Annotated in this window: 48 protein-coding genes and 1 pseudogene (2 of these 49 cut by a window edge); 35 read left to right on the plus strand and 14 right to left on the minus strand. The window is 70.8% G+C overall.

Features of this window, described 5'->3' with window-relative positions; translation table 11 throughout:
• Both ACFWVV_RS04115 and ACFWVV_RS04120 read left to right on the plus strand, forming a co-directional pair.
• Positions 1–1,423 carry the 3' portion of a TerD family protein gene (locus tag ACFWVV_RS04115; RefSeq protein ID WP_384349532.1) on the plus strand. Its footprint begins 680 nt before the window's first position, so 1,423 of the gene's 2,103 nt are visible here — the last part of the coding sequence; its start codon lies beyond the left edge, outside the window; it ends in the stop codon at positions 1,421–1,423.
• 282 nt (positions 1,424–1,705) lie between these two features.
• Positions 1,706–2,683 (plus strand): TerC family protein, encoded by a 978-nt coding sequence (locus ACFWVV_RS04120; protein WP_384349832.1) that lies wholly within the window; start codon positions 1,706–1,708, stop codon positions 2,681–2,683.
• 94 nt (positions 2,684–2,777) lie between these two features.
• On the opposite strand, the gene ACFWVV_RS04125 is transcribed toward ACFWVV_RS04120, so the two are convergent.
• Entirely contained in the window at positions 2,778–3,434 is a 657-nt protein-coding gene (locus ACFWVV_RS04125; RefSeq protein WP_384349535.1) for an MBL fold metallo-hydrolase, read from the minus strand.
• Positions 3,435–3,456: 22 nt separating this feature from the next.
• Positions 3,457–4,143 carry a maleylpyruvate isomerase family mycothiol-dependent enzyme gene (locus ACFWVV_RS04130; protein WP_384349538.1) on the minus strand — a complete coding sequence of 229 codons (687 nt, stop codon included), beginning with the start codon at positions 4,141–4,143 and terminating at the stop codon, positions 3,457–3,459.
• Positions 4,144–4,399: 256 nt separating this feature from the next.
• Between ACFWVV_RS04130 and uvrA the strand changes: the two genes are divergently transcribed.
• Both uvrA and ACFWVV_RS04140 read left to right on the plus strand, forming a co-directional pair.
• Entirely contained in the window at positions 4,400–7,435 is a 3,036-nt protein-coding gene (gene uvrA / locus ACFWVV_RS04135; RefSeq protein ID WP_384349541.1) for an excinuclease ABC subunit UvrA, read from the plus strand.
• Positions 7,436–8,008: 573 nt separating this feature from the next.
• Positions 8,009–8,437 carry a Rieske (2Fe-2S) protein gene (locus ACFWVV_RS04140; RefSeq protein WP_384349543.1) on the plus strand — a complete coding sequence of 143 codons (429 nt, stop codon included), beginning with the start codon at positions 8,009–8,011 and terminating at the stop codon, positions 8,435–8,437.
• A gap of 137 nt (positions 8,438–8,574) precedes the next feature.
• Here the strand turns inward: ACFWVV_RS04140 and ACFWVV_RS04145 are convergent, their stop codons facing one another.
• Positions 8,575–9,474 (minus strand): hypothetical protein, encoded by a 900-nt coding sequence (locus tag ACFWVV_RS04145; RefSeq protein ID WP_384349835.1) that lies wholly within the window; start codon positions 9,472–9,474, stop codon positions 8,575–8,577.
• A 652-nt stretch (positions 9,475–10,126) separates the two neighbouring features.
• On the opposite strand from ACFWVV_RS04145, the gene ACFWVV_RS04150 reads away from it, so the two are divergent.
• The 16 genes and pseudogenes from ACFWVV_RS04150 to ACFWVV_RS04225 all read left to right on the plus strand — a co-directional run.
• A complete protein-coding gene (locus ACFWVV_RS04150) occupies positions 10,127–10,789 on the plus strand; it encodes a papain-like cysteine protease family protein (RefSeq protein WP_384349546.1) in 663 nt (220 codons plus the stop codon).
• A gap of 5 nt (positions 10,790–10,794) precedes the next feature.
• Complete coding sequence (locus tag ACFWVV_RS04155) at positions 10,795–11,643, plus strand: hypothetical protein (RefSeq protein WP_384349837.1); 849 nt, start codon at positions 10,795–10,797, stop codon at positions 11,641–11,643.
• Between the two features lie 120 nt (positions 11,644–11,763).
• Positions 11,764–13,839, plus strand: a complete 2,076-nt coding sequence (gene uvrC / locus ACFWVV_RS04160) for an excinuclease ABC subunit UvrC (protein WP_384349549.1) — start codon at positions 11,764–11,766, stop codon at positions 13,837–13,839.
• Positions 13,814–14,791, plus strand: a complete 978-nt coding sequence (gene rapZ / locus ACFWVV_RS04165) for an RNase adapter RapZ (protein WP_384349552.1) — start codon at positions 13,814–13,816, stop codon at positions 14,789–14,791. The genes uvrC and rapZ overlap by 26 nt, the downstream gene beginning before the upstream one ends.
• Entirely contained in the window at positions 14,788–15,846 is a 1,059-nt protein-coding gene (yvcK, locus tag ACFWVV_RS04170; RefSeq protein WP_384349554.1) for a uridine diphosphate-N-acetylglucosamine-binding protein YvcK, read from the plus strand. The genes rapZ and yvcK overlap by 4 nt, the downstream gene beginning before the upstream one ends.
• A complete protein-coding gene (gene whiA, locus ACFWVV_RS04175; protein ID WP_384349556.1) occupies positions 15,837–16,904 on the plus strand; it encodes a DNA-binding protein WhiA in 1,068 nt (355 codons plus the stop codon). The genes yvcK and whiA overlap by 10 nt, the downstream gene beginning before the upstream one ends.
• A gap of 291 nt (positions 16,905–17,195) precedes the next feature.
• A complete protein-coding gene (locus tag ACFWVV_RS04180; protein ID WP_384349559.1) occupies positions 17,196–20,153 on the plus strand; it encodes a M14 family zinc carboxypeptidase in 2,958 nt (985 codons plus the stop codon).
• A gap of 257 nt (positions 20,154–20,410) precedes the next feature.
• Positions 20,411–21,421 carry a type I glyceraldehyde-3-phosphate dehydrogenase gene (gap, locus tag ACFWVV_RS04185; RefSeq protein ID WP_384349562.1) on the plus strand — a complete coding sequence of 337 codons (1,011 nt, stop codon included), beginning with the start codon at positions 20,411–20,413 and terminating at the stop codon, positions 21,419–21,421.
• A 104-nt stretch (positions 21,422–21,525) separates the two neighbouring features.
• Positions 21,526–22,737 carry a phosphoglycerate kinase gene (locus tag ACFWVV_RS04190; RefSeq protein ID WP_384349565.1) on the plus strand — a complete coding sequence of 404 codons (1,212 nt, stop codon included), beginning with the start codon at positions 21,526–21,528 and terminating at the stop codon, positions 22,735–22,737.
• A gap of 7 nt (positions 22,738–22,744) precedes the next feature.
• Positions 22,745–23,524 carry a triose-phosphate isomerase gene (tpiA, locus tag ACFWVV_RS04195; protein WP_384349568.1) on the plus strand — a complete coding sequence of 260 codons (780 nt, stop codon included), beginning with the start codon at positions 22,745–22,747 and terminating at the stop codon, positions 23,522–23,524.
• A 105-nt stretch (positions 23,525–23,629) separates the two neighbouring features.
• Positions 23,630–23,866, plus strand: a complete 237-nt coding sequence (gene secG / locus ACFWVV_RS04200; protein WP_384349571.1) for a preprotein translocase subunit SecG — start codon at positions 23,630–23,632, stop codon at positions 23,864–23,866.
• Between the two features lie 171 nt (positions 23,867–24,037).
• On the plus strand, positions 24,038–24,373 hold the full coding sequence (locus tag ACFWVV_RS04205) for an RNA polymerase-binding protein RbpA (protein ID WP_384349574.1): 336 nt from the start codon (positions 24,038–24,040) through the stop codon (positions 24,371–24,373).
• 128 nt (positions 24,374–24,501) lie between these two features.
• Positions 24,502–25,713, plus strand: coding sequence for an MFS transporter (locus ACFWVV_RS04210; protein ID WP_384349577.1), 1,212 nt, complete (start codon positions 24,502–24,504; stop codon positions 25,711–25,713).
• A 50-nt stretch (positions 25,714–25,763) separates the two neighbouring features.
• Positions 25,764–27,455, plus strand: coding sequence for a glucose-6-phosphate isomerase (gene pgi, locus ACFWVV_RS04215; RefSeq protein ID WP_384349579.1), 1,692 nt, complete (start codon positions 25,764–25,766; stop codon positions 27,453–27,455).
• 30 nt (positions 27,456–27,485) lie between these two features.
• Entirely contained in the window at positions 27,486–27,986 is a 501-nt protein-coding gene (locus ACFWVV_RS04220) for a PH domain-containing protein (protein ID WP_384349582.1), read from the plus strand.
• Positions 27,987–28,030: 44 nt separating this feature from the next.
• Positions 28,031–29,599: pseudogene (locus ACFWVV_RS04225) on the plus strand (PH domain-containing protein); the annotation flags it as partial.
• A 111-nt stretch (positions 29,600–29,710) separates the two neighbouring features.
• Here the strand turns inward: ACFWVV_RS04225 and pgl are convergent.
• From pgl to tkt, 5 genes are read right to left on the minus strand one after another with little or no spacing between them, the layout of a single operon-like run.
• Positions 29,711–30,493 (minus strand): 6-phosphogluconolactonase, encoded by a 783-nt coding sequence (gene pgl / locus ACFWVV_RS04230; RefSeq protein ID WP_384349588.1) that lies wholly within the window; start codon positions 30,491–30,493, stop codon positions 29,711–29,713.
• Positions 30,493–31,542 (minus strand): glucose-6-phosphate dehydrogenase assembly protein OpcA, encoded by a 1,050-nt coding sequence (gene opcA, locus ACFWVV_RS04235; RefSeq protein WP_384349590.1) that lies wholly within the window; start codon positions 31,540–31,542, stop codon positions 30,493–30,495. The genes pgl and opcA overlap by 1 nt, the downstream gene beginning before the upstream one ends.
• Positions 31,539–33,062, minus strand: a complete 1,524-nt coding sequence (zwf, locus tag ACFWVV_RS04240) for a glucose-6-phosphate dehydrogenase (RefSeq protein WP_384349593.1) — start codon at positions 33,060–33,062, stop codon at positions 31,539–31,541. Before zwf ends, opcA begins: the two co-directional genes overlap by 4 nt.
• A 4-nt stretch (positions 33,063–33,066) precedes the next feature.
• Positions 33,067–34,185: a transaldolase gene (gene tal, locus ACFWVV_RS04245; RefSeq protein ID WP_384349596.1), complete on the minus strand. Its 1,119-nt coding sequence runs from the start codon at positions 34,183–34,185 to the stop codon at positions 33,067–33,069.
• A 34-nt stretch (positions 34,186–34,219) separates the two neighbouring features.
• Complete coding sequence (gene tkt, locus ACFWVV_RS04250) at positions 34,220–36,307, minus strand: transketolase (RefSeq protein ID WP_384349599.1); 2,088 nt, start codon at positions 36,305–36,307, stop codon at positions 34,220–34,222.
• Between the two features lie 390 nt (positions 36,308–36,697).
• Between tkt and ACFWVV_RS04255 the strand changes: the two genes are divergently transcribed.
• The 3 genes from ACFWVV_RS04255 to ACFWVV_RS04265 all read left to right on the plus strand — a co-directional run bounded on the left by ACFWVV_RS04255 (position 36,698) and on the right by ACFWVV_RS04265 (position 39,447).
• Positions 36,698–37,654, plus strand: a complete 957-nt coding sequence (locus ACFWVV_RS04255; protein WP_384349602.1) for a heme o synthase — start codon at positions 36,698–36,700, stop codon at positions 37,652–37,654.
• Between the two features lie 115 nt (positions 37,655–37,769).
• Entirely contained in the window at positions 37,770–38,132 is a 363-nt protein-coding gene (locus tag ACFWVV_RS04260; protein WP_384349605.1) for a hypothetical protein, read from the plus strand.
• Between the two features lie 145 nt (positions 38,133–38,277).
• On the plus strand, positions 38,278–39,447 hold the full coding sequence (locus ACFWVV_RS04265) for an amidohydrolase (RefSeq protein ID WP_384349608.1): 1,170 nt from the start codon (positions 38,278–38,280) through the stop codon (positions 39,445–39,447).
• Between the two features lie 73 nt (positions 39,448–39,520).
• Here the strand turns inward: ACFWVV_RS04265 and ACFWVV_RS04270 are convergent, their stop codons facing one another.
• From ACFWVV_RS04270 to ACFWVV_RS04280, 3 genes are all read right to left on the minus strand, one after another.
• Positions 39,521–40,492 carry a heme A synthase gene (locus tag ACFWVV_RS04270; RefSeq protein ID WP_384349611.1) on the minus strand — a complete coding sequence of 324 codons (972 nt, stop codon included), beginning with the start codon at positions 40,490–40,492 and terminating at the stop codon, positions 39,521–39,523.
• A gap of 92 nt (positions 40,493–40,584) precedes the next feature.
• Positions 40,585–41,367 carry an ABC transporter permease gene (locus ACFWVV_RS04275; protein WP_384349613.1) on the minus strand — a complete coding sequence of 261 codons (783 nt, stop codon included), beginning with the start codon at positions 41,365–41,367 and terminating at the stop codon, positions 40,585–40,587.
• Between the two features lie 94 nt (positions 41,368–41,461).
• Positions 41,462–42,388 carry an ABC transporter ATP-binding protein gene (locus ACFWVV_RS04280; protein ID WP_384349616.1) on the minus strand — a complete coding sequence of 309 codons (927 nt, stop codon included), beginning with the start codon at positions 42,386–42,388 and terminating at the stop codon, positions 41,462–41,464.
• A gap of 183 nt (positions 42,389–42,571) precedes the next feature.
• Here ACFWVV_RS04280 and ACFWVV_RS04285 point away from each other — a divergent pair, with 183 nt between their 5' ends.
• From ACFWVV_RS04285 to ACFWVV_RS04320, 8 genes are all read left to right on the plus strand, one after another.
• Positions 42,572–43,297 (plus strand): helix-turn-helix transcriptional regulator, encoded by a 726-nt coding sequence (locus ACFWVV_RS04285; protein ID WP_384349618.1) that lies wholly within the window; start codon positions 42,572–42,574, stop codon positions 43,295–43,297.
• On the plus strand, positions 43,294–44,718 hold the full coding sequence (sufB, locus tag ACFWVV_RS04290; protein WP_384349621.1) for a Fe-S cluster assembly protein SufB: 1,425 nt from the start codon (positions 43,294–43,296) through the stop codon (positions 44,716–44,718). Before ACFWVV_RS04285 ends, sufB begins: the two co-directional genes overlap by 4 nt.
• Positions 44,719–44,781: 63 nt before the next feature.
• Positions 44,782–45,963: a Fe-S cluster assembly protein SufD gene (gene sufD, locus ACFWVV_RS04295; protein WP_384349624.1), complete on the plus strand. Its 1,182-nt coding sequence runs from the start codon at positions 44,782–44,784 to the stop codon at positions 45,961–45,963.
• Complete coding sequence (locus ACFWVV_RS04300; RefSeq protein WP_384349627.1) at positions 45,963–46,280, plus strand: non-heme iron oxygenase ferredoxin subunit; 318 nt, start codon at positions 45,963–45,965, stop codon at positions 46,278–46,280. The genes sufD and ACFWVV_RS04300 overlap by 1 nt, the downstream gene beginning before the upstream one ends.
• Before the next feature lie 7 nt (positions 46,281–46,287).
• Positions 46,288–47,052 carry a Fe-S cluster assembly ATPase SufC gene (gene sufC, locus ACFWVV_RS04305; RefSeq protein WP_384349630.1) on the plus strand — a complete coding sequence of 255 codons (765 nt, stop codon included), beginning with the start codon at positions 46,288–46,290 and terminating at the stop codon, positions 47,050–47,052.
• Entirely contained in the window at positions 47,049–48,305 is a 1,257-nt protein-coding gene (locus ACFWVV_RS04310) for a cysteine desulfurase (RefSeq protein WP_384349632.1), read from the plus strand. The genes sufC and ACFWVV_RS04310 overlap by 4 nt, the downstream gene beginning before the upstream one ends.
• Before the next feature lie 13 nt (positions 48,306–48,318).
• Entirely contained in the window at positions 48,319–48,783 is a 465-nt protein-coding gene (sufU, locus tag ACFWVV_RS04315; protein WP_384349634.1) for a Fe-S cluster assembly sulfur transfer protein SufU, read from the plus strand.
• A complete protein-coding gene (locus tag ACFWVV_RS04320; RefSeq protein WP_185025446.1) occupies positions 48,780–49,118 on the plus strand; it encodes a metal-sulfur cluster assembly factor in 339 nt (112 codons plus the stop codon). The genes sufU and ACFWVV_RS04320 overlap by 4 nt, the downstream gene beginning before the upstream one ends.
• Before the next feature lie 91 nt (positions 49,119–49,209).
• Here the strand turns inward: ACFWVV_RS04320 and ACFWVV_RS04325 are convergent, their stop codons facing one another.
• Positions 49,210–50,379 (minus strand): hypothetical protein, encoded by a 1,170-nt coding sequence (locus ACFWVV_RS04325; RefSeq protein WP_384349637.1) that lies wholly within the window; start codon positions 50,377–50,379, stop codon positions 49,210–49,212.
• 170 nt (positions 50,380–50,549) lie between these two features.
• Here ACFWVV_RS04325 and dapD point away from each other — a divergent pair, with 170 nt between their 5' ends.
• The gene (dapD, locus tag ACFWVV_RS04330) at positions 50,550–51,539 is read left to right on the plus strand and encodes a 2,3,4,5-tetrahydropyridine-2,6-dicarboxylate N-succinyltransferase (protein ID WP_384349640.1); all 990 of its coding nucleotides are present in this window, start codon (positions 50,550–50,552) and stop codon (positions 51,537–51,539) included.
• 71 nt (positions 51,540–51,610) lie between these two features.
• On the opposite strand, the gene dapA is transcribed toward dapD, so the two are convergent.
• Positions 51,611–52,609 (minus strand): 4-hydroxy-tetrahydrodipicolinate synthase, encoded by a 999-nt coding sequence (gene dapA, locus ACFWVV_RS04335; RefSeq protein WP_384349642.1) that lies wholly within the window; start codon positions 52,607–52,609, stop codon positions 51,611–51,613.
• A gap of 175 nt (positions 52,610–52,784) precedes the next feature.
• Here dapA and ACFWVV_RS04340 point away from each other — a divergent pair, with 175 nt between their 5' ends.
• Both ACFWVV_RS04340 and ACFWVV_RS04345 read left to right on the plus strand, forming a co-directional pair.
• Positions 52,785–53,477 (plus strand): DUF4232 domain-containing protein, encoded by a 693-nt coding sequence (locus tag ACFWVV_RS04340; RefSeq protein WP_384349645.1) that lies wholly within the window; start codon positions 52,785–52,787, stop codon positions 53,475–53,477.
• Between the two features lie 136 nt (positions 53,478–53,613).
• Positions 53,614–54,315 (plus strand): antibiotic biosynthesis monooxygenase, encoded by a 702-nt coding sequence (locus tag ACFWVV_RS04345; RefSeq protein ID WP_384349648.1) that lies wholly within the window; start codon positions 53,614–53,616, stop codon positions 54,313–54,315.
• Positions 54,316–54,374: 59 nt separating this feature from the next.
• Here the strand turns inward: ACFWVV_RS04345 and ACFWVV_RS04350 are convergent, their stop codons facing one another.
• Complete coding sequence (locus tag ACFWVV_RS04350) at positions 54,375–56,240, minus strand: endonuclease/exonuclease/phosphatase family protein (RefSeq protein ID WP_384349651.1); 1,866 nt, start codon at positions 56,238–56,240, stop codon at positions 54,375–54,377.
• A gap of 261 nt (positions 56,241–56,501) precedes the next feature.
• Here ACFWVV_RS04350 and ACFWVV_RS04355 point away from each other — a divergent pair, with 261 nt between their 5' ends.
• Positions 56,502–57,671, plus strand: the 5' portion of a protein-coding gene (locus ACFWVV_RS04355) for a hypothetical protein (protein WP_384349653.1). It continues 309 nt past the right edge of the window; the window shows 1,170 of its 1,479 coding nt (coding positions 1–1,170); its start codon is at positions 56,502–56,504; its stop codon lies beyond the right edge, outside the window.

The following is a 57,671-nucleotide window of genomic DNA, read 5'->3' on the forward strand; positions in this document are numbered from 1 at the left end:
CGTACCCGGCAACACCGGCGGCAGTGCCGGCAGTGCCGGCAGTGCCGGCAGTGCCCACGGTGGCCCTACAGGCGCCGCCAGCACCGTGAGCCGCACCGGCGACCACACCGGCAGCCCCGCCACCAGCCCCACCAGCAACGACACCACCGCCGCCTCCCCCCGCCCAAGCCAGGGCCCCGTCAACTACACCCACCCCCGACGCAAGGCGGCGCCCGCACCCGCGGCCCCTCCGGCCCCGCCCGCGCCGCCCACCCGCCCGGAGCCCGCCCCGCACGAGCCGGGGCAGCCGCCGCGCCCCGTCGCGGGCGACGCCTCCGGGTGGTCCCTGGAGGAGCGCCTCTACAACCAGGTCTGGGGCATGTTCGAGGACCTGGCCCGCACCGCCGCCGCCTACCGCAGCGCAGTCGACTTCGCCGAGTCCCGGCTGGAGCAGGAGCTCGACAAGGCCCTCTCCGACCCGCGCAGCCGCATCGGCGGCGCCGGCGACCTGGCCGGGGAGAACGCCCGTGCCAAGCGTGACCGGCTCGTCGAGCAGGCCCGTGCCGTCCTGGACCGGGACCTCGCCCAGCTGATTGCCGAGTCCGAGGTGGTGGAGCCCGCCCTGCCGCCCTCCTTCGCCCGCTGGGACAACCCGGCCTGGCACGCCTACCGGGTCCCGATGGAGATCCCGATGGCGCTGCGGATCGGCGACCTGCACCTCCCGGAGCGCCCGGAGCTGCACATTCCGCTGCTGGTCAGGCTGCCGCTGGAACGAGGTCTGTGGATCGACAGCGGACGGACCGGTTCCGAGGCCGCGATGATGATGGAGACCGACCAGCTGCGCCGCCAGGCCATGGACACCGCCGTCGCACACGCCGCCCGCCTCCTCGGGGCTTACCCGGCCGGCGAGTTCACGGTGCACGTCATCGACCCGGCGGGCGCCGCGCACGCCGCCCTCGCCCCGCTGGTCAAGTCAGGTGTGCTGACCGGGCCGCCGGCGGCCGGCGCCCAGGGCGTGCAGAGCGTCCTGGCGAAGCTGACCGAGCGGGTGGACCTGGTGCAGATGGCGGTCAGGGCGGGGGCGTCCGACGCGCTGCCGCCGCACGTGGACACCGCCGAGCAGCTCCTGATCGTCCACGACTTCCCGCACGGCTTCGACGACCGCGCCGTCACCCAGCTGCGCTATCTCGCGGACGAGGGCCCGGCCGTCGGCGTGCATCTGATGATGGTGGCCGACCGGGAGGACGCCAGTGCCTACGGCCCGGTGCTCGATCCGCTGTGGCGTTCGCTGCTGCGCATCACACCGGTGCCCGACGCGCACCTCGCCGACCCGTGGGTCGGACACGCCTGGACGTACGAGCCGCTGCTCGCGCCGCCCGGAAGCCAGGTCCTGTGGAACGTGCTCAGCCAGGTGGCTGCTGCCCGCCGGGATCTCGGACGGTGACCCAGAGTTTCCCAAAGGTAGGCAAAGGCTCCTGACCTGCACATTTATCAAAGCCTTTAGCTAGCCCTTTACCTCCTCTTGGTACTTCCTGTAGTCTCGGCGGAGCGGAGGGGAGTACTCCCGGCCTGCGATGTTCCCGTCAATACGGACCGCCATCGGTCCCGGGGCATCGGCCCGGCGCACGCCACAGAGCGGCTCGGGTGGAAGAGACCTCCGGCAGCGACGACGCTGATTGAGTTGCCGTAGCTATCTGCCGGAGGCGCAGTGGACGTTTCAACGAGCATGTGGGTCTTCACCGTTCTGGGGCTCGCCGCCCTGATCGGTGCGGACTTCTTCATCGGGCGCAAGCCCCACGACGTTTCGATCAAGGAAGCGGGGATCTGGACGGTCGTCTGGATCACCCTGGCCGTCCTCTTCGGTATCGGCCTGCTGTTCTTCGGTACGAGCCAGGCGTCCGCCGAGTTCTTCGCGGGTTTCGTCACCGAGAAGTCGCTGAGCGTCGACAACCTCTTCGTCTTCGTCCTGATCATGGCGAAGTTCTCGGTGCCCACCCACCTCCAGCAGCGGGTGCTGCTGATCGGTGTGCTGATAGCTCTGGTCCTGCGCACGATCTTCATCGCGGCCGGGGCCACGGTCATCGCCAACTTCTCCTGGGTCTTCTACATCTTCGGCGCGTTCCTGATCTACACCGCGTGGAAGCTGATCAAGGAAGCGCGAGCCGGCGCGGAGGACGAGGAGTGGGAGGAGAACCGTCTCCTCAAGGCCGCCGAGAAGCGCTTCGGCGTCGACGACAAGTACAGCGGCACCAAGCTCTTCGTCCAGAAGCACGGCAAGCGCGTCATGACGCCGCTGATGGTCGTCATGCTGGCCATCGGCACCACCGACGTGCTGTTCGCGCTGGACTCGATCCCCGCGATCTTCGGCCTCACCCAGGACCCGTACATCGTCTTCACCGCGAACGCCTTCGCGCTGATGGGTCTGCGCCAGCTGTACTTCCTGATCGGCGGCCTGCTCAAGAAGCTGGTCCACCTGAGCTACGGCCTGTCGGTCATCCTCGGCTTCATCGGCGTCAAGCTGGTGCTGCACGCCCTGCACGAGAACGGGGTGCACGTCCCCGAGATCTCCATCGCCTTCTCGCTGTCCGTCATCGGCGGCGTGCTCCTCATCACGACGATCACCAGCCTGATCGCCAACAAGAAGCGCGAGGCGGCCGAGGCGGCCGAGGCCGGGAAGTCGGACAGGACGTCCGTCGACTCCTGACCCGTAGCTGAACGGCGGAAGAGGTGGACGGCTCCGCGCCGTCCACCTCTTCCGTTTCTGTACGGTCCACCGTCCGCTCGCCGCCGTGCCGCGACTACCAGCCGCGCTCGCGCCATTCGGCCAGCTTCGGCCGCTCGTCGCCGAGCGTGGTGTCGCCGCCGTGCCCGGGGTAGACCCAGGACTCGTCGGGCAGCCGGTCGAAGAGCTTCTCCTCGACGTCGCGGAGCAGGGTGGCGAACGCCTGCGCGTCACCCCCGGTGTTGCCGACTCCGCCGGGGAAGAGGCAGTCGCCGGTGAAGACGTGCGGGTGGCCGTGCGGGTCGTCGTAGACGAGCACGATGCTTCCCGGGGTGTGCCCGGCCACGTGCCGTGCGGTCAGCTCCACCCGTCCCACCCGTACGGTGTCGCCGTCCTCCAGGAGCACGTCGCTGGGGACGGGGATGCCCTCGGCGTCGTACTTCCCCGCGTACGTGCGGGCCCCGGTGGCCGCGACGACCTCCGCGAGCGCCTGCCAGTGGTCGCCGTGCCGATGGGTGGTGACGACGGACGCGATCGAGTCGTCACCGATCAGCGCCAGCAGGATGTGCGGCTCGGCCGCCGCGTCGATCAGCAACTGCTCACCGGTGTCCCGGCAGCGCAGCAGATACGCGTTGTTCTCCATCGGCCCGACCGCGGCCTTCGAGATCATCAGGTCCCTGAGCTCGTGCACATCCGCGGGCCCGCCGACCTTCACCACTCCGCTGTACGTCATACCGCGCAGCCTATAGCGGCCGTTACAGCGGCGGCAGTACGGGGAGATTCCCGCCGGTGACCTTCAGCGCACCGCCGTCGCGGCGGCCGGCGAGCCACCCGAGGAGGTCCGCCGCCGTCCCCTCGACGCCGAGGGTGTCCGCCAGGCCGCCACCCGTCGTCCAAACCCGGCCCGCCGAGTCCTTCAGGCCGATCGACGGCAGGTCCGGGTGGCGTCCGAAGCGTTCGGTGAGGAACTCGGTCTCGCGCTGTGTGAACTCCTCGGACAGGTCCTCCAGCTCGTACCCGATTCCGAGGTCCACGTGGTGCAGCTCGACTTCGATCAGCCGCCGGAACGGCACCCGGGACGCCGCGTCCACGACGCCGTTGCGCAGCTCCACGGTCCGCGACCAGTCCGCCGGCTCCCCGGTCTCCCTGGCGAAGGCATCCGCGGTCGCCCGTACGTCCGCCAGCTGTACGGCGAGGGGGCGCGGGGCGTCGCGGGCGATGTCGGCGTCCCTGGCCTCCGCGCTCGCGTACATGGGGCGGCCGGCCAGGACGTTCAGCAGGGCGTCGGCATTGCGGGCCAGGTGGGCCAGCACATGGCCGCGGGTCCAGCCGGGCAGCCGGGAGGGGGCGGAGACCGCGTCGTCGTCGAGCCCGGCCGCGGCGTCGAGCAGGCGGTTCGTGGCGTCGCTCAGCAGGGCCAGATCGTGCACATGATCGTTCATGACGCAGACGATAGGCCGCAGCGCAAGGCTCAGCCACTCGTTCGGGTGAAGAGGGAGACGTGTGGCGCCTAATCGAATGTACGTGCTATACGCTCGAAGGGAACATCCGAACCCCGGGCAACCGTTGAACGGAACGGTGCCCCAGGATCCGGCACCCAGTACACCACCGTGCTCTTCACCCAGCACGCTCTCCACCAGCACATGGCACCCCCACCCCAGCAGCCTGCTTCCCGGCACCCTGCTTCTCTCAAGAAAGGTGCGGACCGGCGTGGCCGACCGTCTCATCGTTCGTGGCGCTCGCGAGCACAACCTCAAGAATGTCTCGCTCGACCTTCCCCGCGACTCCCTCATCGTGTTCACGGGGCTCTCCGGCTCGGGCAAGTCGTCCCTCGCGTTCGACACGATCTTCGCCGAGGGGCAGCGCCGCTACGTCGAGTCGCTGTCCTCCTACGCCCGGCAGTTCCTCGGCCAGATGGACAAGCCGGACGTCGACTTCATCGAGGGCCTCTCGCCGGCGGTCTCCATCGACCAGAAGTCGACCTCGCGCAACCCGCGCTCGACGGTCGGCACGATCACCGAGGTCTACGACTACCTCCGGCTGCTCTTCGCCAGGATCGGCAAGCCGCACTGTCCGGAGTGCCGCCGGCCGATCTCCCGGCAGTCCCCGCAGGCCATCGTCGACAAGGTCCTGGAGCTGCCCGAGGGCAGCCGCTTCCAGGTGCTCTCGCCGCTGGTCCGCGAGCGCAAGGGCGAGTTCGTCGACCTGTTCGCCGAACTCCAGACCAAGGGGTTCAGCCGGGCCAGGGTCGACGGCGAGACCATCCAGCTCAGCGAGCCGCCCACGCTCAAGAAGCAGGAGAAGCACACCATCGAGGTGGTCGTCGACCGTCTCACCGTCAAGGACAGCGCCAAGCGCCGGCTGACCGACTCGGTGGAGACCGCCCTCGGCCTCGCCGGCGGCATGGTCATTCTCGACTTCGTGGACCTCGAAGCGGACGACCCCGACCGCGAGCGGATGTACTCCGAGCACCTCTACTGCCCGTACGACGACCTGTCGTTCGAGGAGCTGGAACCGCGCTCGTTCTCCTTCAACTCTCCCTTCGGCGCCTGCCCCGACTGCTCCGGCATCGGCACGAGGATGGAGGTCGACGCGGAGCTGATCGTCCCCGACCCGGAGAAGTCCCTCGACGAGGGCGCCATCCACCCGTGGTCGCACGGCCACACCAAGGACTACTTCGCCCGCCTGATCAACGCCCTGGCGAGCGAACTGGGCTTCAGTACGCAGATGCCCTGGGCGGGACTCCCGCTGCGCGCCAGGAAGGCCCTGCTGAACGGCCACAAGACGCAGATCGAGGTCCGCTACCGCAACCGGTACGGGCGCGAGCGCGCCTACACCACCTCCTTCGAGGGGGCGCTCCCGTTCGTGAAGCGGCGGCACGCGGAGTCCGACAGCGACTCCAGTCGCGAGCGCTTCGAGGGGTACATGCGCGAGGTGCCCTGCCCGACCTGCGAAGGCACCCGCCTCAAGCCGCTCGTCCTCGCGGTCACCGTGATGGAGAAGTCCATCGCTGAGGTCTCCGCGATGTCGATCAGCGAGTGCGCCGAGTTCCTCCTCAAGCTCACCCTCAACGCCCGCGACAAGAAGATCGCCGAGCGGGTGCTCAAGGAGGTCAACGAGCGGCTGCGCTTCCTCGTCGACGTCGGCCTCGACTACCTCTCGCTGAACCGCCCGGCGGGCTCCCTCTCCGGCGGCGAGGCACAGCGCATCCGCCTCGCCACCCAGATCGGCTCCGGCCTGGTCGGCGTGCTCTACGTCCTGGACGAGCCGTCCATCGGACTGCACCAGCGCGACAACCACCGCCTCATCGAGACGCTGGTACGGCTGCGCGACATGGGCAACACCCTGATCGTCGTCGAGCACGACGAGGACACCATGAAGGTGGCCGACTGGATCGTCGACATCGGCCCCGGCGCCGGTGAGCACGGCGGCAAGGTGGTGCACAGCGGCTCAATGAAGGGGCTGCTCGCCAACAAGGAGTCGATCACCGGCCAGTACCTCTCCGGCAAGCGGGCCATCCCGACCCCGGACGTACGCCGCCCCATCGACCCGGCGCGCCGCCTCGTCGTGCACGGCGCCCGCGAGAACAACCTGCGGGACATCGACGTGTCCTTCCCGCTGGGGGTCCTCACCGCCGTCACCGGGGTATCCGGATCCGGCAAGTCGACGCTGGTCAACGACATCCTCTACACGCACCTGGCCCGCGAGCTGAACGGGGCGCGCAGCGTTCCCGGCCGGCACACGCGCGTGGCGGGCGACGACCTCCTCGACAAGGTCGTGCACGTCGACCAGTCACCGATCGGCCGCACTCCGCGGTCCAACCCGGCGACCTACACCGGCGTCTTCGACAAGATCCGCAAGCTGTTCGCGGAGACCACGGAGGCGAAGGTACGGGGCTACCAGCAGGGCCGTTTCTCCTTCAACGTCAAGGGCGGCCGCTGCGAGAACTGCTCCGGTGACGGCACCATCAAGATCGAGATGAACTTCCTGCCGGACGTCTACGTCCCGTGCGAGGTGTGCCACGGCGCGCGGTACAACCGCGAGACCCTCGAAGTGCACTACAAGGGCAAGAACATCGCCGAGGTGCTCAACATGCCGATCGAGGAGGCACTCGCCTTCTTCGAACCGGTCACCTCGATCGCCCGCTACCTCCAGACCCTCAACGAGGTCGGCCTCGGATACGTACGCCTCGGCCAGGCCGCGACCACCCTCTCCGGCGGTGAGGCGCAGCGCGTCAAGCTGGCGGCCGAACTCCAGAAGCGGTCCTCCGGGCGGAGCGTCTACATCCTCGACGAGCCGACCACCGGCCTGCACTTCGAGGACATCAGCAAGCTCATCAAGATCCTGGAGGGCCTGGTCGAGAAGGGGAACTCGGTGATCGTCATCGAGCACAACCTCGATGTGATCAAGACGGCCGACTGGGTCGTCGACATGGGCCCCGAGGGCGGCAAGGGCGGCGGCCTGGTGGTCGCCGAGGGCACCCCGGAGGAGGTCGCGGGGGTGGCCGCCAGCCACACCGGCAAGTTCCTGCGGGACATCCTGGACCCGAGCCGGATCAGCGATGCGACACCGGCGGTGCGGAAGGCTCCTGCGCGGAAGGCGGCGGTTGCCAAGAAGACGGCGCCGGTGAAGAAGGTGGCGGCCGCCACGTCCGCCAAGTCCGCCTCGGTGAAGTCGGCGGCGCCGGCCAAGAAGGTGGCCAAGAAGGCCCCCGCCAAAAAAACTACCCGCTGACGAAGCCCCCTCCTCCACCCGGCCCCACCGCCCCCTCGGGCGGCGGGGCCGCACCCTTGCCCCTCGGGCGGCGGGGCCGCCCTGATTGCCCCGACTCCTCGGGCGGCGGGGCCGCCCCCCGGGGGCGGGACGGGCGGGCAAGGGGGCGGCCCCCGGCGGAGCCGTGCACCTGCCCCGCCCGACCCCGGCTCCGCCGCCAAGGTTCCGCTCCGGCCCCGGAGTGGTCCGCTGCGCGGGGCTTCACCCCACCCCGCCCCTTCCCGACTGTGACACCTTGCGGCTCCGCCGCGCGGGTGGCTCCGCCCCGGACCCCGGGGTGGCAGCCCGGCCAGGGGTGGGTGGGGGTGTGCGGGTGGAGTGTGGCTGGCCGCGCAGTTCCCCGCGCCCCTAACGGGGCACGGAGTGGCAGGCCGCGCCCGCGCGGCGGAGCCGCACAGTGACACAGCCCCGCACCCCTGACGGGCGCACCGTGAGGCAGACCCGCACCCCAAGCAACGCCCCCGCCCCGGTATCGTCGACCCCGGTCGCGTCGACCCACCCGCGCCACCACCCCCTCGTACCACGGGAGACACCATGTCCGGCCAGCCCACCCCCCGCCGCACCGTGTTGAAGGGCGCCGCGCTCGCCGGCGCGGCCGGCCTGGGTGTGGCCGCGTGCTCCACCGAGTCCAAGCTCGGACACGCCGAGACGCCGACCCCCACCGCCCCGGTCGACCTCGGCGAGGCGACCGCCGTCCCGGTCGGCGGCGCCAAGCTGTACCGCGAACAGCGGCTGATCGTCAGCTGCCCCGCGAAGGGCGACTACAAGGCGTTCAGTGCCCAGTGCACCCACGCCGGCTGCGTTCTGGACAAGATCGAGGCCAACGAGGGCAACTGCCCCTGCCACGGCAGCAGGTTCGACGTCACCACCGGCAAGGCGCTCAAGGGCCCGGCCACCGCCCCGCTGCCCGCCGTCCCGGTCAAGGTCAAGGACGGCAAACTGATCGCAGGCCCGGACGCCTGACCCCGGCCGGGGGGCTACGGGGGAGCAGCGGGGAACCCAGCGCGACCAGCCCCGCCGGGCGCGCCCAGCCCAGCCAGGCACTCCACGCCAGGCACGCCCAGCCAGGCACGCCCAGCCAGGCACGCCCCCCTCGCCCCCTACTCCCAGTCCCAGTCCACCCCCAGGATCCCCGGCCGCACCCCTTGTTCCACGAAGTGCACCGTTCCGTGCCGTCCGCTCAGGGTCAGGTTCTGGCGTGACGTGCGGGGCGACGCGGCCGAGGTCTGGGCGAAGCGGCGGCAGCGTACCGGCAGGGCCGCTTCGTCGAAGCGCACCTGGAGCACGTACTGCCCGCCCGCGAAGCTGAAGCCGCGTACGTACTCACCGCTCGGCCCGCCGGTGCCGTCCTCGAAGCCGTACCCGAAGAGGTACGTGTCCCCGGCCCGCAGCCGTGCGTCGAAGAGCAGTTCCGCGATCACCACCCCGGTGTCGCGCTGCCAGCGCACCCGCCCCGTACGGCAGTTCTCGCCCGCCCGCACCACCACCCGAGCCGGGTCGCAGCCGGGATCGCCGTGATGGATGGCCAGGTAGCGGTCGATGCCGTCCCGGTGCGCCCGTACGACCTGCTGCGAGTCGCGTCCCACCAGCGCCCGGTCCGGGCCGATCCGGACCCGCTCGTGGTGGCCGACCGTGTGCAGCCCGCCGTCCTGCGGCGACTCCAGTTCCGCCAGCAGTCGTTCCACCGACCCCGACGCCTCTACCAGCGCCCGGTAGGACCGTGTCGCGGGCCGTTCGGAATCGCCTCCCGGACCCTCCGCCGCCAGCAGCCGTACCAGCGACTCGGCGGGCAGCTTCAGCACCGCCTCCAGCTCCCGTACGGCCCGTAGCGATTCGGGGCGCTGCGGGCGGCGCGCTCCCTGCTGCCAGTAGCTCAGACTGGTCACCCCCACCCTGACGCCCCGGCCCGCGAGATGGTGCTGCACCCGCTGCAGCGGCAGCCCGCGCAGTGCCAGCGCCGCTCGCAGCGCCAGGTGGAACGGCCCGGTGCGCAGCAGCAGTTCGAGGTCGGCGGCCCTGCCGGGGCTACGGACGGCCTGGGCAGGGGGGCGGGACGCCGCTCCGGGCACGTGCCCAGCCCCGGTGGGCGAGCTCCCGGCCCCGCCAGCCTCCCGCCCGGCCCCGCCAGCCTCCCGCCCGGCCCCGCCAGCCTCCCGCCCGGCCCCGCCAGACACCCGCCCGGCCGCCCCCGCGGGCACCCGCCCGGCCGCCCCCGCGGGCACCCGCCCAGCCCCCGCCGCCCCCCGCTCCGCCCCCGCCGGTCCGTGCGTCGTGCCGGCCGGCGGGTGGGGGGCGGCCGCCGGTTCGTCGGGGGCCCGTGCGGGTTCGTGCGGGGCGGGTGCCGGTGCGGGAGGGCGGGTGTCCGGCGACGGGTGCTGCCGCATCACAGCTCCTTGGGTGGCGGTGAACATTCACGGCGGCACACCGCACCGGCCTGCCGCCGTCGGCGAAGCGGGCTGCTGGGCGGGAGCGGGCCGTTCACATCCCGGCCACCCCGTTCACAGCACCGCGTCATCCCGCATTGAAGCGTGTTGACCTGCACCCGACAACACCCGATGCTCCTCAACAGCGTCCGGACGCGCTCCTCCGGCCCTCCCCCGCTCAGGCTCGCCGGAGCGGGGGAGGCCCCCACCCCGCCTCGGGAGGAACGCGATGCGCAACCCGTACAAGAGACGGCTCACCCTGGCCGCTCTCGCCACCGCGACCCTGCTCGCCGTCCCCACGGCGACAGCGGCCGCGGCCCCCACCGCCGCCCCCACCCCCGCCGTCGACCCCGCCGCCCCGAAAGCCGCCGCACAGGACGGCGTCCAGACCGGCCGGCAGGCCCCGCTGCTGGCCGCCAAGCGCCTCAACATCACCATGCAGGCCCAGGAGAAGACCAACTGGTGCTGGGCGGCGGGCGGAAACACCATCGCCTCCTGGTTCGGCAAGAAGTACAGCCAGAACCAGTTCTGCAACGCCGCCTTCGGCCGCAGCCAGAACACCGCCTGCCCCAACAACCAGGCCACCCTCGGCAACGTCCAGAACGGCCTCGACTGGGCGGGCGTCAACCCCGGCTCGTACGTCACCGGCTATCTGCGGTACACCACCGTGCAGAACGAGATCACCGCCGACCGTCCGGTCGAGACCCGCATCCAGTGGTCCTCGGGCGGCGGGCACATGCACGTCATCTACGGGTACGACACCGCCAACAGCTGGGTCTACTGGGGCGACCCGTGGCAGACCAGCGACCGCTACAACTGGGCCTCGCACGCCTGGTACGTGAACAACAACTCCTTCTCCTGGACCCACTCGCTCTACAAGATCGGGGCGTGACGAGGATGACCTCCCACTTCGGATCCGCCGCGGTCGCCGCCGTCACCGCCACTCTCCTGCTCGGCGCCGCGGCCGAGGCGGGCGCCGCCGAACAGCCCACGCCCAGGCCCGACAGGGCGGCGGCCGAGAAGGCCGCCACCGCCCCCGCCACCCTCGACACCCTCGCCCGCTTCTTCGCCAGGGACGGCGCCCTCGCACGCGGCGCCGCCGCTCCGCAGGTGCGGGCCGGTGCCGTCGAGGTCAACACACTGTCCCCGGCGTTCGTCGCGGGCAGGCCGGGCGCCCCGGTCGCCCAGCTGGAGTTCATGGCCTCCACGGCCGTCGCCGCCGACGGGCGGAAGGCGTCCCTGTGGACAGCCCCCCTCCAGGGCACGTGGCAGGTGGTGAACATCGCCACCGGCGACGACGAGACCCGCTACGCCGCCGACGGCGTCCGCAAGCTCCCCGGCGGCACCGTCTTCCGCGAACCCCAGATCGACGCCTGGTACGTCGCCGACGCGCGGCGCGTGCTGCCGCTCGACGAGGACGCCACCCGCGCGGTCGGCGCCCGGGGCACCACCCTCGCCGCCTACGGGCAGCGGGTGCGGGCCGCGTACGCCGACAAGCTCCCCGGCTCCGCCTACGCCGAGCAGGGCAAGGCCGGAGGCTACGCACAGCAGCCCCAGGGAACCGCCGCCCAGGCACCGGCCACCGGTACCGCCGCCCAGGCACCGGCCCCGGGTACCGCCGCTGAGGCACCGCCCACCCGCACAGCCACCGCCCACGGCGCGCCCCTGGCTGCCGTAGGGGGAGCGGCCCTGCTCGCCCTCGCGGGCTTCGCCGTCGTACGCCTGCGCCGTCGCGAGCAGCCGTGACGGACACCCTGCGCCGTCGCGGGCAGTCGTGAAGGACGGCCGCACCGCACCCGTGTGAACAGCCGGGGTGCCCCACCCGGGGCACCCCGGCTGTCAGTGCCCGCAAGTAGGCTGTGCGACATGGCAGACCCCTCCAGCTACCGTCCCAAGCCGGGCCAGATCCCCGACTCGCCGGGGGTCTACAAATTCCGCGACGAGCACCGCCGGGTGATCTACGTCGGCAAGGCGAAGAGCCTGCGCCCGCGGCTCTCCTCGTACTTCCAGGACCTGGCGAACCTCCACCCGCGCACCCGCACGATGGTGACCACCGCCGCGTCCGTCGAATGGACGGTCGTCTCCACCGAGGTCGAGGCGCTCCAGCTGGAGTACTCCTGGATCAAGGAGTACGACCCCCGGTTCAACGTCAAGTACCGCGACGACAAGAGCTATCCGTCCCTCGCGGTGACCATGAACGAGGAGTTCCCGCGCGTCCAGGTCATGCGCGGCCCCAAGAAGAAGGGCGTCCGCTACTTCGGCCCGTACGGACACGCCTGGGCGATCCGCGAGACCGTCGACCTGATGCTCCGGGTCTTTCCCGTCCGCACCTGCTCCGCCGGGGTGTTCAAGAACGCCGCCCGCACCGGCCGCCCCTGCCTGCTCGGCTACATCGGCAAGTGCGCCGCCCCCTGCGTCGGCCGCGTCACCCCCGAGGAGCACCGCGAACTCGCCGAGGACTTCTGCGACTTCATGGCCGGGCGCACGGGCACCTACCTCCAGCGCATCGAGCAGCAGATGATGATCGCCGCCGAGGACATGGAGTACGAGAAGGCCGCCCGCCTCCGCGACGACATAGGGGCACTCAGGCGCGCCCTGGAGAAGAACGCGATCGTCTTCAACGACGCCACCGACGCCGACCTCATCGCCCTCGCGGAGGACGAGCTGGAGGCCGCCGTGCAGATCTTCCACGTACGCGGCGGACGCGTGCGCGGCCAGCGCGGCTGGGTCACCGACAAGGTCGAGAACGTCGACACGGCCGGCCTCGTCGAGCACGCCCTCCAGCAGCTGTACGGCGAGGAGAAGGGCGACGCCGTGCCCAAGGAGGTGCTCGTTCCCGCGCTCCCCGAGGACGCCGCCGCCGTCAACCAGTGGCTCAGCGGCCGCAGGGGCTCCCAGGTCTCGCTGCGCATCCCGCAGCGCGGCGACAAGAAGGACCTGATGGCCACGGTCCAGCGCAACGCCCAGCAGGCCCTGATCCTGCACAAGACGAAACGGGCCTCCGACCTCACCACCCGCTCCCGCGCGCTGGAGGAGATCGCCGACGCCCTCGGACTCGACGGTGCACCGCTGCGCATCGAGTGCTTCGACATCTCCCACCTCCAGGGGGACGACGTCGTGGCCTCCATGGTGGTCTTCGAGGACGGTCTGGCCCGCAGGAGCGAGTACCGGCGCTTCGAGATCAAGAGCTTCGAGGGGCAGGACGACGTCCGGTCGATGCACGAGGTGATCGGCCGCCGGTTCAAGCGCTACCTCCAGGCGAAGGAGCGCACCGGGGAGTGGGTCGCCGCCGGTCAGGACGGGCAGGAGCAGGCGCAGGTGCCCGGGGGAGAGGTCCCCGCGCAGGAGGCGGACGAGGAGGGCAGGCCCAAGCGGTTCGCCTACCCGCCGCAGCTCGTCGTCGTCGACGGCGGACAGCCGCAGGTCGCGGCGGCCAAGCGGGCGCTGGACGAACTGGGCATCGACGACGTCGCCGTCTGCGGCCTCGCCAAGCGGCTCGAAGAGGTCTGGCTGCCCGGCGAGGACGACCCGGTGGTCCTGCCCCGCAGCAGCGAGGGCCTCTACCTCCTGCAGCGGGTGCGCGACGAGGCCCACCGCTTCGCGATCGCCTACCAGCGCAGCAAACGGGCCAAGCGCTTCCGCGCCGGCCCTCTCGACGAGGTCCCGGGCCTCGGCGAGAGCCGCAAACAGGCACTGCTCAAGCACTTCGGTTCGGTGAAGAGGCTCAGGTCCGCCACAATTGACCAGATCTGCGAGGTTCCCGGCATCGGACGCAAGACCGCCGAGACCGTGGCCGCCACCCTCGCGAGCGCGGCCCCGGCCGCACCTGCCGTGAACACGGCGACAGGAGAGATCATTGAAGACGACGAGGCAACCGCACCCGCGGTGGTCCCGTCGGAGAACGGGGGCAGTAGCGATGACCGAACAGCGCCAAGAACATGACCCGGACCGCGACCGCGACCAGGATCAAGACCGAGACGGAGCACACGTGAGTACGGGCACGACGCGGGAGACCGCCGAGCCGGCCGAGACGCCCATCCCCGAGCTGGTCATCATCTCCGGCATGTCCGGGGCGGGCCGCAGCACCGCCGCGAAGTGCCTGGAGGACCTCGGCTGGTTCGTCGTCGACAACCTGCCACCCGCGCTGATCCCCACCATGGTGGAGCTCGGCGCCCGCTCCCAGGGCAACGTGGCCCGCATCGCCGTCGTCGTCGACGTCCGCGGCCGCCGCTTCTTCGACAACCTCCGCGAGTCCCTCGCCGACCTCGACGCCAAGGGCGTGACGAGGCGCATCGTCTTCCTGGAGTCCTCCGACGACGCCCTGGTCCGCCGCTTCGAGTCGGTCCGCCGCCCGCACCCCCTCCAGGGCGACGGCCGGATCACCGACGGCATCGCCGCCGAGCGCGACCTGCTGCGCGAGCTGCGCGGCGACGCCGACCTGGTGATCGACACCTCCAGCCTCAACGTCCACGAACTGCGCGCCAAGATGGACGCCCAGTTCGCCGGCGACGAGGAGCCGGAGCTGCGCGCCACCGTCATGTCGTTCGGCTACAAGTACGGCCTGCCCGTCGACGCCGACCTCGTCGTGGACTGCCGCTTCCTGCCCAACCCGCACTGGGTCCCCGAGCTGCGCCCCTTCACCGGCCTCAACGAGGAGGTGTCCGGGTACGTCTTCAACCAGCCGGGCGCCAAGGAGTTCCTGGACCGGTACACCGAGCTTCTCCAGCTGATCGCCACCGGCTACCGCCGCGAGGGCAAGCGGTACGTCACCATCGCGGTCGGCTGCACCGGCGGCAAGCACCGCTCGGTGGCCATGTCGGAGAAGCTCGCCGCGCGCCTCGCCTCCGAGGGCGTCGAGACCGTCCTCGTACACCGGGACATGGGGCGCGAGTGACCAACCGCACCGTCCGGCTGCACCGTCTGCGCAGGGTCACCTCCGCGCTCGGCGGCCAGCCGTCCCCGCGCGCCGCACGCGGCAGGCGCGGCGCCACGCCCAAGGTCGTCGCCCTCGGCGGCGGCATGGGCCTGTCCGCCTCGCTCGCCGCGCTGCGGCGCATCACGGGCGACCTGACCGCCGTCGTCACCGTCGCCGACGACGGCGGCTCCAGCGGCCGGCTCCGGGAGGAGCTGGGCGTACTGCCCCCCGGCGACCTGCGCAAGGCCCTCGCGGCGCTGTGCGGGGACGACGACTGGGGCCAGACCTGGTCCCGGGTGATCCAGCACCGCTTCCAGTCCAAGGGCGATCTGCACGAGCACGCGGTGGGCAACCTGCTGATCGTCGCTCTGTGGGAGCAGCTGGGCGACCACGTCCAGGCGCTGGACCTGGTCGGCAGGCTCCTCGGAGCCCAGGGGCGCGTGCTGCCGATGTCGGCGGTGCCGCTGGAGCTCCAGGCGCTGGTACGGGGCCACGACCCCGGCCGCCCGGACGACGTCGACACCGTACGGGGGCAGGCGACAGTCGCGCTCACCCCCGGCGAGGTCCAGTCGGTGCACCTCGTACCGCACGATCCGCCTGCCGTTCCGGAGGCGGTGGCGGCGGTTCTTGACGCCGACTGGGTGGTTCTCGGACCCGGTTCCTGGTTCTCCTCGGTGATCCCCCACCTGCTGGTGCCGGAACTGCTTGATGCCCTGGTGGAGACCAAGGCGAGGCGGATTCTGTCCCTCAATCTGGCACCCCAGCCGGGCGAAACCGAGGGCTTTTCACCGCAACGTCATTTGGAGGTTTTGGCCCGACACGCCCCTAAACTCGCCTTCGACGTGGTGCTGGCCGACCAGGCCGCCGTGCCCGACCTTCCCTCACTCGCCGAAGCCGCGAAACGGTTCGGTGCGACGGTCGAGCTGGCGCCGGTGGCCCGGCCCGACGGAGCCCCCCAGCACGACCCGGAGCTCCTGGCAGCCGCGTACGACCGTATTTTTCGGATGCATGGAAGGATCGGCCCATGGCGATGACGGCAGCGGTGAAGGACGAGATTTCCCGGCTTCCCGTCACCCGGACCTGCTGCAGAAAGGCAGAGGTCTCGGCGATCCTCCGGTTCGCGGGCGGCCTGCACCTGGTGAGCGGGCGCATCGTGATCGAGGCGGAGCTGGACACGAGCTACGCGGCACGCAGGCTCAAGAAGGACATTCTGGAGATCTTCGGGCACAGCTCGGAGCTGGTGGTGATGGCCCCCAGCGGTCTGCGCAGGGGCTCGCGCTATCTCGTACGGGTGGTGGCCGGCGGCGATCAGCTGGCGCGCCAGACCGGGCTCGTGGACGGCCGCGGACGCCCCATCCGGGGTCTGCCCCCGCAGGTGGTCTCCGGGGCGACCTGTGACGCCGAGGCGGCCTGGCGCGGCGCGTTCCTCGCGCACGGCTCCCTCACGGAGCCGGGCCGCTCCTCCTCCCTGGAGGTGACCTGCCCCGGCCCCGAGGCGGCGCTCGCGCTGGTCGGCGCGGCCCGCCGGCTCTCCATCGGCGCCAAGGCGCGCGAGGTGCGCGGCGTGGACCGGGTCGTCGTACGCGACGGCGACGCGATCGGCGCCCTGCTGACCCGGCTCGGCGCGCACGAGTCGGTGCTGGCCTGGGAGGAGCGGCGGATGCGCCGCGAGGTCCGCGCCACGGCCAACCGGCTCGCCAACTTCGACGACGCCAACCTGCGCCGCAGCGCGCGGGCTGCGGTCGCCGCGGGCGCCCGGGTGCAGCGCGCCCTGGAGATCCTCGGCGAGGAGGTGCCCGAGCACCTCGCCGCGGCCGGCCGGCTGCGCATGGAGCACAAGCAGGCGTCCCTGGAGGAACTGGGCGCGCTCGCCGACCCGCCGCTCACCAAGGACGCGGTCGCGGGCCGTATCCGCCGGCTCCTCGCCATGGCGGACAAGCGGGCCCAGGACCTCGGCATCCCCGGCACGGAGTGCAATCTGACCGAGGACATGACCGAGGAGATCGAAGAGGAAATGGCCAAGGGCCTCGCCCAGAGCATGGCCGCCAACCTGAGCGGCGGAATGGCGAACGGCATGGTCACGAGCACGTGAACCGGCAGGGTCACGAGCGCGTGAACCGGCAGGGCACGGCCACGAGTACGTGAACCGGCGAGCACGTGGACCCGCAGGGCTCCGCGTCCGTGAGCGGCAGCGCCGAGCCCGCGCCCCGCAGCGCTCCACCGCATCGGAGCTTGTGATTCCGTTTTAACCGGCTGCCCCTGGTGCCCAGTTGGGTGACAGGGGCAGCTTCTTTGTCTGCCCGATCTGCTCTTGACGTGGCCATGAATGCTCACGACTCTGACGTCTGTTCACTCTCGTGACAGTCAACAGCAAGGGGGGCACATGAGACGCAGAGCGAGATCCATCCTCGCCGCTTCTTCACTGCTGATAGCCGGAGCCGCCGTGGTACCCGCGGCCCAGGCGCAGCCCGCCGACAACGCCGCCGCGGGCGGCGACCACGTCTCGGTGTGGAATGCCACCGTCACCCAGGCCCAGGTGCCACTGCTGCTCAGGGCGGGCACCGACGCCCACGAGCTGAGCGAACAGGTGCCGGCCAAGGGCACCGCCACCGTCGAGCTGATCCTCCCCGAGAAGAAGGCCGCCGCACTGCGCGCCCAGGGCGTCGACATCAGCGAGCACCGGGTGTCCCCGGCCAGGGCGCGCGCGGCCGCCGACGGCGACGGGGTGTTCCGGCCGTACAGCGGCAAGGGCGGCCTCCAGGAGGAACTGCTCGCCGTCGCCCAGGCCAACCCCGCCCTGGCCAAGGTCGTGTCCCTCGGCAAGACGGTCCAGGGCAAGGACATCCTGGCCCTCAAGCTCACCAAGAACGCCCGCGCGAGCGCCGACGGCTCCAAGCCCGCCACGCTCTACCTGTCCAACCAGCACGCCCGGGAGTGGATCACCCCGGAGATGACCCGGCGCCTGATGCACCACTACGTGAACGGGTACGGCAAGGACGCGCAGATCACCAAACTGGTCGACAGGAGCGAACTGTGGTTCGTGCTGTCCGCCAACCCGGACGGCTACGACTACACCCACACCGCCCCGGCCGACCGCAACGTCCGGCTGTGGCGCAAGAACCTCCGCGACACCAACGGCTCCGGACGCATCGACGCCGGCGACGGCATCGACCTCAACCGGAACTTCGCCTACAAGTGGGGCTACGACAACGAGGGTTCCTCGCCCGATCCCGCCGACCAGACCTACCGCGGCCCCGCGGCGATGTCCGAGCCCGAGACGCTCGCCCTCGACCGTTTCCAGAAGCGCATCGGCTTCAAGTACGCGATCAACTACCACTCCGCCGCCGAACTGCTGCTCTACGGCGTCGGCTGGCAGGTCGCCACCCCGACCCCCGACGACGTGGCCCTCAAGGCCCTCGCGGGCACCCCGGAGAACTCGGCGGTCCCCGGCTATTACCCTCAGGTCTCCTCCGAGCTGTACGTCACCAACGGCGAGGCAGACGGCCACGCGGGCAACATCAACGGCATCAAGATGTTCACCCCCGAGATGTCGACCTGCCAGACGATCTCCGACCTCGACCCGAACGACCGGTGGAACGCCCGCGACTGCATGTCGGGCTTCAACTTCCCCGACGACGAGAAACTGATCCAGCAGGAGTTCGCCAAGAACGTCCCGTTCGCGCTCTCCGTCGCACAGACCTCGCTCACCCCGGACCAGCCGGTCTCCTCCGTCGGCATCGACGCCCCCGACTTCACGCTCGACCCGTTCACCGCCTCGTACGCCCGTGACAAGGACCAGGAGGTCAATGTCACCGTCCGCAAGTCGGTGCGCGACAAGGAGCTCAGGTACCGCGTCAACGGCGGCAAGGTCCACGACCAGGCGCTGAAGGCCTGGGACGGCGGCCTGCGCTACGGCGACGAGGACAACACCTACTTCGACGACTACCGCGCCAAGGTCCAGGACGGCAGGCCCGGCGACAAGGTCGAGGTCTGGTTCACCGGGCGGACCAAGGCCGGAAAGCCCACCTCCAGCGAGCACTTCACCTACACCCTCGCCGAGCGCCCCAAGGCCGCGCACCTGGTGGTCGCCGAGGAGGGCGCCCCCGCGACCCAGGTCCAGAAGTACGTGGACGCCCTGCGGGCCAACGGCCGCTCCGCCACCGTCTGGGACGTCGCCACCCAGGGCGCCCCGCACTCCCTGGGCGTCCTCGGCCACTTCGACTCGGTCGTCCACTACACCGGCGCGCACACCCCCGGCGGCCCGACCCAGTACCAGCTGCGCCAGTACCTCAACGAGGGCGGCAAGCTGGTCGAGGCCGGTGAGAAGACGGGCGGCGCGGCCCAGCTCGGCCCGGCCCTGACCGACGACTTCAGCCAGTACTACCTCGGTGCGTACGGCAGGACCAACGCCCCCGGCGCCACGGGCTTCGCCGGAGCCGGCGGGCTCGCCGGCGCCACCACCCCGCTGACCGCGGCGCCCGGCAACCCGCTGGACACCGCGGGCGCCTACCTCGTCACCTCCGACTCGCTGCCGGCCGCGCAGTTCCCGCAGTTCAAGAGCGCCCAGGCGGGCCGCTACACCGGCATCAACAACCCGTACGCCCCCTACCAGGGCTCCTGGATGGCCTCCGCGACCAGCCAGAGCGGCCAGTACAAGCGACTGACCCGCACCGTCGACCTCACCGGGGTGAGCGCGGCCGACCGGCCCACCCTGAAGGCCGCCCTCAACTGGAACACCGAGAACGGCTACGACCACGCCGTCCTGGAGGCCCACACCGCGGGCGCCGAGGACTGGACCACCCTCCCCGAGGCGGGCGGCGCCACCAGGAACACCGTGCCGACCCAGTGCGACCAGGGCTTCTTCATGGACGCCCACCCCTTCCTGACGCACTACCTGACGCGCTCGGACGCGGGCTGCACGGCGACCGGCACCTCCGGCTCGTGGAACAGCTTCACCGGTTCCTCGGCAGGCTGGAAGCCGGTCTCCTTCGACCTGAGTGCCTACGCGGGCAAGAAGGTCGAGCTGTCGCTGAGCTACCTCACCGACCCCAGTGACCTCGGCCGCGGGGTGTTCCTCGACGACACGCGGCTCTCCGTCGGCGGCGCCGACAGGGAGACCGAGGGCTTCGAGACCTCGCTGGGCGTCTGGACGCCGGGCGCCGCGCCCGCGGGCAGCCCGGCCGTGGAGTCCCCGTGGGCCCGTACCGGAGAGCTCTTCCAGACGTACGCGGCCATCACCACGCGTGACACCGCACTCCTCGGCTTCGGCCTGGAGCACGTCCCGGACGCCGGACAACGCGCCAGGATCCTGGAGAAGGCGCTGAAGAGCATCAAGGGGTGAGCTCCACCCCGCTCATCTGATGTCAAGCTCCCCTCCTGATGGTCACTCACGGTAGTGGGGGCGAAGGTCCCGACGACCCGTACACCCCGCTGGATTACTGGGGAGTACGGGTCGTCGGCCCGCATCGGGACCTGACTCGGACCCACTCGATGCGACGTCAAGGTCTACGGAGAGGTAGGGTCGGAGGCGGTCGGGGACATCCCATACAAGCTTCGCCGTGGCGTCGAAACCCGGCGTACCAACGAGGAGATCGGTTCGTGACGATCCGCGTAGGCATCAACGGCTTCGGCCGCATCGGGCGCAACTACTTCCGGGCGCTGCTGGAGCAGGGTGCGGACATCGAGATCGTGGCTGTCAACGACCTGGGTGACACCGCGACCACCGCGCACCTCCTGAAGTACGACACCATCCTGGGCCGTCTCAAGGCCGAGGTGTCGCACACGGAGGACACCATCACCGTCGACGGCCACACCATCAAGGTGCTGTCCGAGCGCAACCCGGCCGACATTCCCTGGGGTCAGCTGGGGGTCGACATCGTCATCGAGTCGACCGGCATCTTCACCAAGAAGGCCGACGCCGAGAAGCACATCGCCGGCGGCGCGAAGAAGGTCCTCATCTCGGCTCCGGCCAAGGACGAGGACATCACCATCGTGATGGGTGTCAACCAGGACAAGTACGACGCGTCCCAGCACCACGTCATCTCCAACGCCTCCTGCACCACCAACTGCGTGGCGCCGATGGCCAAGGTTCTCGACGAGAACTTCGGCCTGGTCAAGGGCCTGATGACGACGGTCCACGCGTACACCAACGACCAGCGCATCCTGGACTTCCCGCACTCGGACCTGCGACGCGCCCGCGCCGCGGCCGAGAACATCATCCCGACCACGACGGGTGCCGCCAAGGCCACCGCCCTGGTCCTCCCGCAGCTCAAGGGCAAGCTCGACGGCATCGCGATGCGCGTGCCGGTCCCGACCGGGTCGGCCACCGACCTGGTCGTCGAGCTCGGCCGCGAGGTCACCAAGGACGAGGTCAACGCCGCGTTCAAGAAGGCCGCCGACGACGGCGACCTGCACGGCTTCCTCACGTACACCGAGGACCCCATCGTGTCCTCGGACATCGTGGGCGACCCCTCCTCCTGCACCTTCGACTCCTCCCTGACCATGGTCCAGGAGGGCAAGACGGTGAAGATCCTCGGCTGGTACGACAATGAGTGGGGTTACTCGAACCGCCTGGTCGACCTGACCGTCTTCGTCGGCGGTCAGCTCTGATCCAGTACTGAGAGCACCATGATGTGAGCGACAGGGCTCGGGCGGCGCAGCGCAGCGCGGTTCGGGCCCTGCCGCACGTCCAGCACTTCCGAGGAGCACTGTTCATGAAGACGATCGACGAACTTCTCGCCGAAGGGGTCAAGGGCAAGCGGGTCTTCGTCCGCGCCGACCTCAACGTGCCGCTCGACGGCACCACGATCACCGACGACGGCCGCATCCGCGCCGTGCAGCCGACCGTCGCCAAGCTCGCCGCCGCCGGCGCGCGCGTGATCGTCGCCTCCCACCTGGGCCGCCCCAAGGGTGCCCCGGACCCCGCGTTCTCGCTCGCGCCCGCCGCCGCGCGGCTCGGTGAACTCCTCGGTGCGGACGTCGCGTTCGCCACCGACACGGTCGGCGAGTCCGCCCGCGCCACCGTTGGGAGCCTCGCCGACGGCCAGGTCGCCGTCCTGGAGAACCTGCGCTTCAACGCGGGCGAGACGTCCAAGGACGACGCCGAGCGCGGCGCGTTCGCGGACGAGCTGGCAGCGCTGGCCGACCTCTACGTGGGCGACGGCTTCGGCGCCGTGCACCGCAAGCACGCCTCGGTCTTCGACCTCCCGGCCCGGCTGCCGCATGCGGCGGGCGACCTGATCGCCACCGAGGTCGGCGTCCTGAAGAAGCTCACCGACGAGGTCCAGCGGCCGTACGTCGTCGTCCTGGGCGGCGCGAAGGTCTCCGACAAGCTCGGCGTGATCGACCACCTCCTGGACAAGGCCGACCGCATCCTGGTCGGCGGCGGCATGGCGTACACCTTCCTCAAGGCCCAGGGCCACGAGGTCGGCATCTCGCTGCTCCAGGAGGACCAGGTCCCGGTCGTCCTGGAATACCTGGCGCGCGCCGAGAAGAAGGGCGTCGAGTTCGTCCTGCCGGTCGACGTCCTGGTCTCCCCGGAGTTCCCCGACCTGAAGGGCAAGAAGCCGGCCAACCCGGCCACGGTCGCCGCGGACGCCATCCCCGCCGACCAGGAGGGGCTGGACATCGGCCCCGAGACCCGCAAGCTGTACGCAGCGAAGCTCGCCGACGCGGCCACCGTCTTCTGGAACGGCCCGATGGGCGTCTTCGAGCACCCCGACTACGCGGGCGGCACCGCAGCCGTCGCCCAGGGGCTGCTGGACTCCGACGCCTTCACGGTCGTCGGCGGTGGCGACTCCGCCGCCGCGGTCCGCATCCTGGGCTTCGACGAGAACGCCTTCGGTCACATCTCGACCGGCGGCGGCGCCAGCCTCGAATACCTGGAGGGCAAGACCCTTCCCGGACTTGCCGCACTGGAGGACTGATCCTTACATGAGCACCACCCGTACCCCGCTGATGGCGGGCAACTGGAAGATGAACCTCAACCACCTCGAGGCCATCGCCCACGTCCAGAAGCTCGCCTTCGCGCTGACCGACAAGGACTTCGACGCGTGCGAGGTCGCCGTCCTGCCGCCCTTCACCGACCTGCGGTCCGTACAGACGCTGGTCGACGGCGACAAGCTGAAGATCAAGTACGGCGCCCAGGACCTCTCGGCGCACGACTCCGGTGCGTACACCGGTGAGATCTCCGGCGCGATGCTGGCCAAGTTCAAGTGCGCCTACGTCGCGATCGGCCACTCCGAGCGCCGCCAGTACCACAACGAGACCGACGAGGTCGTCAACGCCAAGGTGAAGGCCGCCTACAAGCACGGCGTGACCCCGATCATGTGCGTCGGCGAGGGCCTGGACATCCGCAAGGCCGGCCAGCAGGTCGAGTACACCCTCGCCCAGGTCGACGGCGGCCTCAAGGACATCCCGGCCGAGCAGGCCGAGTCCATCGTGATCGCCTACGAGCCGGTGTGGGCCATCGGCACCGGCGAGGTCGCCACACCGGAGGACGCCCAGGAGGTCTGCGGCGCGATCCGCGGCCGGCTCGCCGAGCTGTACTCGCAGGAGCTGGCCGACAAGGTCCGCATCCAGTACGGCGGCTCGGTCAAGTCGGGCAACGTCGCCGCGATCATGGCCCAGCCGGACGTCGACGGCGCGCTGGTCGGCGGCGCCGCACTGGACGCCGACGAGTTCGTCAAGATCGTGCGCTTCCGCGACCAGTAGTACCGCAGCGAGTAGGCCCACGGGCCGATCCGTCGTACTCTGACGGGGCCGGTGGCCAGCCACCGGCCCCGTTGCATTTCCAGATCCGAGGAAGTTGGTCCAGCCGTGGTTATGGGGTTCTCGATCGCCCTGATCGTATTCAGCCTGCTGCTGATGCTGCTGGTTCTGATGCACAAGGGGAAGGGCGGCGGCCTCTCCGACATGTTCGGCGGCGGCATGCAGTCCTCCGTCGGAGGGTCCTCGGTCGCCGAGCGCAACCTCGACCGGATCACCATCGTCATCGGTCTGATCTGGTTCGCGCTCATCGTGGTGCTCGCGCTCCTGATGAAGCTCAACGGCTGACCGGTCGTCTCCGGTACACCGGGGCGGGCGCGGCCTATCATGGGCCCAGCGTCCCGCCGCCGGGGTGTAACTCCCGTCAGTGGACGCGCGTTGGGCCTTTTCGAGACTGGGCGCCCGCCGCGAAGCCGCTCGACGGCGCTTCGCAGCACCATCACGCAGGGAGTTACGACCGTGGCAAGTGGCAACGCGATCCGGGGAAGCCGGGTCGGAGCGGGGCCGATGGGTGAGGCGGAGCGCGGCGAGTCCGCGCCCCGTCTGCGCATCTCCTTCTGGTGCTCCAACGGGCACGAGACACAGCCGAGCTTCGCCAGCGATGCGCAGGTTCCGGACACCTGGGACTGCCCGCGCTGCGGATTCCCGGCCGGACAGGACCGGGACGACCCGCCGGCCCCGCCCCGCATCGAACCGTACAAAACGCATCTCGCGTACGTACGGGAACGGCGCAGCGACGCGGACGGCGAGGCCATTCTCGCGGAGGCCCTCGCGAAACTGCGCGGCGAGATCTAGCACGGTGAGAGGTCCGGACCCCTTCCGAGGGGTCCGGACCTCTCTGTTTGCGCAGGCCGGAGCCGATTGTCAGTGGCGGCCCCTACAGTTCACCCACGATCTCGATCGGCGGGCAGACGGGGGCAGTTGTGGCTGAGGTGACGGCGGTGGCGGAGCACGCACCCGCGTGGCGCGGCGGGTTCGGACGGCTGTGGTCGGCCGCCGTGATCTCCAAGTTCGGGGACTCGCTGCGCAGCGCCGCGATGCCGCTGCTCGCCGCCTCGCTCACCTCCGACCCGGTGCTGGTCTCGCTCGTCACCGCCTGCGGATTCCTGCCCTGGCTGGTGTTCGGTCTGGTGGGCGGCGCGCTGGCGGACCGGGTGGACCAGCGGCGGGCGATGTGGAGGGTCGATCTGCTGCGGGGCGCGCTGATGGCCGCGTTCGCGGTGGCGGTCGCCCTGGGGCACGCCTCGATCGCGCTGCTCCTCGTGGTGGCGTTCGCGCTGACCACGCTCCAGACACTGTTCGACAACGCGGCCACTGCCCTGCTGCCCTCCCTGGTCCCCGCCCCCGCGCTGGGCACGGCCAATGCCAGGCTGATGACGGGGCAGATGATCGCGGGCACGTTCCTGGCCGCGCCGCTGGTCCCCGTCCTGCTGCTCCAGGGCCCCTCCGTGCCGTACGCCGCCGACGCAGCGACGTACGTGCTGGCGGCGGTACTGATCGCCTCGCTGCGCACTTCGGCCCCGCAGAAGGAGCCGAGAGCGGCGGGCGCGACGCTGCGCGGCGACATCAAGGAGGGGCTGGAGGCGCTCTGGGCGGACCGGCCGTTGCGCGGGCTGTGCCTCTCGGCCGCCCTGTGCAACATGGGCGTCGGCGCACTCATCGCGATGCTGGTGCTGCACATCACCGGCTGGCTGGACGCCGGGCACACGGGTTACGTGGCGGCCCTGACGGCGTACGGCGTGGGCAGTGTCGTCGGTGGGCTGCTGTCGGGCCGGCTGGCCCGGGCGCTGGGGCGCATACGGTCCGTGTTCCTCGCCGGGGCCGTCCAGATCGGCTGCCTGCTCGCCATGGGGCTCGTGCGGGAACTGTGGGTGACGGTGGCGGCCCTCGCGGTGTTCGGCTGCATGGGCCTGGTGTGGAACGCCAACGAGGTGACCCTCATGCAGGAGCGCGCCCCGGCCGGGATGCTCGGCAGGGTCAGTGCGGCCTCCCGCACCCTCGGCGCCGCCGGAGTCCCCCTCGGGGCCCTCCTCGGCGGTCTGGTGGCGGCGGCCTGGGGGCTGAACACGCCGATGCTGCTGGCGGCCGGGCTGTTCACGCTGTCCGTTGCCGCACTCGCACCCCTGATCAATTAAGTTGGGGGAGGCAGCGGGGGATGCATGCGGATACGAGTAGAAGTGGGCTGATGTCCGAGATGAACGCAATGGATTCGAAGAGCGGCTCGACGGGTGCGGAAGGCCGCACGAGGCTGAACCGGCTGCCCGAGTGGGCGGCTCTGGGCAAGCACAGGGGGCAGCTGGGCGACACCCACCTGCGTGAGTTGTTCGCCGCCGACCCGGCGCGCGGCACCGCCTTGACGCTCCAGGTCGGCGACCTGCACCTCGACTACTCCAAGCACCTGGTCACCGACGAGACGCTGGGCCTGCTGCGCGAGCTGGCGGCCGCCACCGACGTCGCCGGGCTGCGCGACGCCATGTTCCGCGGCGAGAAGATCAACACCACCGAGGACAGGGCCGTCCTGCACACCGCGCTGCGCGCCCCGCGCGACGCGGTCATCGAGGTCGACGGCGAGAACGTGGTCCCGGCCGTGCACGCCGTCCTCGACAAGATGGCCGCCTTCGCCGACAGGGTCAGGTCGGGGGAGTGGACCGGACACACCGGCAAGCGCATCAGGACGGTCGTCAACATCGGCATCGGCGGCTCCGACCTCGGGCCCGCCATGGCCTACGAGGTGCTCCGCTCCTTCAGCGACCGTGAGCTCGGCTTCCGCTTCGTGTCGAACGTGGACGGCGCCGACCTGCACGAGGCGGTCCGCGACCTGGACGCCGAGGAGACCCTCTTCATCGTCGCGTCGAAGACCTTCACGACGATCGAGACCATCACCAACGCCACCTCCGCCCGCAACTGGCTGCTGACGAACCTGCGCGCCGACGAGTCCGCCGTCGCCAAGCACTTCGTCGCGCTCTCCACCAACGCGGAGAAGGTCGCCGACTTCGGCATCGACACGGCCAACATGTTCGAGTTCTGGGACTGGGTCGGCGGCCGCTACTCCTACGACTCCGCCATCGGCCTCTCGCTGATGATCGCCATCGGGCCGGACCGCTTCCGGGAGATGCTCGACGGCTTCCACCTGGTCGACGAGCACTTCCGTACGGCTCCCGCGGAGGAGAACGCGCCGCTGCTGCTCGGCCTCCTCGGCGTCTGGTACGGGGCCTTCTTCGACGCGCAGGCACACGCGGTCCTCCCGTACAGCCACTACCTGTCGAAGTTCACCGCCTACCTCCAGCAGCTCGACATGGAGTCCAACGGCAAGTCCGTGGACCGGGACGGCAACCCGGTCGACTGGCAGACCGGACCGGTCGTCTGGGGCACCCCGGGCACCAACGGGCAGCACGCCTACTACCAGTTGCTGCACCAGGGCACCAAGGTCATCCCGGCCGACTTCATCGGCTTCGCCCGCCCGGTCGCCGATCTGACGCCCGGTCTGGAGGCGCAGCACGACCTGCTGATGGCAAACTTCTTCGCCCAGACGCAGGCCCTGGCCTTCGGCAAGACGCCGGACGAGGTGCGTGCCGAGGGCGCCCCCGAGGAACTGGTGCCGCACAAGACCTTCCGCGGCAACCACCCCACCACGACGATCCTCAGTGACGAGCTGACCCCGTCCGTGCTGGGGCAGCTGATCGCGCTGTACGAGCACAAGGTGTTCGTCCAGGGCGCGATCTGGAACATCGACTCCTTCGACCAGTGGGGTGTCGAACTGGGCAAGGTCCTGGCGAAGAAGATCGAGCCGGTGCTCACCCGGGGCGAGGGTGGCGAACAGCTCGACAGTTCGACCGCCGCACTCGTGGACAAGTACCGTACGCTGCGCGGTCGTTGAGACCGGCGCGGTAACAGGGGAGGGGGACGGGTGACGGGGACGTCGGGCGTGCGGCTCAGGTCGCCGAACAACGAGCTCGACCGGCGGGCAGTGCGCTGGTGGCAAGTGCAGTGGCTGGCGCTGATCGTGCCGCCCGTCCTCGTCCTCGTCCTCCTGGGCATGCTCATCGAACCGGCCAGATTCTGGCTGCTGCTGCCCGCGGCCGTGCTCGCGGTGCCCGGTCTTGCCGTCTCCTTCCTGCTGCCGCTGTGGTGGTTCAAAGTGCACCGCTGGGAGGTCACGGACACGGCGGTCTACATCCGCACCGGGTTCTTCTGGCAGGAGTGGCGGGTCGCCCCGATGTCACGGATCCAGACCGTGGACACCGTGCGCGGCCCGCTCCAGCAGCTCTTCGGACTGGCCAGCGTCGTGGTCACCACCGCCTCCGCCAAGGGCGCGGTGAAGATCGAGGGCCTGGACCACGAAGTAGCAGCGGAACTCGCCGAGCAGCTGACCCGGATCACCGGAGCGACACCGGGCGACGCGACATGAACGGCGGCGGGCAGGACGGCACGCCGGACAAGGGCGCGGCGGACATGGGCGCACCGGGCGGGGACGCGGCGGACGCCCAGGGCGTACAGCCGGCCGCGGACGGCCCCGCGACGGCCGAGGCAGGCGTGGGGGAGTGGCGGCAGCTGGACCTCCGTGCGCCCCTCGTCGCCGCACTGCTCATGGGCGGCATCGCCTTCAGCGGTGCCGTGCCCGCCTTCGTCGCCCTCGCCGCGGCCTTCGGGGCGTGGGCGGCGCTCGGCTGGGTGGTGCTGGGTTCCGTCGTCTTCGTCGGTGGCAGCGCCGGACTCGAGTACGTACGGTGGCGGCACACCCGCTACCGGATCGGACCCGAGCGCGCGGAACTGCACACCGGACTGCTGCTGGTGAAGCGGCGCTCGCTGGCCCGCGAGCGGATCCGCAGCGTCGACCTCACCGCCCACCCCCTGCTGCGGATATTCGGCCTGGTCAAGGTCCGCATCGGCACCGGCGAGCACCACGGCGCCGGCAACGAGTCCACCTTGGAACTCCACCCGGTGACCCGGCAGGAGGGCGACCGGCTGCGCCGCGAACTGCTCTCCCGGACCGCGGCCACCGACGAGGAGCACCCGGACGGCCCTCTCGCCACCCTCGACCCGCGCTGGATCCGGTACGCACCGCTGTCGTTCACGGCCCCCTTGCTCGGCCTCGCGGCGGGCGGCGCCGTCATGCAGGTCAGTGAGTGGACGGGCATGCAACAGGGGGTCATCCGCTGGGTCGGAGGCCTGTTCAGCGGCCTCGCCGTGGTCTGGATGGTCCTCGCGCTGGCGGCGGCGCTGCTCGTCGCGGGCGTCATCGGCTCGCTCGGGCTCTTCGTCGAGATGTGGTGGAACTACCGTCTCGACCGCGAGAGCGGCGGCACGTTGCGGGTGCAGCGCGGACTGTTCACCTCCCGGTCGATATCCATCGAGGAGCGGCGGCTGCGCGGGGTGGAACTCGTCGAGCCGCTGGGCGTACGGCTGGCCGGCGCGGCCCGGGTGGACGCCGTGGCGACCGGAATCGCCGAGGGCGAGAGCGACAAGCACACCGACCACAAGACCCTGCTGCCGACCGCCCCGAAGGAGGTCGCGGACGCGGTGGCGGCACGGGTCCTGCGGGAGACCCAGGCGCCTACCTCCGCCGCGCGCCTGCGGCCGCACCCGCCCGCGGCCCGCGGACGGCGCAGACGCTGGGCGCTGGGCCCGGTGCTCGCGGTGACCGGCCTCCTGGCGCTGCTCGGGGTCCTGCTGACCGACGTCCTGCTGTACGTCGCGGGGGCTTGGGCGGTGCTGATGCTGCCGGTGGCCTGGGTGCTGGCGGGGGACGCGTACCGGGCGCTGGGGCACGGACTCGCGGGCAAGTACCTGGTCGTACGGTCGGGCTCTCTCCGGCGCTCGACGGTCGCCCTGCGGCGGGACGGAGTGATCGGCCTCACCGTGAAGCAGTCGGTCTTCCAGCGGCGGGCGGGGCTCATCACCATCACCGCGACGACGGCCGCCGGGGCCGGGGCGTATTCCGCGTACGACGCGGAGCAGGGGGAGGGGCTGGAGTTCGCGGAGGAAGCGGTCGACGGTCTCCTCGGACCGTTCCTGGAACGGGTACCCCGCATCCCGAACCCGGGCGGCCCGCCCCCCACCCGCACCCACCCCCGCGGCCCGCCACCCCCCGTGAGGGGAGTGCCGGGCCGCGGCGTGACATGCCCTACGCGGTCAGGCCGACGACGGGGGGTACAGGGACCTCGGGAGTTCCGAGGCCGCCGACCTGTCCAGCAGCCACAGCGTGCGGGCCCGGCCGTAGGCACCGGCCGCGGGGGCCTGCACCTCGCCCGCGCCCGACAGGGCGAGGGCCGCGGCCTTCGCCTTGTCCTCGCCGGCCGCCAGCAGCCACACCTCACGGGCCGCCCGGATCGCCGGGAGGGTGAGCGAGACGCGGGTGGGCGGGGGCTTGGGGGCGCCGTGGACGCCCACCACCGTCCGCTCCGTCTCGCGCACCGCCGGGTGCCCGGGGAAGAGCGACGCGACGTGCGTGTCGGGACCGACGCCCAGCATGAGGACGTCGAAGGTCGGGACCTGGCCGTGGTCCTCCGGGGAGGAGGCCGCCGCCAGTTCGGCCGCGTACGCCTCCGCAGCCGAGTCCGCGTCCTCGTAGGGCCCGTCCGACGCCGGCATCGCATGCACCCGGGCCGGGTCCAGCGGCACCGCGTCCAGCAGCGCCGCCCGGGCCTGGGTGTAGTTGCGCTCCGGGTCGTCGGCCGGGACGAACCGCTCGTCGCCCCACCACAGGTCCAGGCGCGACCAGTCGATCGCGTCCCGGGCCGGGGACCCGGCGAGCGCCGCCAGCAGACCGTTGCCGTTGCGGCCGCCGGTGAGGACGACCGACGCGCTGCCGCGGGCGGCCTGCGCGTCGACCACCTTGGTGATCAGCCGGGCCGCCGCGGCCTGGGCCATCAGCTCCTTGTCCCGGTGGACCACCAACTGCGGCGAGCTGCTCATCACTTGGCGGCCGCCTTCTTGGCGGGCGCCGGCTTCTTGGCCGGAGCAGCCTTCTGCGGGGACCCGGTGTCCGCCTCCTCGGCAGAACCGGCCTTCCCGGCGGCGTCGTCCCCTGCGGGCTCCTCCGTACCCAGCCGGTCCACGCCGAACTTCAGCGCCGAGGCGTAGGTGTCGTCCGGGTCGAGGCGGCGCAGTTCCTCCGCCAGCAGCTCCGCCGTCTCCCGGCGCTGGAGCGCCACCGCCCGGTCCGGCTGCCCGTGCATGCACAGCGTGGCCAGGGAGCCGTCCGCGCGGTCCAGGACGATCGGGCCGTCCTTGGTCTCCATCCGGACGGCGGTGAGACCGGGGCCGGCGGAGCTGCTGCGCTTCACGGGAACGTGCAGCCGGTCCGCGAGCCACATGGCCAGCAGCTCGCAGCTCGGGTTGAACTCCTCGCCCTCCACCTCCACCGAGCTGACCTCGGTGGGCAGCTGGTCGAGCGCGGCGGCCAGCATCGAGCGCCACGGGGTGATGCGCGCCCACGACAGGTCCGTGTCACCGGGCGAGTAGTTCGCGCTGCGCGCCGTCAGCTCGTGGATGGGCTGCTCGGCGGCGTAGGTGTCGGTGACACGCCGCTGCCCGAGGGCGCCCAGCGGGTCCTTGGCGGGGTTCACGGGGCCGTTGACCGGCCACCACACCACCGTCGGGGCGTCCGGCAGCAGCAGCGGCAGGACGACCGACTGGGCGTGGTTGATGACCTCGCCGTACAGGCGCAGGACGACCGTTTCACCGGTGCCCGCCTCCGTGCCGACCCGTACCTCCGCGTCGAGGCGCGCCTTCGAGCGGTCGCGCGGGGAGCGCGAGGGCCGCTTGACGACGACCAGCTTGCGCGAGGGGTGCTCGCGCGAGGCGTCGTTGGCCGCCTTCAGGGCGTCGTAGGCGTTCTCCTCGTCGGTGACGATGACGAGGGTGAGCACCATGCCGACGGCGGGCGTTCCTATGGCCCGTCGTCCCTGCACAAGTGCCTTGTTGACTTTGCTGGACGTGGTGTCCGTCAGGTCGATCTTCATGGCCGGCGCCAGCTCCGTCCGTCTCGTGCGAGCATTTCGTCCGCCTCGACCGGGCCCCAGGTGCCGGACTCGTACTGCGCGGGCTTGCCGTGCGCGTCCCAGTAGTCCTCGATCGGGTCGAGGATCCGCCAGGACTGCTCGACCTCCTCCAGGCGCGGGAACAGGTTGGCGTCGCCGAGCAGGACGTCCAGGATCAGGCGCTCGTACGCCTCGGGGCTGGACTCGGTGAAGGACTCGCCGTACGCGAAGTCCATCGACACGTCCCGGATCTCCATGGAGGTGCCGGGGACCTTCGAGCCGAAGCGGACCGTGACGCCCTCGTCGGGCTGGACGCGGATGACGATCGCGTTCTGGCCCAGTTCCTCGGTGGCGGTGTGGTCGAAGGGGGAGTGCGGGGCACGCTGGAAGACGACCGCGATCTCCGTGACACGGCGGCCGAGCCGCTTGCCCGTGCGGAGGTAGAACGGCACGCCCGCCCAGCGGCGGTTGTCGATCTCCAGCTTCACGGCGGCGTAGGTGTCGGTCTTCGACTTGGGGTCGATACCGTCCTCCTGGAGGTAGCCGACGGCCTTCGCGCCGCCCTGCCAGCCCGCCGCGTACTGCCCGCGTACCGTGTCGCGGCCCAGATCCTTGGGGATCTTGACCGCGCCCAGCACCTTGGACTTCTCCGCGACCAGCGCGTCCGCGTCGAAGGAGGCGGGCTCCTCCATGGCGGTCAGCGCCAGCAGCTGGAGGAGGTGGTTCTGGATCACGTCACGGGCGGCGCCGATGCCGTCGTAGTAACCGGCCCGGCCGCCGATGCCGATGTCCTCGGCCATGGTGATCTGCACGTGGTCCACGTACGACCGGTTCCAGATCGGCTCGAACATCTGGTTGGCGAACCGCAGCGCCAGGATGTTCTGGACCGTCTCCTTCCCCAGGTAGTGGTCGATCCGGAAGACCTCGTTCGGCGGGAAGACCTCATGGACGATCCGGTTGAGCTCCTGCGCGGAGGCCAGGTCGTGCCCGAAGGGCTTCTCGATGACCGCGCGCCGCCAGGAGTTCTCCTTCTGGTCCGCGAGGCCGTGCTTCTTGAGCTGCTGGACGACCTGCGGGAAGAACTTCGGGGGCACGGAGAGGTAGAACGCGAAGTTGCCGCCGGTGCCCTGCGCCTGGTCGAGCTCCTGGATCGTCGACTTCAGCGTCTCGAATGCCTTGTCGTCGTCGAAGTCGCCCTGGACGAAGCGCATGCCCTGGATCAGCTGCTGCCAGACTTCCTCGCGGAACTCCGTGCGCGCGTGCTCCTTGACCGCGTCGTGCACCACCTGCGCGAAGTCTTCGTTCTCCCAGTCGCGGCGGGCGAAGCCGATGAGCGAGAAGCCCGGCGGCAGCAGGCCGCGATTGGCCAGGTCGTACACGGCAGGCATCAACTTTTTACGGGACAAATCGCCCGTGACGCCGAAAATGACCAGGCCCGACGGCCCCGCGATACGCGGGAGCCGTCGATCCTGTGCGTCACGCAGCGGATTGCTGCTGGACAAGTGGTCAGCCCTCCGAAGGTGCGAGGCGCTTGAGCTCGGCCTCGGTCGACTTGAGCAGGTCGTTCCAGGCGTCCTCGAACTTGTCCACGCCCTCGGACTCCAGCAGCTCCACGACCTCGTCGTAGGAGACACCGAGCTTCTCCAGGGCATCCAGGTCGGCGCGCGCCTGCTCGTACTTGCCGGCGATCGTGTTGCCGGTGACCGAACCGTGGTCGGCGGCGGCCTCCAGGGTCGCCTCCGGCATGGTGTTCACCGTGCCCGGCGCCACCAGGTCGTCGACGTACATGGTGTCCTTGTACGCCGGGTCCTTGACGCCGGTCGAGGCCCACAGCGGACGCTGCTTGTTGGCCTGCGCCTTGTCGAGCGCAGCCCAGCGCTCACCGGCGAAGACCTCCTCGTACGCCTGGTAGGCGAGACGGGCGTTGGCCAGTGCCGCCTTGCCCTTGAGGGCCCTGGCCTCGTCCGAGTCCTGGGCGTCGAGGCGCTTGTCGATCTCGGTGTCCACGCGGGACACGAAGAAGGAGGCCACCGAGTGGATCTTGCTGAGGTCCAGGCCCGCGGCCTTCGCCTTCTCCAGGCCCGCCAGGTAGGCGTCCATCACGGCGCGGTAGCGCTCCAGCGAGAAGATCAGCGTGACGTTGACGCTGATGCCCAGGCCGATGACCTCGGTGATGGCCGGCAGACCGGCCTTGGTCGCCGGGATCTTGATGAGCGTGTTGGGGCGGTCCACCAGCCAGGCCAGCTGCTTGGCCTCGGCGACCGTGGCGCGCGTGTGGTGGGCCAGGCGCGGGTCGACCTCGATGGAGACCCGGCCGTCCTGGCCCTCGGTCGCGTCGAAGACCGGGCGCAGGATGTCGGCGGCGTCCCTCACGTCCGCCGTCGTGATCATGCGGATGGCTTCTTCGACGGTGACCTTGCGGGCCGCGAGGTCGGTCAGCTGGACGTCGTAACCGTCGCCCTGCGAGATCGCCTTCTGGAAGATCGAGGGGTTGGTGGTGACGCCCACGACGTGCTGCTGGTCGATCAGTTCGGCCAGGTTGCCGGACGTGATCCGCTTGCGCGACAGGTCGTCGAGCCAGATCGCCACGCCCTCGTCGGAGAGGCGCTTGAGTGCGTCTGTCATGGGTGATGCATCTCCTCAGTCGTGTATGCGGTCGTCAGCGCTGGGCGGCGGCGAGGGATTCCCGGGCGGCGGCGGCGACCGCCTCGCCCGTGAAGCCGAACTCCTTGAAGAGGACCTTGGCGTCGGCCGAGGCACCGAAGTGCTCCAGCGAGACGATGCGGCCCGCGTCACCGACGTAACGGTGCCAGGTGAGACCGATACCGGCCTCGACTGCCACTCGTGCCTTGAGCGCGGGGGGCAGGACGCTGTCCCGGTACCCCTGGTCCTGCTCCTCGAACCACTCGACGCACGGCATCGAGACGACCCGCGTCGGGACGCCCTCGGCCTGGAGCGCCTCACGCGCCTCGACCGCGAGCTGGACCTCGGAACCGGTACCGATCAGGACGACCTGGGCATCGCCGCCCTCGGCCTCGAACAGCACGTAGCCGCCCTTGGCGGTGTTCTCGTCGACGTCGTAGGTCGGCACGCCCTGACGGGTGAGCACCAGGCCGTGCGGGGCGCCCTTGCCGAAGACCTTCGTGTACCGCTTGAGGATCTCGCGCCAGGCGATCGCGGTCTCGTTGGCGTCCGCGGGGCGGACCACGTTCAGGCCGGGGATGGCGCGCAGCGACGCGAGGTGCTCGACGGGCTGGTGCGTGGGGCCGTCCTCACCGAGGCCGACGGAGTCGTGCGTCCACACGTACGTCACCGGCAGGTGCATCAGTGCGGACAGGCGCACCGCGTTGCGCATGTAGTCGGAGAACACCAGGAAGGTGCCGCCGTAGACGCGGGTGTTGCCGTGCAGGGCGATGCCGTTCATCTCCGCGGCCATCGAGTGCTCGCGGATGCCGAAGTGGATGGTGCGCCCGTACGGGTCGGCCTCCGGCAGCGGGTTGCCCTCGGGAAGGAACGAGGAGTTCTTGTCGATGGTGGTGTTGTTCGAGCCCGCGAGGTCGGCGGAGCCGCCCCACAGCTCGGGGATGACCGCGCCCAGCGCCTGCAGGACCTTGCCGGAGGCGGCGCGGGTGGCGACACCCTTGCCGGTCTCGAAGAAGGGGAGCTTCTCCTCCCAGCCCGTGGGCAGCTCGCCCGCGGCGATCCGGTCGAACTCGGCCGCGCGCTCGCCGTTGGCGGTGCGCCAGGCGTCGAAGCCCTTCTCCCACTCCGCCTTCGCCTGCGCACCGCGGTCCAGCGCCTTGCGGGTGTGGGCGAGGACCTCTTCGGAGACCTCGAAGGTCTTCTCCGGGTCGAAGCCGAGCACGCGCTTGGTGGCCGCGACCTCGTCGTCGCCGAGCGCCGAGCCGTGCGCGGCCTCGGTGTTCTGCGCGTTCGGCGCGGGCCAGGCGATGATCGAGCGCATCGCGATGAAGGACGGCCTGTCAGTGACCTTCTTGGCCTCCATGAGCGCGTCGTACAGCGCCTCGGGGTCCAGGTCGCCGTCCGGCTTGGGGGCCACGCGCTGGACGTGCCAGCCGTAGGACTCGTACCGCTTCATGGTGTCCTCGGACACCGCGGTCTCCGTGTCGCCCTCGATCGAGATGTGGTTGTCGTCCCACAGCAGGACCAGGTTGCCGAGCTTCTGGTGCCCGGCCATCGACGACGCCTCGCCGGAGATGCCCTCCTGCAGGCAGCCGTCACCGGCGATCGCGTACACGAAGTGGTCGAACGGGGACTCGCCCGCGGCCGCCTCGGGGTCGAACAGACCGCGCTCGTAGCGGGCGGCCATGGCCATGCCCACCGCGTTCGCGACACCCTGGCCCAGCGGCCCGGTGGTGGTCTCGACGCCGGTGGTGTGCCCGTACTCCGGGTGGCCCGGCGTCTTCGAGCCCCAGGTGCGGAACGCCTTCAGGTCGTCCAGCTCCAGGCCGAACCCGGCCAGGTACAGCTGGATGTACAGCGTGAGGGACGAGTGGCCGGCGGACAGCACGAACCGGTCCCGGCCCGTCCACTCGGCGTCCGCCGGGTCGTGCCGCATCACCTTCTGGAAAAGGGTGTACGCGGCCGGCGCCAGGCTCATCGCCGTACCCGGATGGCCGTTGCCGACCTTCTGTACGGCGTCCGCGGCCAGGACACGGGCGGTGTCTACGGCCCGCTGGTCCAATTCGGTCCACTCAAGGTCTGTGGTGGTCGGCTTGGTGCTCACCCTGGGTCAGGGCTCCTCTCCACAATGATTTGGGCCCGGTGACTATTCGCCGCACCGGGGCGCTGTCGAGCCTACCCCCGCAGGAACGTGCGAAATTTCGGCTCCGCGCGGACGCCCGTGACTGGAAAAAGACACGTACGTCCAGAGTGCGCGCGGGGTGTGGAGTTCGCCTCCCGGCAACCTCCCGACGAGCGCATTTCCGTATACATACGGACGGTACTCCTTGTGTACCGAGGCTCCGGGACCGCTCCCGGAGCCCTCCACAGTCGGCCCAACACGGGGCACCCCGGCGAAGAGCGGCGTATGGGCAACGTCTAGAGTGGCGTGGTACGCGCAAGTCTCCACCGGGCTTTCACGCCCGGAGCTTGCTTCAGGAATTCTCTGTCAGGGGTGTGCGTGACGGCCGTCGAGTCCCGACCCGCAGGGGTCGCTTCGACTCCCAGCCCGGGGGGCCATCGGCCGTTCGGAGCACGGGTCAAGGCGTTTGTTGCACTGACCAAGCCGCGGATCATCGAGCTTCTGCTGATCACCACCATTCCGGTGATGTTCCTGGCGGAGCAGGGTGTTCCCGATCTCTGGTTGGTGCTGGCCACCTGTATCGGCGGTTACCTCTCCGCCGGTGGCGCAAACGCGCTCAACATGTACATCGACCGTGACATCGACGCGCTGATGGACCGCACCTCGCAGCGTCCCCTGGTCACCGGCATGGTCAGCCCCGCCGAGTGCCTGGTCTTCGGCTTCTCGCTCGCGGTGATCTCCACGCTCTGGTTCGGACTGCTGATCAACTGGCTGTCCGCCGCGCTGTCGCTGGGCGCGCTGCTCTTCTACGTCGTCGTCTACACGATGATCCTGAAGCGCCGCACCGCGCAGAACATTGTCTGGGGCGGCATCGCCGGCTGCCTGCCGGTCCTCATCGGCTGGTCCTCGGTCACCAATTCGATGTCCTGGGCCGCCGTCATCCTCTTCCTGGTCATCTTCTTCTGGACGCCGCCGCACTACTGGCCGCTGTCGATGAAGGTCAAGGACGACTACGCGCGCGTGGGCGTGCCGATGCTGCCGGTCATCAAGGGCAACAAGGCCGTCGCCAAGCAGATCGTGCTCTACAGCTGGGTCATGGTCGCCGTGTCCCTGCTGCTCCAGCCGCTGGGCTACACGGGCTGGTTCTACACCGCGGTCGCCGCCGTCTCCGGCGGCTGGTGGCTCTGGGAGGCGCACGGCCTGATGGCCCGCGCCAAGGCCGAGGTCACGGGCGCGAAACTCAAGGAGATGCGGCTGTTCCACTGGTCGATCACCTATGTCTCGCTGGTCTTTGTGGCGGTCGCGGTGGACCCCTTCCTGCGCTTCTAGGTCTGTCCGCCGGACGGGCGCCGGCGGTACGTCTCCGCCGACGGGCGGGACACGTGGTCAAGGCCACGCGTCCCGCCCGTCGCGCGTTTGGCTACTCGTCGGTAGCATCCTGCTCATGGCAGACACCAAGCAGGCAGAGCGGGCCGAGAAGTCGGCCGAGCGCAGGACCGCCAAGCTGGCCAAGCAGATCGGCGCCTTCGCCGGGCAGCACGGCGGCGCCGAGGGGCAGCTCGCGTACATCGGGCAGCGGGGCACCCGCATCGTGCTGGTCGGCGACGACGGTGCCTGGGGCGACCTGGTGGCCCCCACCTACGACGTGGCGAAGGCGGCCACCGAGAAGGCCGGAATCACCGTCCACGAGGACTTCGACGGCGAATTCGCTGCCAAGGTCGAGACCGGGCCCTACGAGTGGAAGCGGATGGCCGGCATCCAGCTCGGCGGCAGTCCCAACCCGCCGGCCGCCCGGACCCAGCAGTAGCCGTCGGGCACCGTCCGGCTTCGGCCACCGCGCGCCTTCGGGCAGGGCCCGCCTTCGGGCAGGGCCCGGCAGTACCCGGGGCGGGGCTCACCCGTTAGGACCTGTGTAGGAGTCGCATCCGCACAGGTCCGCCCCGGGAGCCCCGATGTTCGTCACCCCGTTGTCCCTGGTCGACCAGTACTGCCACGGGGTGCTCCGCACCGAGCTCGGCCTCGGCACCTTCGAGGCGCACCTCGGCCGCACCGCGGCGCCGCCCGCGCCCGGCACCACCTTCTTCGACACCCAGACGGGCTTCGCCGTACGCCGCTGGTGCCCGCCCCTGCTGGGCCTGGAACCGCACTGCCCGCCCGCCCGCTACCTGGCCCGGCGCCGCGAGCTGGGCGTGCCGACGGCCGGACGGCTGCTGCTGCGTGGCACCGGCATCGCCACCTACCTCGTCGACACCGGTCTGCCGGGCGACCTGATGGCACCGGGCGAGCTGGCTGCCGCGGGGGACGCCGAGGCGCGGGAGATCGTACGGCTGGAACCACTGGCGGAACAGATCGCCGACACCTCGGGGACCGCGGAGGGATTCCTCGCCAACCTGGGCGAGGCGATGCAGGCCGCCGGTGCGTCGGCGGTGGCCTTCACTTCGGTGGCCGGGGTACGGCACGGGCTCGCGCTGGCACCGCACCCGCCGGGGCCCGGCGAGGTGCGCGGGGCGGCCGGGCGGTGGCTGGCCCGGCGGCGGGCGGGGGACCGGCTGCGCGATCCCGTACTGCTGCGGCACCTGCTGTGGAACGCGGTCGGCCGCGGGCTGCCGCTCCAGCTGCACGTCGCGGGGGAGCCGGAGCAGCTGACCCTGTTCGCGGCGGCGACCGCCGGGCTCGGCACCGATCTGGTGCTGCTGCACGACGCTCCCCACCACCGGCACGCGGCCCGGCTGGCGAGCCTCTTCCCGCATGTGTACGCGGACCTGGGCCCGGTGCTCGCGCACTCCGGGGCGCGGGCTCCCGAGGTCCTGGCGGAGCTGCTGGAGCTGGCGCCCTTCGGCAAGCTGCTGTTCTCCAGCGGCGCGCGCGGGCTGCCCGAGCTGCACGTGGTGGGCGCGCAGGTGTTCCGGGCGGCGCTGGGCCGGGTGCTCGGCGGCTGGGTGGCGGAAGGGGCGTGGTCGGGGGCGGACGCCGAACGGGTGGCGGGGCTGATCGCGGCGGGCAACGCGCGGCGCGTCTACCGGCTCACGGATGCCGGCAGGGGCGCTGCCCGGCCGGCCGCCGCTCCCGCGCCCCGGACGGGCGAGGGCACCTGCCGGCCTGTCACCCGTGCCGTGTTCTAGGCCGCCGCGGAGCCGTCCTGTGCGCTGGACCACTCGTTCTGTGTTCGCGACCGCCGCGGAGCCTTCCTGTGCGCTAGACCGCCGCCGAGACCGAGGTCTCCGGCTGTGCCGGGATCTCCGCGCTCTCCACGGCCCGCTCGCGCAGGGTCAGCAGCAGCCGGACCACCGCGATCCACAGCAGCGCCGAGCCGAGCATGTGCACGCCGACCAGGATCTCCGGGACCCCGGTGAAGTACTGGACGTACCCGATGGCACCCTGCGCGAGCAGCACGACCAGCAGGTCGCGGGCGCGGGCCCGGGTGTCGGCGGGCGCGTCGACCATGCGCAGCACCAGCCACATCGCGATCGCCAGCGCGCAGACCACCCAGGCGGCGATGGCGTGCAGATGGGCGGCGGCGGTCCAGTCCCACGGCATGCGCGGTACTTCGCTCTTGTCGCCCGCGTGCTTGCCCGATCCCGTCACCGACGTGCCGAGGACGATCAGGGCCACGGTGACCGCGGCCAGTGCCCAGGACAGCCTGCGGACCGGGCGCGGCACGCGCGGCCTCGGCTCGCCGTCGCCCTCACCGGTGCGGTGCCATACGACCGTCGCGACCGTCAGCAGAACGTTCGCCAGCAGGAAGTGCCCGGCGACCGTCCAGGGGTTGAGGCCCATCCACACCGTGATGCCGCCGAGCACGGCGTTGCACATCACCAGCCAGAACATGGACCACGCGGTACGGGTCAGACCGCGCCGGCGCGGCTTCACCGACCGTGCGGCGATGATCGCCAGGCCGACCGCGGCGCACAGCACGTAGGTGAGCATCCGGTTGCCGAACTCGACGAACCCGTGGAAGCCCTGTTCGGGCGTGACGAACAGGCTGTCCTGCGTGCACTTGGGCCAGGTGTCGCAGCCGAGGCCGGAGCCGGTGAGACGGACCGCGCCGCCGGTCACGATGATGAAGACGCTCATCACGACGGCCGTGAGCGCGGCGCGCCGCAGGGCGCGCGGGGTGGGAGTCCATCGCTGGGCGATGAGAGCGAGGGGGTTCAACACGGCAACCATCGTAGGCGGGCGCTTGTGCAGGATTTCACGAGGGGGGGCGGTGGCGGACTGTGATGTCACTCCCAGCCCGCACCCCGCCCTCCGGTGCGGCTCTACTCCCAGCGGAAGAACTTCGCCGCCGCGCCGAGCCCCAGGACCGCCCACACCGCGAGGATCCCGAGGCTGCCCCACGGCATCGCGGACCCGTGCTGGAGCACGTCGCGCAGCCCCTCGGAGAGTGCGGAGATCGGCAGCAGCCCGAGCACCGACTGGACCGCGTCCGGGAACTTCTCCAGCGGCACGATCACCCCGCCGCCGACCAGCAGCAGCAGGAAGACCAGGTTCGCGGCGGCCAGCGTGGCCTCCGCCTTGAGAGTGCCCGCCATCAGCAGCCCGAGACCGGAGAAGGCCGCCGTGCCGAGGACCAGCAGGAGGAGTACGGAGAGCGGATCGCCGTGCGGCGACCAGCCGAGGCCGAAGGCGATCGCGGTCAGCAGCACCACCTGGAGCACCTCGGTCACCAGCACCGACAGTGTTTTGGAGGTCATCAGGGCCCAGCGCGGCAGCGGCGACGTGCCGAGCCGCTTGAGCACTCCGTAGCGCCGCTCGAAGCCGGTGGCGATGGCCTGTCCGGTGAAGGCGGTCGACATGACGGCCAGCGCGAGGATGCCGGGGGCGAGGAAATCGACGGACTTGCCCGCCCCGTCCGGTGAGACGGGCACGGTGATGATGTCGACGGCCGAGAACAGCACCAGCAGCAGCGCCGGGATGATCACCGTCAGCAGCAGCTGCTCGCCGTTGCGCAGCAGCATCTTCGTTTCGAGCGCGGTCTGCGCCGCGATCATCCGGCCGAGCGGAGCCGCTCCCGGCATCGGTGTGTAAGGGGCGGTGCTCATGGGCGCAGGTCCTTACCGGTGAGCTCGAGACTGTGTGTGCCCGGGGGGCGACCCCCGGACCCCCGGCCGGGGGCGGCGTGCGTCAGGGGCGGGTTCATGGGCGCAGGTCCTTACCGGTGAGCTCGAGAAAGACGTCTTCGAGAGTGCGGCGCTCGACCGAGATCCCGTCCGGCATGACCCCGTGCTGGGCGCACCAGGAGGTGACCGTGGCCAGGAGCTGGGGGTCGATCTTCCCGCCGATGCGGTACGTCCCCGGAATGAGCTCCTGCGCGGCGCTGTCGGCGGGCAGCGCCTTGAGGAGGGAGGCGAGGTCGAGGCCCGGGCGTCCGGTGAAGCGCAGCGTGTTCTCGGCGCCGCCCCGGCACAGGTCCGCGGGGGTGCCCTGGGCGATGACCTTGCCCGCGTCGACGATCACCACGTCGTCGGCGAGCTGTTCGGCCTCGTCCATGAAGTGGGTGGTGAGGATGACGCCCACGCCCGAGGTGCGCAACTCGCGCACCAGGTCCCAGGTGGAGCGCCGGGCCTGCGGGTCGAGGCCGGCGGTCGGCTCGTCGAGGAAGACCAGCTCAGGGCGGCCGACCACGGCCAGCGCGAGCGCGAGGCGCTGCTGCTGGCCACCGGACAGCCGCCGGTAGGCGGTGCGTCCGCAGGAGGCGAGCCCCAGCCGGTCGATGAGGGCGTCCACGTCCAGCGGGTGGGCGTGCAGTCTGGCCATGTGGCGGAGCATCTCGTCGGCGCGGGCGCCGGAGTAGACGCCGCCGGACTGGAGCATCACCCCGATCCGCGGCCGCAGCTTCGCCGCGTCGGCGATCGGGTCGAGTCCCAGGACGCGGACGGTGCCGGCGTCCGGCTTCCGGTAGCCCTCGCAGGTCTCGACGGTGGTGGTCTTGCCGGCGCCGTTGGGGCCGAGGACTGCGGTGACGGTGCCTGCGGCGACGCTGAGATCGAGGCCGTCGACCGCGGTCTTGGTGCCGTACCGCTTGACCAGGCCCTGGACCTGGACGACGGGCTGAGGTGACATGCGGGAAGTCTAGGCAGGAGCAGGCATGCCCGGCGGCGCGGGGCCCGCTCCGACTCACCCCCGCTGACCTGCGAAATGATCATTTGCGCAGGTCAGCTTAGGTTTACCTAAGTGACGCAGGGCACCGACACCGGTCGCAGGCCCGGGTTGTCAGGCTCTGAGGAATTACGCAACAATGGCGTTGTGAAATACGTTGGCGAGGTCCCGCAGGAGGACGCGGCAACCGGTGAGCGGTCCACCCGCAACCGGGTCGCGCGCTCCATCCTGGACCACGGCCCGTCCACGGTCGCCGATCTGGCGAAGCGCCTCGGCCTCACTCAGGCCGCCGTGCGCCGCCACCTCGACGCACTCGCCGCGGACGACGTGGTCGAGGCGAAGGAACAGCGCGTCTACGGCGCGCGTACGCGAGGCCGCCCCGCCAAGGTCTTCGCCCTCACCGAGTGCGGCCGGGACGCCTTCGACCAGTCCTACGACTCCCTCGCGGCCGACGCCCTCACCTGGATCTCCCGGGCGGCGGGCGGCGGCGAGCAGGGCGAGGCGGCCGTCACCGCGTTCGCCCGTGCCCGGATCGCCGCGCAGGCCGAGGCGTACCGCGAGGCCGTCGAGGCGGCGCCGCCCGAGCAGCGCACCGAGGCTCTGGCAAGGGCCCTGAGCGCCGACGGGTACGCTGCTACGGCGCGAAGCGCACCGGTCGGAGAGCAGCTGTGCCAGCACCACTGCCCTGTCGCCCACGTCGCGGAGAAGTTCCCGCAGCTCTGCGAGGCGGAGACCGAGGTCTTCTCCGCGCTGCTCGGGACCCACGTCCAGCGGCTGGCCACCATCGCCCACGGCGACGGCGTCTGCACGACGTACATCCCCAAGACCAGTCATTCAGCATCAGCAAGCACGGCCGGGAGGAACCCCGCATGACTCTCCCTATCGAGGAGACTGCCCACCCCGAACTCGAGGGCCTGGGTACGTACGAGTTCGGCTGGGCCGACTCCGACGCGGCAGGCGCCGCGGCCAAGCGCGGCCTGTCCGAGGCTGTCGTCCGCGACATCTCGGAGAAGAAGAACGAGCCCGAGTGGATGCTGAAGCTGCGTCTCAAGGGTCTGAAGCTGTTCGGCAAGAAGCCCATGCCGAACTGGGGCTCGGACCTTTCGGGGATCGACTTCGACAACATCAAGTACTTCGTGCGCTCCACGGAGAAGCAGGCCCAGTCCTGGGAGGACCTGCCCGCCGACATCAAGAACACGTACGACAAGCTCGGCATCCCCGAGGCGGAGAAGCAGCGCCTCGTCGCGGGTGTCGCGGCCCAGTACGAGTCCGAGGTCGTCTACCACCAGATCAACGAGGAGCTGGAGGCGCAGGGTGTCATCTTCATGGACACCGACACCGCGCTGAAGGAGCACCCGGAGCTCTTCCAGGAGTACTTCGGCACCGTCATCCCGGTCGGCGACAACAAGTTCGCGTCGCTGAACTCGGCCGTGTGGTCCGGCGGATCGTTCATCTACGTGCCCAAGGGCGTCCACGTCGAGATCCCGCTGCAGGCCTACTTCCGTATCAACACGGAGAACATGGGCCAGTTCGAGCGGACGCTGATCATCGTCGACGAAGACGCCTACGTGCACTACGTCGAGGGCTGCACCGCCCCGATCTACTCGTCCGACTCCCTGCACAGCGCAGTGGTCGAGATCATCGTGAAGAAGGGCGGCCGCTGCCGCTACACGACGATCCAGAACTGGTCGAACAACGTCTACAACCTGGTCACCAAGCGCGCCGTGGCGTACGAGGGCGCGACCATGGAGTGGGTCGACGGCAACATCGGCTCCAAGGTCACCATGAAGTACCCGGCCGTCTACCTGATGGGCGAGCACGCCAAGGGCGAGACCCTGTCCATCGCCTTCGCGGGCGAGGGCCAGCACCAGGACGCCGGCGCGAAGATGGTGCACATGGCGCCGAACACGTCGTCCAACATCGTCTCGAAGTCGGTGGCGCGCGGCGGTGGCCGCACGTCCTACCGCGGTCTGATCGAGATCGGCGAGGGCGCCCCGGGCTCCAAGTCCAACGTGCTCTGCGACGCGCTGCTGGTCGACACCATCTCCCGTTCGGACACCTACCCCTACGTGGACGTCCGCGAGGACGACGTGTCGATGGGTCACGAGGCGACCGTCTCCAAGGTCTCCGAGGACCAGCTCTTCTACCTGATGAGCCGCGGCATGACCGAGTTCGAGGCGATGGCGATGATCGTGCGCGGCTTCGTCGAGCCGATCGCCAAGGAGCTCCCGATGGAGTACGCCCTGGAGCTCAACCGGCTGATCGAGCTGCAGATGGAGGGTTCGGTCGGCTGACCGTTCCGCCCTCCATCCGCACGCCCCGACTTCTTGACCCAGAGAGAGAGCACCACGACAGCCATGGCTGAGGCCCAGACCAACATCCCGGTGGGTTCGACCACTGCCGGTTCCATCGCGGTGGCCGCGGAGTCCACCGTCGCCACCCGCATGAGTGCGCCGCCGTCCTTCGACGTGGCGGACTTCCCGGTGCCGCACGGCCGCGAGGAGGAGTGGCGGTTCACCCCGCTCGCCCGCCTCCGCGGTCTGCACGACGGCACCGCCGAGGCCGGTGGCGTGCTGACCGTGCGGGTCGACGCCCCCGACGGCGTCACCGTCGAGACGGTCGACCGGGACGACGCCCGCCTCGGCAGGGCCGGCAAGCCGGTGGACCGGGTCGCCGCCCAGGCGTACTCCTCCTTCGAGAAGGCCTCGGTCGTCTCGGTGCCCAAGGAGCAGGTCCTGACCGAGCCGATCCGCATCGCGGTGCACGGCGAGGGCGGCACGGCCTACGGCCACCAGGTGATCGAGCTCGGCGCGTTCGCCGAGGCCGTCGTGGTCATCGACCACACCGGTGACGGGGTACTCGCCGCCAACGTGGACTACGTGCTCGGCGACGGCGCGAAGCTGACCGTCGTGTCCGTGCAGGACTGGGACGACCGCGCCGTCCACGTGGCGCAGCACAACGCGCTGGTGGGCCGCGACGCCTCCTTCAAGTCCGTCGTGGTCACCTTCGGCGGTGACGTGGTCCGTCTGCACCCGCGCGTCTCGTACGCCGGCCCCGGCGGCACCGCCGAGCTGTTCGGCCTGTACTTCACCGACAAGGGCCAGCACCAGGAGCACCGCCTCCTGGTCGACCACAACGTCCCGCACTGCAAGTCCAACGTGGCCTACAAGGGCGCGCTGCAGGGCCAGGACGCGCACGCCGTGTGGATCGGCGACGTCCTGATCCAGGCCGCCGCCGAGGGCACCGACTCGTACGAGATGAACCGCAACCTGGTGCTGACCGACGGCGCGCGCGTCGACTCGGTCCCCAACCTGGAGATCGAGACCGGCGAGATCGCCGGAGCGGGCCACGCCTCGGCGACCGGCCGCTTCGACGACGAGCAGCTCTTCTACCTCCAGTCGCGCGGCATCCGCGAGGACGAGGCGCGCCGCCTCGTCGTACGCGGCTTCTTCGCCGAGCTGGTGCAGCAGATCGGCCTCGACGACGTCGAGGAGCGGCTGCTCGCGAAGATCGACGAGGAGCTGGAGGCGACCGTCTGATGGCGTTCGTACGAGTGGCGTCGCTGAGCGAGCTGGAGACCGACACCCCCCGGCGGGTAGAGGTCGACGGCACGCCGGTGTCGCTCGTCCAGACCGAGGGCGAAGTCTTCGCGATCAACGACATCTGCTCGCACGCGAACGTCTCGCTGTCGGAGGGCGAGGTGGAGGACTGCGCGATCGAGTGCTGGTTGCACGGTTCCAGTTTCGACCTCCGTACCGGCAAGCCGTCCGGCCTTCCCGCGACGCGCCCCGTCCCCGTTTACCCCGTAAAGATCGAAGGGGACGATGTGCTCGTCTCCGTCACCCAGGAGTCCTGAGTACCCCATGGCAACGCTTGAAATCCGCGACCTGCACGTCTCCGTCGATGTCGAGAACGGCACCAAGGAGATCCTCAAGGGCGTCGACCTGACCGTGAAGCAGGGCGAGACCCACGCCATCATGGGCCCCAACGGCTCCGGCAAGTCCACCCTCGCGTACTCGATCGCGGGTCACCCCAAGTACACGATCACCAGCGGCACCGTCACCCTCGACGGCGAGGACGTCCTGGAGATGTCCGTCGACGAGCGCGCCCGCGCCGGCATGTTCCTCGCCATGCAGTACCCGGTCGAGGTCCCCGGCGTCTCGGTGTCCAACTTCCTGCGTACGTCGGCCACCGCGCTGCGCGGCGAGGCCCCCAAGCTGCGCACCTGGGTGAAGGAGGTCAAGTCCGCCATGGAGCAGCTCCAGATGGACCCGTCCTTCGCCGAGCGCAACGTCAACGAGGGCTTCTCCGGCGGTGAGAAGAAGCGTCACGAGATCCTCCAGATGGAGCTCATGAAGCCGAAGATCGCCATCCTCGACGAGACCGACTCGGGCCTCGACGTCGACGCGCTCCGCCAGGTCTCCGACGGCGTCAACCGCGTCCGCGAGACCGGTGAGGTCGGCACGCTGCTGATCACGCACTACACGCGCATCCTGCGCTACATCAAGCCGGACTTCGTGCACGTCTTCTCGGCGGGCAGGATCGTGGAGTCCGGTGGTCCGGAGCTGGCCGACCAGCTCGAGGCCGAGGGCTACGAGAAGTACACGAAGGGTGGCGCAGCCGCGTGACACAACTGCCGGGCCTCCTCGACACGGACGCGATCCGCAAGGACTTCCCCCTGCTGGACCGCATCGTCCACGGGGACAAGAAGATCGTTTACCTGGACTCCGCCGCTACTTCCCAGAAGCCGCGCCAGGTGCTCGACGCGCTCAACGAGTACTACGAGCGGCACAACGCCAATGTGCACCGCGGTGTGTACACGGTCGCCGAGGAGGCCACGGCGCTGTACGAGGGCGCCCGCGACAAGGTCGCCGCCTTCATCAACGCGCCGAGCCGCAACGAGGTGATCTTCACGAAGAACGCCTCCGAGTCGCTCAACCTCGTGGCGAACATGCTCACCTGGGCCGACGAGCCCTACCGGGTGGACCGCGACACCGAGATCGTCATCACGGAGATGGAGCACCACTCCAACATCGTGCCGTGGCAGCTGCTCTCGCAGCGCACGGGCGCGAAGCTGAAGTGGTTCGGTCTCACCGACGACGGCCGGCTCGACCTGTCGAACATCGACGAGATCATCAACGAGAAGACGAAGATCGTCTCCTTCACCCTGGTCTCGAACCTGCTCGGCACCGTCAACCCGGTCGAGACGATAATCCGGCGCGCCCAGCAGGTCGGCGCCCTGGTCTGCATCGACGCCTCGCAGGCCGCCCCGCACATGGTGCTCGACGTGCAGGCACTGCAGGCCGACTTCGTGGCCTTCACGGGCCACAAGATGGTCGGCCCGACGGGCATCGGTGTGCTGTGGGGACGCCAGGAGCTCCTGGAGGACCTGCCGCCGTTCCTCGGCGGCGGCGAGATGATCGAGACCGTGTCGATGCACTCGTCCACCTACGCCCCGGCGCCGCACAAGTTCGAGGCGGGTACGCCCCCGATCGCCCAGGCCGTCGGCCTCGGCGCGGCCGTGGACTACCTCTCGGCGATCGGCATGGAGAACATCGCGCGCCACGAGCACGCGATCACCGAGTACGCCGTCAAGCGCCTGCTCGAAGTCCCGGACCTGCGGATCATCGGCCCGGCGACGGCCGAGGACCGTGGTGCCGCGATCTCCTTCACGCTCGGCGACATCCACCCGCACGACGTGGGCCAGGTCCTCGACGAGGAGGGCATCGCGGTGCGGGTCGGACACCACTGCGCACGTCCGGTCTGCCTGCGGTACGGAATTCCCGCGACCACGCGAGCATCGTTCTATCTGTACTCCACGCCCGGCGAGGTCGATGCCCTGGTCGACGGCCTGGAGCACGTACGGAACTTCTTCGGGTAGGGCGGGGAGCACAGTGAAGCTGGATTCGATGTACCAGGAAGTCATCCTGGACCACTACAAGCATCCGCACGGGCGCGGCCTGCGCGACGGTGACGCCGAGGTGCACCACGTCAACCCCACCTGCGGCGACGAGATCACGCTCCGGGTGAAGTACGACGGCGAGCGCATCGAGGACGTCAGCTACGAGGGGCAGGGCTGTTCCATCAGCCAGGCCAGCGCCTCGGTGCTGAACGACCTCCTGGTCGGCAAGGACCTCAGCGACGCGCGGAAGATCCAGGAGACCTTCCTGGAGCTGATGCAGTCGAAGGGCGCCCTGGTGCCGGACGACGCGATGGAGGACATCCTGGAGGACGCGGTCGCGTTCGCCGGGGTCTCGAAGTTCCCGGCCCGGGTGAAGTGTGCCCTGCTGAGCTGGATGGCATGGAAGGACGCGACCGCCCAGGCCCTGGGCGAGAGCGCGAAGAAGGAGACGGCATGAGCGACGAGACGACTGTGACGACCAAGCCGGCCTCCGAGGAAGAGGTCCGCGAAGCCCTGTACGACGTGGTCGACCCCGAGCTGGGCATCGACGTCGTCAACCTGGGCCTCATCTACGGGGTGCACGTCGACGACGCGAACATCGCGACCATCGACATGACGCTCACGTCCGCGGCGTGCCCGCTGACCGACGTCATCGAGGACCAGGCGAAGTCCGCCACCGAGGGCATCGTCAACGAGCTCAAGATCAACTGGGTCTGGATGCCGCCGTGGGGCCCGGACAAGATCACGGACGACGGCCGCGAGCAGCTGCGCGCACTCGGCTTCAACGTCTGAGTTCCGCCTGCCACGGTGGTCCGTGCGTACGGCTGTGCCCCCGGCGCTCCTCGCGAGCGCCGGGGGCACAGCCGTTTTCCGTGGTGTTCTTTCAGTGCTGCGGGTGCCCCGGCGGGGGTATGGGGCCGTGCGGGTACCCCGGCGGTACGGGGGCGGCGTCGGCGAGCGCGGGGGCCAGGTTCTCGCGCCGGATCCGCTGGTCGACGTAGAGCAGTCCGGTGGCGAGCTGGGGGAAGAAGGTCACCAGGATCTGGCTGACGAAACCGCCCAGCATGCTGATCAGCAGATAGCCGCCCATGGAGGCCATCATCCGGAAGAACTCCGCCTCGTCGTCGGTGGTCGGTCCGATGTCCAGGGAGGGGATCATCGAGAACATCCCGAGGAGAGCGAACGGCACCTGGATGAACCAGCTCGCGACCATCGCCATGAGCCAGACCAGCATCGTGATCCCGAAGATCCGCCACCAGGAGCCCTTGACCAGCCGGGCCGAACGGCGCAGCGCCCGCATCGGGCCCGCGTTCTCGAAGACGGCGACGGCCGGGGCCAGGCTGAACTGCACCCACAGCCAGACCGCGAGCGGTCCGAGCAGCAGCGCACCCAGCAGCCCCACCGCGGTAAGCGTCGGCGCCGGCCCGTCGCCGCCCCGCTCCACCAGCGTGAACATCAGCGCCGCGTATCCGGTCATCAGCAGCGCCATCACCACGAACATGATCAGCCACGGCACCAGCAGCACCGCGAGCACCACGGGCAGCCTGCGGACGGCACGGCTCCACAGCGCACCGAAGGCGGCCCGGCGGCCGAGCACCGCCTCCTGGAGGGCCGCGGGCGAGGCGGCCTGGGTCATCGCCGTCGCGAGCAGCAGGCACACCAGGCCGACCAGAGCCACCCCGCCGAAGGTGAGGCCGATGGTGCGGAAGGGGTCCCAGGGCGGGTTCGGCTCATCGGCGCGGATCGACTGCTCGATCACCTGGAACTCGTCGGTCAGCGAGCCGACCGCCAGGGCCGCGGCACCTCCGGTGACCACCAGCGCCAGCCCGTAGACCAGCGCGGCCATGCCCATGAGCGGCTTCCAGTGACTTCCGAAGGCGGCGAAGGTGCCGCTCAGGATGTCCCCGACGGCCAGCGGGCGCAGCGGGATCACCCCGGGCTTGGGCGCCTCGGGGGGCGGCCCCCAGCCGCCTCCCCAGCCGGGCCCGGGCCCTGGCGGCCCCGGCGGTCCGGGCGGGGGGCTCTGGTGGGGTCCGCCCGAGAAGTGGCTCACTGGGTGCTCCGTGGTGTTCGTGGTGTCCGGATGGGTGGTCAGCCGCCCACGGTAGCCGGGGGCGTACGGTTCCCGGAACGGTGAGGCGCGGGCCGTGGGGGCGCACCGGGGCAGCCCGCAGGACGAGACCGGTTCGCCCGGGCGGGCCGCCGCCGGTTAGGTTTCCTGTCATGACCGATACGACTGCTTCTCGCACCACCGGCGCCGTCGCCGCCGGACTCGCCACCATCGCCGCCGACGGCACCGTCCTCGACACCTGGTTCCCCGCCCCCGAGCTCGTCGCCGAGCCGGGCCCCGCCGGTACCGAGCGCCTCTCCGCCGAGCGCGCCGCCGAACTCCTGGGCGCAGCTGCCCCCAAGGCCGTCGGCCCGGACGCCCGCCGCGGCGTCGAGGTCGTCGCCGTACGTACGGTCATCGCCTCCCTCGACGACAAGCCGCTCGACGCCCACGACGCGTACCTGCGTCTGCACCTCCTTTCGCACCGCCTGGTCCAGCCGCACGGCCAGAACCTCGACGGCCTCTTCGGCCTGCTCGCCAACGTGGCGTGGACCTCGCTCGGCCCGGTCGCCGTGGACGCGGTCGAAGAGGTGCGCCTGAACGCGCGCGCCGAGGGCCTGCACCTCCAGGTGACCTCGATCGACAAGTTCCCGCGGATGACGGACTACGTCGCACCCAAGGGCGTCCGCATCGCCGACGCCGACCGGGTCCGGCTCGGCGCGCACCTGGCCGCCGGCACCACCGTCATGCACGAGGGCTTCGTCAACTTCAACGCCGGCACGCTGGGCACCTCCATGGTCGAGGGCCGCATCTCCGCGGGCGTCGTCGTCGGCGACGGCTCCGACATCGGCGGCGGCGCGTCCACCATGGGCACCCTCTCCGGCGGTGGCAACGTCCGCATCGTCATCGGCGAGCGCTGCCTGATCGGTGCCGAGGCCGGCGTGGGCATCGCGCTCGGCGACGAGTGCGTCGTCGAGGCGGGTCTGTACGTCACCGCGGGCACGCGCGTCACGATGCCCGACGGGCAGATCGTCAAGGCCCGCGAGCTCTCCGGCGCCTCGCACATCCTCTTCCGCCGCAACTCGGTGACCGGCGCCGTCGAGGCCCGCCCGAACAACGCGGTCTGGGGCGGCCTCAACGACGTGCTGCACAGCCACAACTGATCACCGGCTGCCGGTACACCGCGAGGGCGGGCGCTGAAGCGAGGGCTTCGGCGCCCGCCCTCGCTGTGCCGCTACGGGGTCCGCCAGGCGGCCGGGGCACCCGGGTTTCCAGCCGGGACAGCCGTGACAGCCGTGACGGCCGGGACGTTGGGGGCCGACAGGCCCTGATTAGCGGTCAGGGTCGCGTGGGCGGCCAGGAGCGCGTCGGTGACCGCCGCTCCGGCGGGCTGAAGGGGCTCGCGGGGCGGCCCCGCGGGCAGTCCCAGGGCGTGCAGGAGTGCCTTGGCGGTGACTGTGCCGGGGAGCCCGGACGCCATCATCAGCTCGATCAGGGGGAGTGCCCGCCGGTGATGGTGCGTGGCCGAGGCGACGTCGCCCCGGTCGTACGCCGCCAGGGCCGCGCGCAGGGCGTGCGGGGCGGCGTTCGCGACCGTGCTGACGTAACCGGTGCCGCCCACCGCGCGCAGCGGGAGGTTCAGCTCCTCGCTGCCCGCGTAGTAGGAGAGGCCGGTGCGGGCCATCACCTTGGCGCTGCCGAGCAGGTCGTACGCACAGTCCTTGACCGCGGCGATACGCGGGTGCCCGGCGAGCCGCAGCAGGGTCTCGGTCTCGATGCGGACCCCGGTGCGGCCGGGGATGTCGTACAGCATGACGGGGAGGGCGACGGCGTCCGCGACCCGGCAGAAGTGCGCCTCGATCGCGGCCTGGGGCGGTCGGCTGTAGTAGGGGGCCACCAGCAGCAGGCCGTCGGCGCCCGCCCGTTCGGCCTGCCGTGCCAGCTCGACGGAGTGCGCGGTGTGTGCGCTGCCGACTCCCGAGAGGAGGGGCACATGGGGGCCGACCGCCTCCCGGACTGCCCGCACGAGTGCCTCCTTCTCCGCGTCGGAGGTGGTGGGGGACTCGCCGGTGGTGCCGTTTAGAACGAGTCCGTCGCAGCCGCCGCCGGAGACCAGGGCGTTGGCCAGCCGCTGGGCACCGGGCAGGTCGAGGGTGTCACCGGCGGGGGAGAACGGCGTGATCATCGCGCAGAGGGCGCGGCCGAAGGGGGCCGCGGGGGCGGGGAGCGTCATGGGGGCAGTGTCGGTCGCCGGGACCGTGAAGGTCTACTTAGATCTCCTACGCTCAAATGGTCAGCAATCATGAAGAGTTGAGGCCGGGGAGCTGGTGGGCACGTGTCCCTCTGGCATGATCCCCGGCAGGGGCGGCACGGCAGCGGCCGCGCGGTGAGGCAGAGGGGCGCACACGATGGGCGTACGGATACGGGCGGTGGCCGCGGCACTGCTCTGCGGGGCGGTGCTGACCGGCTGCGACGGGTTCCTGGTGCCGCCCGGTGAGGGGGACCCCCACGCGAGGGAAAGCGGAGCGCCGCCCTCGCCCACCGTCACCGGGGCCCCCAGCGGCAGCCCAGCCGTCACCGGCAGCCCCGCCCCCACCGGCAGCCCCGCTCCGTCCGCCCCCGGCAGCCTCGCCCGCCCCACCGCCGCGCAGGACGCCGCCGCTCCGCCCCCGGCCGACGGCACCTACACTCCTCCCGCCCCTCAGGCCTGCCCGGCGGGGCTGCGTGTGGAGATGGGCGAGATCCAGGCGGCCCTCATGCGCAGGATCGCCGTCCTCACCCTCACCAACTGCGGCGCCACCCCCCAGCAGCTCTCCGGGCGTCCCTCCGTCAAGGCGTACGCCTCCGACGGCACGGTCGTCGACATCGAGGTGAACGTGCGCGAGGAGGGCAAGAAGGAGGACGCCGAGCTGACGCTGCCGCCCGGCGGCCGCGCGTACTCCCGGCTCGACTGGCGGCCCTACGACGGAGTGGAGAAGGCCCAGGCGCTGGAGATCGCGGCCGGTCCCGGGCACCACGCGCGCAGCTTCCCGCTGGCGGAGGACGTGCGCATGGTGGACGCCTTCGACGTCACCCCCTGGGCGGCCGGCCTGCCCCGGTGACGGCAGCCCTGCACGCCTGCCGGGCCCTGAACAGCCGCCCCGCCAACCCGCTTGACCTCGGGCGCGGTTGAGGTTTGAAGATGATCCTCGAAGCAGCGCACGGGGCATCCCGGGCGCCCGACCGAGGAGACCCGGGATGACCGCAGCAGTTGCCCGCAGCCGTACCGACCTGCTCCGGCCGGGAGTCGGCGTCGTCAAGGTGAGCACCTGGGACGTGGGTTCACCGGACGGTCAGCGGACCGCCGTGGACGCCATCGGCAGGGCGTGGCTCTCGCGCGACTGGCCGGACGCCGGACCGCTGTCGTACAGCGTGTACACCGGTGAGGAGGGCCGGACGCTGCTGCACTACAGCCAGTGGCCCGACGAGAACGCCTACCAGGCCTTCTTCCGCCGGGGCCGCGACGAGCGCAACGCGGAGATCGACGCCGCCGTACCCGGGGTGCGCCGCCTCGGCCTCGACTCGTACACGCTCCACCGCAGCATGGTCACCGAGGACGACGACCGGCTCCCGGGCTGCGTAGCCGTGATCGAGGTGGACTTCGACGGGAGCGACCCGGCGCGGCTGCGGGAGTGGGTGGATGCGGTGTTCACCGCGTCCGCGGGCGAAACGGGGCAGGCCGACGGGTCGCTCTCCGCGCACTTCCACGTCTCCCTGGACGGCACCCGCGCCCTCAACTACGCCGAGTGGACGGATGCCGCCGCCCACCTTGCCCTGCTCCACGCCCCCGGGGACGGCGCGCCGTCCCCCGAGTGGGAGCGCGTGCACGCATTCCCCGGGCTGACGGGCAGCAGGATCCGGCGCTATGCGCCCGCGCTCAGTCTGAGCGCGGGCGCATAGCGGGGACGCGGTGCGGGGGCGCTGGAGACCGCTGTGCCTGCGGGGCGGGCCTGTACCGGCTACGGCCGGAAGCGCAGCACCTGCGGGTCGTGGTCGCTGTTCTGGTCCGAGAACTCGGCGTTGATGTGCACGCTGTCGTAACGGAAGTCGCGGATCGACGGGCTGGTCAGGATCTGGTCCAGGACCTGGCTGTTGCCCTGGAAGACGTACGAGTAACGCTCCGCGCGGGGCAGCGACTTGACGGCCGCGTGCAGGGCGCCGTCCGCCGTCAGGGCCTTCGTCGTCGCCGAGAACTCGAAGTCGTTGATGTCGCCGACGACCAGGACGTTCGCCCGCCGGTCGGCCTTCAGCACGTCCTTCACGAACGTGTTGACCGCCTGCGCCTGCTGGAGCCGCTTGGCCTCCGAGGAGCGGACCGGCGGCTGGTGGTGCGAGGACAGGGCCTCGTCGCCGCCCTTGGAACCGAAGTGGTTGGCGATCACGATCACCGGCCTGCCGCGGAAGGAGAACTCGGCGGCCAGCGGCTTGCGGCTGTTCTCCCAGGCGGCGTCCGCGGGGGCGATCCGGCCGGGGGAGAGGGTCAGGGCGGCGCGGCCCTTCTCCCGTACGACGCCGGTGGGCGTGGTCGCGTCACCGCCCGCGCGGTGGGTGAAGGAGACCCGGTCGCTGTTGTAGAGGAAGACCTGGCGGATGTTGCCGCCGGGCTCGCCGCCGTCCTTGTTGTTCTGCGGGTCGATGGAGGTCGAGGAGTACGAAGGGCCGCCCGCGGCGAGGATCGCGTCCGTGAACTTCTTCACCGTCGCCGCACTGCCCACGGTGCCGTCGTTCGTCGCGCCGTTGTCGTCCTGGATCTCCTCCAGAGCGATGATGTCGGGCGAGGCCAGGTTGGTGACGACCGCAGCCGCGAGCGCGTCGAACTTCTCCTGCGGGTCGCTCGGGTCGAGGTTCTCCACGTTGTACGTGGCCACCGCCAGCTCGTGCTTCGACTGCTTGCGGGTCTGCTCGCGCTCCAGCCCGCGGTCGACGACCTTGCCGAGGGTGCGGGCGGTGAGGGTGTAGCCGCCGAACTGGTTGAAGTCCAGCGGTCCCTCGGTGGTGCCCGAGAGCACGTCGCCGACGTCTCCCTTCGGGAAGGGCTGCTGGGCGAGCGGAGCCAGCTGCTGGATCTGGATGCGGCCGGTGTTCTGGGCGTCGTAACCGCCGTAGACCGTGCCGCCGCGCCGGTTGTCGTTCTCCCACGGCTTGACCGTCACCCACAGCCCGGCGTGCGCGTCACTCGCGCCGACCACCCGGGAGCTGCCGATCCGGATGTTGGTGCCTTCGAGGGACTCGTAGTAGTCCAGGGCGTAACGGGACGGGGCGAGCGGCAGCGCGTTGATGCTGTTCTCCGCCTGCGGGTCACCGGCCGGGGCGTAACGCGAGGGCACCGTCCGCGAGTCGACGACGACCGGCGCGGGCACCTGGTTGCCGGAGGAGAGAACCGTCACCGTCGGCTTGGTGACCTGGGTGAGCGACTGGTTGCCGGACTTCGCACCGCCGGGTATGTACTCGCCCACCGTGCCGGACACCTTGACGGCGTCGCCGACGGCCACCGTCGGGTTCGCACCGGTGTAGACGAAGACGCCCTCACTGGTGGCCGCGTTGCCGTCTCCCTGGGGGTCCTGGAACCAGAAGCCCTTCGAGCCGTAGGCGCGGACACCGGTGACGATGCCCGCGACGTCCGTCACCTGCTGCCCGGCCAGCGGGGATATCCGGGTGGTGCCCTGGATGTCGTGGATACGGGCCGGGGCCGCGGCGTCCGCGTCGCCCGCCGAGGCACTCGTGGCGCCGGTGAGCAGGCCGGCGGCGAGGGCGGTGGTGAGGAGGGCGGCGACCGCGGTGGTTCTCGGGAGGCTGCTTCCGGTACGTGCGTGGCGGGAGGTCATCGGGTACTCCGTGGGTGAGGGCAGGGCGTAGCGGGAAAGGTTTCTACGCGCGTCAATCTCTTGTGTGCGTACAGGTGTTGTCAAGGTTCGGCGGGTGATCCCCGGGTGCACGAAACCTGACGGGTACATGAACCCCATGGGACCGGTGCAAATGCGTCTACGCTGGGTGCCGCTCGAACCCCGTCTTTCCGCACGTTCACGTGCCGTCGTCCTTGCCCGACGTCCCACGTGACGAACGCTTCGCCCGAGGAGAACCCCCAGATGTCCGAAGACCGCCCCACCCTGCCGCCGGTGCGGCTGCACTCGGAAGCGGAGCTGGCGCGGGACGCGCTGGCCGCGCCGTTGTTCGCCCGGGCCGTGAAGCTCGCCCGCTGGGCCTCGCCGGACACCAGGGTCGGCGCGGGCGGCGAGCTGGTCGAGGAGCAACTCCCGGCGGCCGCAGCCGAGTTGGGCCTCGGACCGGCGGACGGGGTGGAGGACGAGCAGGACGCGGCGGCGTATGCGAGCGAGGCCTGGCGCACGGCCGTCGACACCGGGCTCGTCGACATCACCGACCCCGAGGGCCCGGGGGCGGCGGACGCGTACGGGACGGCCGCGCCCGGAGAGGCGCTCGCGCTCCTGGCCGGCGGCAGCCCGCAGGACATCCTCGGGCTGTGGCTGGAGGCGTTCGAGACGGCGTTCGCCGACGCCACCGCGCCCGTGCTCGACGATCTCGGCGCGCTGCTCGGTGAGGACGGCGAGGTCGACCTCGGCGGTCTCGACTGGGACCCGCAGCAGGAGGCGGAGTTCCTGGAGGGCGTCCTCGGCAACCTCTATCTTCTGACCGTGGCCGACGGCGGCACCGGGGACGGACCGGTGCCGCTGCCCGCGCTGGCCGCCTCGATGATCGTCCCGGACGACATGGGCGAGCCCACCGACGACGTACTGGAGCAGGTCTCCGACGCGATGATGCGGCTCGACGACCAGTTCCGGGTGCTGGAACCGGTCGGCCTGGTGGAGTACACGCCGGTCGACGAGGCGCTGATGGCGGAGGAGGGCGAGGAGTCCGTCCCGTCGGCGCAGGGCGAGCTGGACGAGGACGACGTCGCCCGCTACGGCATGGTCCGGCTGACGCCGCTCGGGCTGTACGGAGTACGGGCCCGGATGCTGGAGGCGGGGGTGCACGCACCGGCCGTCGGCGACCTCGCGGACAAGGGCGCCGACGCCCTGCTGGACGCGGTGGGGTACTTCCCCGAGCTGGCGGTGCGTGCCGAGATCGAGCAGTGGCTCGCCCGGCGCGAACCGGGCGCCGCGGCCGCTGAGTTGCTGGATGCGGCGCGCGGAACCGACGAGGGCGGACCGCTGCGCCGGCTGCGCTGCCAGCAGGCGCTGTCGCTGGCCGGGGCGGCTGCCGAACCTGCGGTACGGGAGCGGCTGGACGACCCGGAGCTG

Source organism: Streptomyces sp. NPDC058663 (assembly GCF_042716745.1).
Lineage (GTDB): Bacteria > Actinomycetota > Actinomycetes > Streptomycetales > Streptomycetaceae > Streptomyces.

What these genes read in the sequence shown, in the direction of transcription:
- ACFWVV_RS04120 (WP_384349832.1), top strand. Translation starts at nt 1,706, where the DNA reads ATGTGGGTCTTCACCGTTCTGGGGCTCGCCGCCCTGATCGGTGCGGAC.
- ACFWVV_RS04125 (WP_384349535.1), bottom strand. Translation starts at nt 3,434, where the DNA reads ATGACGTACAGCGGAGTGGTGAAGGTCGGCGGGCCCGCGGATGTGCAC.
- ACFWVV_RS04130 (WP_384349538.1), bottom strand. Translation starts at nt 4,143, where the DNA reads ATGAACGATCATGTGCACGATCTGGCCCTGCTGAGCGACGCCACGAAC.
- ACFWVV_RS04140 (WP_384349543.1), top strand. Translation starts at nt 8,009, where the DNA reads ATGTCCGGCCAGCCCACCCCCCGCCGCACCGTGTTGAAGGGCGCCGCG.
- ACFWVV_RS04150 (WP_384349546.1), top strand. Translation starts at nt 10,127, where the DNA reads ATGCGCAACCCGTACAAGAGACGGCTCACCCTGGCCGCTCTCGCCACC.
- ACFWVV_RS04155 (WP_384349837.1), top strand. Translation starts at nt 10,795, where the DNA reads ATGACCTCCCACTTCGGATCCGCCGCGGTCGCCGCCGTCACCGCCACT.
- uvrC (WP_384349549.1), top strand. Translation starts at nt 11,764, where the DNA reads ATGGCAGACCCCTCCAGCTACCGTCCCAAGCCGGGCCAGATCCCCGAC.
- rapZ (WP_384349552.1), top strand. Translation starts at nt 13,814, where the DNA reads ATGACCGAACAGCGCCAAGAACATGACCCGGACCGCGACCGCGACCAG.
- whiA (WP_384349556.1), top strand. Translation starts at nt 15,837, where the DNA reads ATGGCGATGACGGCAGCGGTGAAGGACGAGATTTCCCGGCTTCCCGTC.
- ACFWVV_RS04180 (WP_384349559.1), top strand. Translation starts at nt 17,196, where the DNA reads ATGAGACGCAGAGCGAGATCCATCCTCGCCGCTTCTTCACTGCTGATA.
- ACFWVV_RS04190 (WP_384349565.1), top strand. Translation starts at nt 21,526, where the DNA reads ATGAAGACGATCGACGAACTTCTCGCCGAAGGGGTCAAGGGCAAGCGG.
- tpiA (WP_384349568.1), top strand. Translation starts at nt 22,745, where the DNA reads ATGAGCACCACCCGTACCCCGCTGATGGCGGGCAACTGGAAGATGAAC.
- pgi (WP_384349579.1), top strand. Translation starts at nt 25,764, where the DNA reads ATGTCCGAGATGAACGCAATGGATTCGAAGAGCGGCTCGACGGGTGCG.
- pgl (WP_384349588.1), bottom strand. Translation starts at nt 30,493, where the DNA reads ATGAGCAGCTCGCCGCAGTTGGTGGTCCACCGGGACAAGGAGCTGATG.
- opcA (WP_384349590.1), bottom strand. Translation starts at nt 31,542, where the DNA reads ATGAAGATCGACCTGACGGACACCACGTCCAGCAAAGTCAACAAGGCA.
- tal (WP_384349596.1), bottom strand. Translation starts at nt 34,185, where the DNA reads ATGACAGACGCACTCAAGCGCCTCTCCGACGAGGGCGTGGCGATCTGG.
- ACFWVV_RS04260 (WP_384349605.1), top strand. Translation starts at nt 37,770, where the DNA reads ATGGCAGACACCAAGCAGGCAGAGCGGGCCGAGAAGTCGGCCGAGCGC.
- ACFWVV_RS04265 (WP_384349608.1), top strand. Translation starts at nt 38,278, where the DNA reads ATGTTCGTCACCCCGTTGTCCCTGGTCGACCAGTACTGCCACGGGGTG.
- ACFWVV_RS04270 (WP_384349611.1), bottom strand. Translation starts at nt 40,492, where the DNA reads ATGGTTGCCGTGTTGAACCCCCTCGCTCTCATCGCCCAGCGATGGACT.
- ACFWVV_RS04275 (WP_384349613.1), bottom strand. Translation starts at nt 41,367, where the DNA reads ATGAGCACCGCCCCTTACACACCGATGCCGGGAGCGGCTCCGCTCGGC.
- ACFWVV_RS04280 (WP_384349616.1), bottom strand. Translation starts at nt 42,388, where the DNA reads ATGTCACCTCAGCCCGTCGTCCAGGTCCAGGGCCTGGTCAAGCGGTAC.
- sufB (WP_384349621.1), top strand. Translation starts at nt 43,294, where the DNA reads ATGACTCTCCCTATCGAGGAGACTGCCCACCCCGAACTCGAGGGCCTG.
- sufD (WP_384349624.1), top strand. Translation starts at nt 44,782, where the DNA reads ATGGCTGAGGCCCAGACCAACATCCCGGTGGGTTCGACCACTGCCGGT.
- ACFWVV_RS04300 (WP_384349627.1), top strand. Translation starts at nt 45,963, where the DNA reads ATGGCGTTCGTACGAGTGGCGTCGCTGAGCGAGCTGGAGACCGACACC.
- sufC (WP_384349630.1), top strand. Translation starts at nt 46,288, where the DNA reads ATGGCAACGCTTGAAATCCGCGACCTGCACGTCTCCGTCGATGTCGAG.
- ACFWVV_RS04320 (WP_185025446.1), top strand. Translation starts at nt 48,780, where the DNA reads ATGAGCGACGAGACGACTGTGACGACCAAGCCGGCCTCCGAGGAAGAG.
- dapD (WP_384349640.1), top strand. Translation starts at nt 50,550, where the DNA reads ATGACCGATACGACTGCTTCTCGCACCACCGGCGCCGTCGCCGCCGGA.
- dapA (WP_384349642.1), bottom strand. Translation starts at nt 52,609, where the DNA reads ATGACGCTCCCCGCCCCCGCGGCCCCCTTCGGCCGCGCCCTCTGCGCG.
- ACFWVV_RS04340 (WP_384349645.1), top strand. Translation starts at nt 52,785, where the DNA reads ATGGGCGTACGGATACGGGCGGTGGCCGCGGCACTGCTCTGCGGGGCG.
- ACFWVV_RS04345 (WP_384349648.1), top strand. Translation starts at nt 53,614, where the DNA reads ATGACCGCAGCAGTTGCCCGCAGCCGTACCGACCTGCTCCGGCCGGGA.
- ACFWVV_RS04350 (WP_384349651.1), bottom strand. Translation starts at nt 56,240, where the DNA reads ATGACCTCCCGCCACGCACGTACCGGAAGCAGCCTCCCGAGAACCACC.